The 57,671-nt window shown below is 40.2% G+C and carries 53 protein-coding genes (2 of these 53 only partly in view); 13 read left to right on the top strand and 40 right to left on the bottom strand.

Features of this window, described 5'->3' with window-relative positions:
• The 11 genes from RWN13_RS04695 to RWN13_RS04645 form a co-directional block, all read right to left on the bottom strand.
• Positions 1-328 carry the 5' portion of an immunoglobulin-like domain-containing protein gene (locus RWN13_RS04695; protein WP_314060947.1) on the bottom strand. It extends 248 nt beyond the left edge of the window, so only the first 328 of its 576 coding nucleotides appear in the window; it begins with the start codon at positions 326-328; the stop codon falls past the left edge of the window.
• A 760-nt stretch (positions 329-1,088) separates the two neighbouring features.
• Complete coding sequence (locus RWN13_RS04690; protein WP_314060946.1) at positions 1,089-1,193, bottom strand: putative holin-like toxin; 105 nt, start codon at positions 1,191-1,193, stop codon at positions 1,089-1,091.
• Between the two features lie 372 nt (positions 1,194-1,565).
• The gene (locus RWN13_RS04685; RefSeq protein WP_314060946.1) at positions 1,566-1,670 is read right to left on the bottom strand and encodes a putative holin-like toxin; all 105 of its coding nucleotides are present in this window, start codon (positions 1,668-1,670) and stop codon (positions 1,566-1,568) included.
• Positions 1,671-2,042: 372 nt separating this feature from the next.
• The gene (locus tag RWN13_RS04680) at positions 2,043-2,147 is read right to left on the bottom strand and encodes a putative holin-like toxin (protein WP_314060946.1); all 105 of its coding nucleotides are present in this window, start codon (positions 2,145-2,147) and stop codon (positions 2,043-2,045) included.
• Between the two features lie 287 nt (positions 2,148-2,434).
• Positions 2,435-2,584, bottom strand: coding sequence for a hypothetical protein (locus RWN13_RS04675; protein ID WP_314060944.1), 150 nt, complete (start codon positions 2,582-2,584; stop codon positions 2,435-2,437).
• Positions 2,585-3,089: 505 nt separating this feature from the next.
• On the bottom strand, positions 3,090-3,998 hold the full coding sequence (locus RWN13_RS04670; protein ID WP_314060941.1) for a class C sortase: 909 nt from the start codon (positions 3,996-3,998) through the stop codon (positions 3,090-3,092).
• On the bottom strand, positions 3,988-4,905 hold the full coding sequence (locus tag RWN13_RS04665) for a class C sortase (RefSeq protein WP_314060939.1): 918 nt from the start codon (positions 4,903-4,905) through the stop codon (positions 3,988-3,990). Before RWN13_RS04665 ends, RWN13_RS04670 begins: the two co-directional genes overlap by 11 nt.
• Positions 4,902-5,915: a class C sortase gene (locus RWN13_RS04660; RefSeq protein WP_314060937.1), complete on the bottom strand. Its 1,014-nt coding sequence runs from the start codon at positions 5,913-5,915 to the stop codon at positions 4,902-4,904. The genes RWN13_RS04665 and RWN13_RS04660 overlap by 4 nt, the downstream gene beginning before the upstream one ends.
• A gap of 181 nt (positions 5,916-6,096) precedes the next feature.
• The gene (locus RWN13_RS04655) at positions 6,097-7,200 is read right to left on the bottom strand and encodes an LPXTG cell wall anchor domain-containing protein (protein WP_314060935.1); all 1,104 of its coding nucleotides are present in this window, start codon (positions 7,198-7,200) and stop codon (positions 6,097-6,099) included.
• 66 nt (positions 7,201-7,266) lie between these two features.
• On the bottom strand, positions 7,267-8,208 hold the full coding sequence (locus RWN13_RS04650; protein ID WP_314060933.1) for a pilin N-terminal domain-containing protein: 942 nt from the start codon (positions 8,206-8,208) through the stop codon (positions 7,267-7,269).
• Positions 8,205-10,997 carry a SpaA isopeptide-forming pilin-related protein gene (locus RWN13_RS04645; protein WP_314060930.1) on the bottom strand — a complete coding sequence of 931 codons (2,793 nt, stop codon included), beginning with the start codon at positions 10,995-10,997 and terminating at the stop codon, positions 8,205-8,207. Before RWN13_RS04645 ends, RWN13_RS04650 begins: the two co-directional genes overlap by 4 nt.
• Positions 10,998-11,531: 534 nt before the next feature.
• On the opposite strand from RWN13_RS04645, the gene RWN13_RS04640 reads away from it, so the two are divergent.
• Positions 11,532-12,251 (top strand): DUF975 family protein, encoded by a 720-nt coding sequence (locus RWN13_RS04640; RefSeq protein WP_314060927.1) that lies wholly within the window; start codon positions 11,532-11,534, stop codon positions 12,249-12,251.
• A gap of 324 nt (positions 12,252-12,575) precedes the next feature.
• On the opposite strand, the gene RWN13_RS04635 is transcribed toward RWN13_RS04640, so the two are convergent.
• Complete coding sequence (locus tag RWN13_RS04635; RefSeq protein WP_314060926.1) at positions 12,576-12,881, bottom strand: hypothetical protein; 306 nt, start codon at positions 12,879-12,881, stop codon at positions 12,576-12,578.
• A 112-nt stretch (positions 12,882-12,993) separates the two neighbouring features.
• On the opposite strand from RWN13_RS04635, the gene RWN13_RS04630 reads away from it, so the two are divergent.
• The 3 genes from RWN13_RS04630 to RWN13_RS04620 all read left to right on the top strand — a co-directional run bounded on the left by RWN13_RS04630 (position 12,994) and on the right by RWN13_RS04620 (position 14,883).
• Positions 12,994-13,347 (top strand): BlaI/MecI/CopY family transcriptional regulator, encoded by a 354-nt coding sequence (locus RWN13_RS04630; RefSeq protein ID WP_314060925.1) that lies wholly within the window; start codon positions 12,994-12,996, stop codon positions 13,345-13,347.
• Positions 13,348-13,355: 8 nt separating this feature from the next.
• A complete protein-coding gene (locus tag RWN13_RS04625) occupies positions 13,356-14,507 on the top strand; it encodes a M56 family metallopeptidase (RefSeq protein ID WP_314060923.1) in 1,152 nt (383 codons plus the stop codon).
• 67 nt (positions 14,508-14,574) lie between these two features.
• A complete protein-coding gene (locus tag RWN13_RS04620) occupies positions 14,575-14,883 on the top strand; it encodes a hypothetical protein (RefSeq protein WP_314060920.1) in 309 nt (102 codons plus the stop codon).
• A gap of 7 nt (positions 14,884-14,890) precedes the next feature.
• Here RWN13_RS04620 and RWN13_RS04615 read toward each other — a convergent pair whose 3' ends face one another.
• From RWN13_RS04615 to RWN13_RS04575, 9 genes are all read right to left on the bottom strand, one after another.
• Positions 14,891-15,931: an AI-2E family transporter gene (locus RWN13_RS04615; RefSeq protein WP_314060919.1), complete on the bottom strand. Its 1,041-nt coding sequence runs from the start codon at positions 15,929-15,931 to the stop codon at positions 14,891-14,893.
• 179 nt (positions 15,932-16,110) lie between these two features.
• On the bottom strand, positions 16,111-17,574 hold the full coding sequence (locus RWN13_RS04610; RefSeq protein WP_314060916.1) for a helix-turn-helix domain-containing protein: 1,464 nt from the start codon (positions 17,572-17,574) through the stop codon (positions 16,111-16,113).
• Between the two features lie 177 nt (positions 17,575-17,751).
• Positions 17,752-18,318 (bottom strand): hypothetical protein, encoded by a 567-nt coding sequence (locus tag RWN13_RS04605; RefSeq protein ID WP_314060914.1) that lies wholly within the window; start codon positions 18,316-18,318, stop codon positions 17,752-17,754.
• A 68-nt stretch (positions 18,319-18,386) separates the two neighbouring features.
• On the bottom strand, positions 18,387-19,520 hold the full coding sequence (locus RWN13_RS04600; protein WP_314060911.1) for a DUF916 and DUF3324 domain-containing protein: 1,134 nt from the start codon (positions 19,518-19,520) through the stop codon (positions 18,387-18,389).
• A 75-nt stretch (positions 19,521-19,595) separates the two neighbouring features.
• Entirely contained in the window at positions 19,596-20,294 is a 699-nt protein-coding gene (locus tag RWN13_RS04595; protein ID WP_314060910.1) for a WxL domain-containing protein, read from the bottom strand.
• Between the two features lie 21 nt (positions 20,295-20,315).
• Positions 20,316-21,041: a WxL domain-containing protein gene (locus RWN13_RS04590; protein WP_314060909.1), complete on the bottom strand. Its 726-nt coding sequence runs from the start codon at positions 21,039-21,041 to the stop codon at positions 20,316-20,318.
• Positions 21,042-21,105: 64 nt separating this feature from the next.
• Positions 21,106-21,840: a WxL domain-containing protein gene (locus RWN13_RS04585; RefSeq protein ID WP_314060906.1), complete on the bottom strand. Its 735-nt coding sequence runs from the start codon at positions 21,838-21,840 to the stop codon at positions 21,106-21,108.
• The gene (locus tag RWN13_RS04580; RefSeq protein ID WP_314060905.1) at positions 21,821-22,174 is read right to left on the bottom strand and encodes a hypothetical protein; all 354 of its coding nucleotides are present in this window, start codon (positions 22,172-22,174) and stop codon (positions 21,821-21,823) included. Before RWN13_RS04580 ends, RWN13_RS04585 begins: the two co-directional genes overlap by 20 nt.
• A gap of 39 nt (positions 22,175-22,213) precedes the next feature.
• Positions 22,214-26,134 (bottom strand): hypothetical protein, encoded by a 3,921-nt coding sequence (locus RWN13_RS04575; protein WP_314060903.1) that lies wholly within the window; start codon positions 26,132-26,134, stop codon positions 22,214-22,216.
• Positions 26,135-26,990: 856 nt separating this feature from the next.
• Between RWN13_RS04575 and RWN13_RS04570 the strand changes: the two genes are divergently transcribed.
• A complete protein-coding gene (locus RWN13_RS04570; protein WP_314060901.1) occupies positions 26,991-28,469 on the top strand; it encodes a helix-turn-helix domain-containing protein in 1,479 nt (492 codons plus the stop codon).
• 26 nt (positions 28,470-28,495) lie between these two features.
• A complete protein-coding gene (locus RWN13_RS04565; protein ID WP_314060899.1) occupies positions 28,496-30,007 on the top strand; it encodes a helix-turn-helix domain-containing protein in 1,512 nt (503 codons plus the stop codon).
• 22 nt (positions 30,008-30,029) lie between these two features.
• Here the strand turns inward: RWN13_RS04565 and RWN13_RS04560 are convergent, their stop codons facing one another.
• Positions 30,030-30,563 carry a hypothetical protein gene (locus RWN13_RS04560; RefSeq protein WP_314060896.1) on the bottom strand — a complete coding sequence of 178 codons (534 nt, stop codon included), beginning with the start codon at positions 30,561-30,563 and terminating at the stop codon, positions 30,030-30,032.
• A gap of 409 nt (positions 30,564-30,972) precedes the next feature.
• Here RWN13_RS04560 and RWN13_RS04555 point away from each other — a divergent pair, with 409 nt between their 5' ends.
• Positions 30,973-32,484 (top strand): helix-turn-helix domain-containing protein, encoded by a 1,512-nt coding sequence (locus tag RWN13_RS04555; RefSeq protein WP_314060893.1) that lies wholly within the window; start codon positions 30,973-30,975, stop codon positions 32,482-32,484.
• Positions 32,485-32,522: 38 nt separating this feature from the next.
• Here RWN13_RS04555 and RWN13_RS04550 read toward each other — a convergent pair whose 3' ends face one another.
• From RWN13_RS04550 to RWN13_RS04500, 11 genes are all read right to left on the bottom strand, one after another.
• Positions 32,523-33,884, bottom strand: coding sequence for a glucosaminidase domain-containing protein (locus RWN13_RS04550; RefSeq protein ID WP_314060890.1), 1,362 nt, complete (start codon positions 33,882-33,884; stop codon positions 32,523-32,525).
• Between the two features lie 112 nt (positions 33,885-33,996).
• The gene (locus RWN13_RS04545; RefSeq protein ID WP_314060888.1) at positions 33,997-34,260 is read right to left on the bottom strand and encodes a hypothetical protein; all 264 of its coding nucleotides are present in this window, start codon (positions 34,258-34,260) and stop codon (positions 33,997-33,999) included.
• 30 nt (positions 34,261-34,290) lie between these two features.
• The gene (locus RWN13_RS04540; RefSeq protein ID WP_314060885.1) at positions 34,291-35,670 is read right to left on the bottom strand and encodes a glutamate decarboxylase; all 1,380 of its coding nucleotides are present in this window, start codon (positions 35,668-35,670) and stop codon (positions 34,291-34,293) included.
• A gap of 137 nt (positions 35,671-35,807) precedes the next feature.
• On the bottom strand, positions 35,808-36,797 hold the full coding sequence (locus RWN13_RS04535; RefSeq protein WP_314060883.1) for a choloylglycine hydrolase family protein: 990 nt from the start codon (positions 36,795-36,797) through the stop codon (positions 35,808-35,810).
• Positions 36,798-36,961: 164 nt separating this feature from the next.
• Positions 36,962-39,385 carry a YhgE/Pip domain-containing protein gene (locus RWN13_RS04530; protein ID WP_314060880.1) on the bottom strand — a complete coding sequence of 808 codons (2,424 nt, stop codon included), beginning with the start codon at positions 39,383-39,385 and terminating at the stop codon, positions 36,962-36,964.
• A complete protein-coding gene (locus RWN13_RS04525; protein WP_314060878.1) occupies positions 39,372-40,814 on the bottom strand; it encodes an amino acid permease in 1,443 nt (480 codons plus the stop codon). The genes RWN13_RS04530 and RWN13_RS04525 overlap by 14 nt, the downstream gene beginning before the upstream one ends.
• A gap of 96 nt (positions 40,815-40,910) precedes the next feature.
• Positions 40,911-41,426, bottom strand: coding sequence for a DUF308 domain-containing protein (locus RWN13_RS04520; RefSeq protein ID WP_314060875.1), 516 nt, complete (start codon positions 41,424-41,426; stop codon positions 40,911-40,913).
• Positions 41,427-41,925: 499 nt separating this feature from the next.
• Positions 41,926-43,122 carry an MFS transporter gene (locus RWN13_RS04515; protein ID WP_314060874.1) on the bottom strand — a complete coding sequence of 399 codons (1,197 nt, stop codon included), beginning with the start codon at positions 43,120-43,122 and terminating at the stop codon, positions 41,926-41,928.
• 33 nt (positions 43,123-43,155) lie between these two features.
• Entirely contained in the window at positions 43,156-43,674 is a 519-nt protein-coding gene (locus RWN13_RS04510; RefSeq protein ID WP_314060872.1) for a hypothetical protein, read from the bottom strand.
• A gap of 56 nt (positions 43,675-43,730) precedes the next feature.
• Positions 43,731-45,056 (bottom strand): 6-phospho-alpha-glucosidase, encoded by a 1,326-nt coding sequence (locus RWN13_RS04505; protein WP_314060869.1) that lies wholly within the window; start codon positions 45,054-45,056, stop codon positions 43,731-43,733.
• A gap of 16 nt (positions 45,057-45,072) precedes the next feature.
• On the bottom strand, positions 45,073-46,653 hold the full coding sequence (locus tag RWN13_RS04500; protein WP_314060866.1) for an alpha-glucoside-specific PTS transporter subunit IIBC: 1,581 nt from the start codon (positions 46,651-46,653) through the stop codon (positions 45,073-45,075).
• A gap of 431 nt (positions 46,654-47,084) precedes the next feature.
• Here RWN13_RS04500 and RWN13_RS04495 point away from each other — a divergent pair, with 431 nt between their 5' ends.
• A complete protein-coding gene (locus tag RWN13_RS04495) occupies positions 47,085-47,855 on the top strand; it encodes a MurR/RpiR family transcriptional regulator (RefSeq protein WP_314060865.1) in 771 nt (256 codons plus the stop codon).
• A 47-nt stretch (positions 47,856-47,902) separates the two neighbouring features.
• Here RWN13_RS04495 and RWN13_RS04490 read toward each other — a convergent pair whose 3' ends face one another.
• The 4 genes from RWN13_RS04490 to RWN13_RS04475 all read right to left on the bottom strand — a co-directional run bounded on the left by RWN13_RS04490 (position 47,903) and on the right by RWN13_RS04475 (position 50,505).
• Complete coding sequence (locus tag RWN13_RS04490; protein ID WP_314060863.1) at positions 47,903-48,871, bottom strand: alpha/beta hydrolase; 969 nt, start codon at positions 48,869-48,871, stop codon at positions 47,903-47,905.
• A gap of 87 nt (positions 48,872-48,958) precedes the next feature.
• On the bottom strand, positions 48,959-49,180 hold the full coding sequence (locus RWN13_RS04485) for a hypothetical protein (protein ID WP_314060860.1): 222 nt from the start codon (positions 49,178-49,180) through the stop codon (positions 48,959-48,961).
• Between the two features lie 149 nt (positions 49,181-49,329).
• A complete protein-coding gene (locus RWN13_RS04480; RefSeq protein ID WP_314060858.1) occupies positions 49,330-49,512 on the bottom strand; it encodes a hypothetical protein in 183 nt (60 codons plus the stop codon).
• 489 nt (positions 49,513-50,001) lie between these two features.
• Complete coding sequence (locus RWN13_RS04475) at positions 50,002-50,505, bottom strand: kinase (RefSeq protein ID WP_314060855.1); 504 nt, start codon at positions 50,503-50,505, stop codon at positions 50,002-50,004.
• A 152-nt stretch (positions 50,506-50,657) separates the two neighbouring features.
• On the opposite strand from RWN13_RS04475, the gene RWN13_RS04470 reads away from it, so the two are divergent.
• The 4 genes from RWN13_RS04470 to RWN13_RS04455 all read left to right on the top strand — a co-directional run bounded on the left by RWN13_RS04470 (position 50,658) and on the right by RWN13_RS04455 (position 53,664).
• Positions 50,658-51,209, top strand: a complete 552-nt coding sequence (locus RWN13_RS04470; protein ID WP_314060853.1) for a hypothetical protein — start codon at positions 50,658-50,660, stop codon at positions 51,207-51,209.
• A 69-nt stretch (positions 51,210-51,278) separates the two neighbouring features.
• On the top strand, positions 51,279-51,959 hold the full coding sequence (locus RWN13_RS04465; RefSeq protein WP_314061012.1) for a response regulator transcription factor: 681 nt from the start codon (positions 51,279-51,281) through the stop codon (positions 51,957-51,959).
• Positions 51,956-53,023 (top strand): HAMP domain-containing sensor histidine kinase, encoded by a 1,068-nt coding sequence (locus RWN13_RS04460; RefSeq protein WP_314060851.1) that lies wholly within the window; start codon positions 51,956-51,958, stop codon positions 53,021-53,023. Before RWN13_RS04465 ends, RWN13_RS04460 begins: the two co-directional genes overlap by 4 nt.
• 131 nt (positions 53,024-53,154) lie before the next feature.
• Positions 53,155-53,664, top strand: coding sequence for a hypothetical protein (locus tag RWN13_RS04455; RefSeq protein WP_314060849.1), 510 nt, complete (start codon positions 53,155-53,157; stop codon positions 53,662-53,664).
• On the opposite strand, the gene RWN13_RS04450 is transcribed toward RWN13_RS04455, so the two are convergent.
• Positions 53,656-54,801 carry a glycerate kinase gene (locus RWN13_RS04450; RefSeq protein ID WP_314060847.1) on the bottom strand — a complete coding sequence of 382 codons (1,146 nt, stop codon included), beginning with the start codon at positions 54,799-54,801 and terminating at the stop codon, positions 53,656-53,658. The two genes, RWN13_RS04455 and RWN13_RS04450, sit on opposite strands and share 9 nt — an antisense overlap.
• Positions 54,802-54,966: 165 nt before the next feature.
• Between RWN13_RS04450 and RWN13_RS04445 the strand changes: the two genes are divergently transcribed.
• The gene (locus RWN13_RS04445) at positions 54,967-55,704 is read left to right on the top strand and encodes a MurR/RpiR family transcriptional regulator (protein WP_314060845.1); all 738 of its coding nucleotides are present in this window, start codon (positions 54,967-54,969) and stop codon (positions 55,702-55,704) included.
• A 40-nt stretch (positions 55,705-55,744) separates the two neighbouring features.
• On the opposite strand, the gene RWN13_RS04440 is transcribed toward RWN13_RS04445, so the two are convergent.
• Both RWN13_RS04440 and RWN13_RS04435 read right to left on the bottom strand, forming a co-directional pair.
• Positions 55,745-57,067 (bottom strand): 6-phospho-alpha-glucosidase, encoded by a 1,323-nt coding sequence (locus tag RWN13_RS04440; RefSeq protein WP_314060842.1) that lies wholly within the window; start codon positions 57,065-57,067, stop codon positions 55,745-55,747.
• A protein-coding gene (locus tag RWN13_RS04435) for a PTS transporter subunit EIIC (RefSeq protein WP_314060841.1) crosses the window boundary here: on the bottom strand, positions 57,054-57,671 show its 3' portion. The gene runs 969 nt beyond the window's last position; 618 of the gene's 1,587 nt are visible here — the last part of the coding sequence; the start codon falls outside the window, past its right edge; the stop codon is at positions 57,054-57,056. Before RWN13_RS04435 ends, RWN13_RS04440 begins: the two co-directional genes overlap by 14 nt.

Here is a 57,671-nt window from a genome sequence, read left to right as displayed (position 1 = left end):
TAACCTTTCTAGTATTGAACACGTAATTGCCATAACCATCAAATACCACATACGTCACGATTACAACCCCTTTTTCGTATACGTTAACCGTATGACTCGACACTAGAATGCTTGCATCTGGACTTACTTTTCCATTTTTAGAAACTAATTCAACCCCGTGTAAAGTATCAAATGCTTGCCCCATAGGAATCGTGATATCCTCAATGCCTTTAATACTTAGCTCCTGTTGACCTGATACTGAAGACGACGCCTCAACACTGACGGTAGTAATAACCCCCATACCAATCATCATAGACAACAATACAACTACTTTTCCAATCCGTTTCATCAAAAACCCCTTTCTATTTACGTTCACTTTCATGAGCGTTTTTTCAGTTTAGCAGACGACTATTTAGCTGTCCAGATTTTTTTAGATAAACAGTCAAACAGAAAAAATAACAACAATATAATGAACTATCAATTAATAAGCAGGTCAATCAAAAGGAAATTAGACGATTATATAAATTATATTAACTAGTTTAGTGGGTTCTTTCTAGCATATTTATAGATTTCAGTTCTCATTTTTTCATAAAAATTAAAATTAAAAAACATAAAGTAATTTTTATAAAATCAGTTTACTGATAACCTTTTACAAATAATATCAACACATTTAACTATTTGCAGAAACATTATCGGTGAAATTTATTTTCTAAACAGATTAACGATAATAAACTAGTTCAATACACAAGACCTAGTTTAAATAGAGCATGAGTTTAGTGATATTTTGATAAAAAAAGTCAACGAAGAACACATGAAATAACTTCCCCTCTAGGCGGCAGCTCAGCGACAAATAACCGCTAAACTCGCTAATGTTTGTGAGCGATTATTTGCGTTGTCATTTTTCAGCAGGTCCCTAACTGCCGACGTGTCCTCCCTCTTTTTTACTTCTAAAAGAAATGACTATTTTATTGATATCTTGGTGAAAATCATGCTATAATTTAAGTAAACAAAGAGGACATGCTTCTACATGTCCTCCAAGTAGAACCGTATAAGACGGTAGCTTTATTTAACGACAAATAACCGCTAAACTGGCTAAAGTTTGTGAGCGGTTATTTGTCGTTGTCATTTTTCAGCAAGTCCACGATCAGTTTGATCAACGCAATGGTAAACATACCAAAAGCAATCATCAACTGGATCGTCTCGTTTGCGGACAAAGAAGGCCTCTCCTTTCCTAGATTTTGTGTGTATTCTCATACGCACCACCTCCATTCAGGATAGCCACCGTCATTCACTTTTCTACCCTTTTATCATACCACAGAAAACATCACAAACCCATGTACAACAAGGGTTTTCCTATCTTTTAAGATTATTTTTTTGTTTTTTCAGCCCCCTAAAAGCCGACGTGTCCTCCCTCTTTTTTACTTCTAAAAGAAATGACTATTTTATTGATATCTTGGTGAAAATCATGCTATAATTTAAGTAAACAAAGAGGACATGCTTCTACATGTCCTCCAAGTAGAACCGTATAAGACGGTAGCTTTATTTAACGACAAATAACCGCTAAACTGGCTAAAGTTTGTGAGCGGTTATTTGTCGTTGTCATTTTTCAGCAAGTCCACGATCAGTTTGATCAACGCAATGGTAAACATACCAAAAGCAATCATCAACTGGATCGTCTCGTTTGCGGACAAAGAAGGCCTCTCCTTTCCTAGATTTTGTGTGTATTCTCATACGCACCACCTCCATTCAGGATAGCCACCGTCATTCACTTTTCTACCCTTTTATCATACCACAGAAAACATCACAAACCCATGTACAACAAGGGTTTTCCTATCTTTTAAGATTATTTTTTTGTTTTTTCAGCCCCCTAAAAGCCGACGTGTCCTCCCTCTTTTTTACTTCTAAAAGAAATGACTATTTTATTGATATCTTGGTGAAAATCATGCTATAATTTAAGTAAACAAAGAGGACATGCTTCTACATGTCCTCCAAGTAGAACCGTATAAGACGGTAGCTTTATTTAACGACAAATAACCGCTAAACTGGCTAAAGTTTGTGAGCGGTTATTTGTCGTTGTCATTTTTCAGCAAGTCCACGATCAGTTTGATCAACGCAATGGTAAACATACCAAAAGCAATCATCAACTGGATCGTCTCGTTTGCGGACAAAGAAGGCCTCTCCTTTCCTAGATTTTGTGTGTATTCTCATACGCACCACCTCCATTCAGGATAGCCACCGTCATTCACTTTTCTACCCTTTTATCATACCACAGAAAACATCACAAACCTATACACAACAAGGGTTTTCATATCTTTTCAACTCTATCTAACGACTCGTCTAGTTAATTGAGTTCCTAACGTTTTTTCGAGATAACCTACTGATATCACTAGCAGATAAAAACACTTAATGACATCCTTAAGCGGAATCTCAATAAGCCTTTTTATGATGAATCGAATTACTCAAAGCCCACAGCAATATAGTTGGTTAAGGTTGTCGCATTGATCATGGCATTAATCACAGTGCCATCTTGTGGAAAATAACCTTGTTTTGCTTTGTTCTTATTGAATTCTGATACAGAGAAAAGAATAACATGTTTGAATTTCATAAAGTGACCCTCCCTTCAATTGAGTGCTATAGCTAGTCAGTTGTTGAAAGCTGGCCACTTTCCCAACTTTCAATCAAGGATACTTGGTATCTGAGAACAGCTGTATCATGCTTGCGGTTATCCCTGATAGTTTCACTATAAAGGAAAGTTAAACGTCTTTGCTTTATAGTGCCTGAATGGCTGGGTTTATTTCCTAAATGGTTGACCCTCACTAACAGGGCCCTATGCAGCCATCGAAAGAGTCATTTTTCATATTCTTATTCTATTGGTATATCTCAAGGATGTACTTATTCATTTTTTTCCCTTTTGCACTTTCGTTTTTCTCCACGGATTCGCCATTTAAGGTCTTGCTGGAGTGCTCGCTCCTGATAATATAATCTAAGTTGTCCCCATGAGAGTTTGAAAAAATAAGGTGATTGCCAGATAATTCTTTTTGATTCCCTTCATGCTTAATCCCTCCTTTGCTTAGTTTTAGATCTAGGTTATTTTAAAGTGATGGCGTAGTTTACAACCATGTCCCTAATAAACGCCAAAAAGTAATAATGAGAGAACTACCGCCTAAAATTAGTACACTTACCCACAACCAGTCTGAATATTGGCCAATTTTAGCGATTTTTTTTGTAAAACCTTTCGGAGATATCTCTTGTTTAGGTTGTTCGTCAGTTGGATTGTCTTGGTCTTCATTTCCTGAAAGCAAATCTTTTCTGCTCGTTGTATCAAGTTTTTCACTCTGAATCTTGGCCACTTCTTCAGCGCTCAATCGTCTCGAATGAACGAGTAAACGCTGACGATTTGTTGGAAAAGGGTGGCAGGTTAACAAGGTGAGCCATTCTATATCAGGTGAGCGCTCTGATAAGGTTATCCCATCTGTGGGACTGATTAATTCGTTTCCCGTGACAATGTAAACCGCCTCTTTACCTAAGTATGAGAGATAAATCAGGTCGCCGGGGGCTAAATAGTTAATATAGAGAAAGTAAGGCTGACCATAATACCCTCGATGACCAGCGATGACCGTGTGTGTTCCCATACCTGCTAGAGGCAAGTCCGTTCCACTAATATGGGCCGAGCCATTTGCTAGATTAATATCAGAGGCTCCCATGTACAAAGGGATTGTCTCATTAATTGACGGCATTCTAATAAGTCCAACCGCTTCATCTGGTAAAATAAGGCCTTGATTTGCCTTCTCAGACTTCTGGGCAAACGGGTCTTCTGGATTTTCTAAATTACTTTCAGTTAGCTGTTTGTCTATGAGATCAAACAACTCTGGTGAAATTTGATAATTGAGGGCATGTTGCTCATATGCTTCCAGCCTGTTTGAATTGACTAAAGAGGTCCAGAGGCCGTGGACTGGGAGGCTTAAAATTAAGCTTAGTCCTAATAAAAATAAAATCAGTGATAGTCGTTTACGCCACATGATTTTTCACCTCTCTCTTTTTTAAATAATTCCGCATCATGATCCACCACAACATCAGCAAAAATATAACAGCATACACGGTCACTTCCTGCCAATAATGATGGTTGGCTAATGTGGTTTGTGTGGCACGACTTTCGGCCTCGTAGGGAATTCGGTGCCCCCGAACCAGCAGGCGATGGGTATTTAACATGTAGGGGGTACAGGTTAGTAAGGTGACATAATCCTGACCTGCAACGATCTTTAACTCACTGATTTCTTCAGGTTCGACTACCTTTATCTGATCGACTTCGTAGGCATGAATTTCATCAATGATTTTGAGATAAAACTGATCCTTTATCGCCAAATTGGGCAAATCGGTAAATAATTTGGCTGATGGCAACCCTCTGTGTCCAGTAATCACAGAATGGCTGTTTTCCCCACCAAAAGGAACAGAGGAACCTTCCAACAATCCGACTCCCTGTTGTAACTGAAATTCCCTAGTTCCTTGGTAAACGGGCAGTTTTATCCGCAATTTAGGAATGTCTAGCAAGGCTAGAACATCACCTAAAAGTCCTTGTTCCTTTTTTGTATAATTCTGGTTGACTTCAATAAATGGTCCGGTCAATTGAGCTTCCTGATCATAGAGGCTACTATTGTGAGCCCTTATTCCTTGTTTAATAGCCGACAGTTCTTGGGGACTTTTTCTTGCTATCTGCTGATCATACTCCTTAGAAACCTGTCCTTGGAGCCTCTTATAATAACAGTTGCTGGCAAAAGGATAGGCGAAGAGCAACATGCCCAGACAATAAACCAGATAAAGTGCGACTTTCTTTTTCGCGACTCTTTTACGACTTTTTTTAGTCTTATTTGACCCTTTGGAGCGCCGTTTTTTTATGAGGTTGCCCTTCTCTTTGCGATCGACCTTCATTTAATTCCCCTAACTCTATACTTGCGTCGTTTTTTACGGCCCTTCTGTTTTTTCTTCCTTATTACTTCCTGACTCGTTGGCAGTTTGTCATCTATTGGCTTGAGACTTTTTTTTCTTTTTTTGACTTGCCCCTTGGTCTTTTGGCCACCCTTATTGTCACGGTAACCTTTCACTAAATAAAAAAGAATGAAAATGCTTAAGGCTACTAAGGCATACATCGCGTATTTTTTAAACTGGTGCCAGTGGCCTGCTTTGACGGCTTTTTTTCGAATAGCTGATGTATAGGGGTTGACTCGATGTCCGCGAACTAGCAAGCGGTGGGTATTCACCATATAAGGCGTACAGGTCAGCAAGGTAATATAATCTTGCCCTTTTACAACTTCTAACTGGCTAAAATCTTCTGGTTCAATGACTTTGATCCGGTCTACTTCATAAGCGTGGGTTTCGCCAGCTATTTTAATAAAAAATAAGTCAGTTAACGTGAGTTCTGGCAAATCGGTAAATAATTTGGCTGTGGGTAATCCCCGATGGCTAGTAATGACTGAATGAGTTCCTTTACCGCCAAAAGGAAGAGAGGTTTCCTCCATGACTCCTGCTCCCTTAGAAATTTGCTGGCTATTTGTTCCATAATAGACTGGCAGTTCCAGATTGATTTTAGGAATCTCTAAGACTGCAATCACCTCTCCCAATGCCTCTCGTTTTGGCGAGGCCATCCCTTTTTGAACGTTTCGTTCTGCTTCAACACCAAAGTTTTCTGGGCTCATCACGGCTTGCTGATCGACTAGTCGCTCATTATGATCCGCCATCTTCTCTTTGATGGTTGCCAGTTCTTTAGTATCCTGTTGCGCCACTTTTTCCTGGTACTCTTTTACCACACTTTTTTGGAGAGACTGATGATAGGCGTTGCTAGCAAATGGATAGACTAAAAAGACAAAGCCGATGATGTATAGTCCCCAAACAATTAGTTTGATGATCGTTTTTTTTGTTATTTTTTGATAGATGGAAATCACTCACTTTTTGTCATTCAAGATAATTAGGTGAATCTTTCAATTTCTTTCATGATTGAAACACTCAAATTAATTATCTTAACTGATAGATTTGGTCTTTTACTTCCTGACTGCCTTCATTTTTTGATTCCCGCACAAGAATGTCTTATGCGGGGTGTCAAAAAATCAATCAGTCTTAGCCTAATTATTTAGTTCTTTTGGCTGAGTTTGGCTCTTCTTTTTTACGGTGCAAGATATAAGCACCACCCATTAGTCCAACTCCAACTAAAATGAATAAGACGGTTCCTACTCCCCCAGTAATCGGGATTCTTGGAATTTTAGCATTTGGTACTTTGATTTCTGTTTCTTCGTTATTATTATAATTGGGTAACCCTTGATCCATACTTGGCACGGTGAACTTAAAGGGATGCTCGTAAGGATCTTTTTCGGTTGTCCCATTGGCGACATCTTGCGGGGCCTTTTCAATTGGTGCATAGCCTTCTGGCGCCCGCACTTCAATCAATTCGTAATCGTTAATCGCCTTGCCTAAATAATCAATCATCTCCGTTGGATTTGAACCAATGACTTTCGGATCCGCTTCTGATTCTTTGTAAAGCTTCCAAGCTCCGTCACCCGATTCAGTTCCTGGGTGCTTCGCAATGATACCTGCAATTTCGGCATCAATGGCCGCTTGGGTAGTTTCTGTTGTCCGAGGCGCCGCTGTTACATACTCATAATGATCCACTACTTCGACTTGCGTGCCGTTGTTGTTGGCTATTTTCATCACAGAAAAAATGTATTGTTTGCGGTAGTTGATCTCATTAGTATAAGCTAAACCCTCTACATGAAATTTACCTTTGGCGTCTGAGGTAATGGTGTATTTGCTTTCCCCTGGCTTGCTAGCTGCCACATCGGCTGTTACGGCCGCACCATTATTCGTCCAGCCGATAATTTGACCATCTTTAATGATGCCATACAACAAGGTATTGGCTGGATAGGTCACTAATTGATTGGCTTCATTAAGAGCCGTTACAGGGTTTACTGATGTGTTACGGACAATAAATTCTGCCCCTTGAAGTTTAATAGTATTGTTAGCTTTATCCAATTTTTCAAAGTAACGCTCACCGAAAATCGTGTTAACCACTTCTGATGGCTTCGGTGACGTTGGTTCTTTCGGATCAGGATTACCTGGCAGTGGCGGTTGTGGTTTTGTGCCATACCCCCATTTATTAATAAAATCCAAGGTAGAATCATTGGGAATAGCTTGATTAGGTTTGGCTTTCTCATTGGTTAAAGCCGTAAATCGCAATTGAAGGTTTGAACCATCGCCAGCTTGAATACCTGATAATTTTTGAATACCCGTTTGGGTGAATATTCACTTGATTGTGCCGTTTTCGCCTTTGTTTGGCGTTGTAACAATAAAGTCAGTGCCTGGTTGCATGGTGATTGTGGCATCTTTGGCATTTCCTAAATGGAAGGTAACCGCCCCTAGTGCCTCAAAATTCAAGGCTTCGTCTAAGACGTCTGTCACTTCTAATTCCTGATACTCATTCATATCAAAGGATAGTGGCGAAATAGTCAGTGTGTACTTAACTTCCTCACCGATCGAATGGGTTGTTTTATCAATTGTTTTACCGATTTCTGGTTCTAACTGATTGTAGTTTTTCATAAACAGATTAACGTCGTAACTATAATTATTAACTTCTTTTGAGCTGTCTGTAGCTGGATTGGTTGAAGGTACATTCACTAAAACCGGCATTGAGCCTTGTTGAACGATGGGTTTGCCATCAGCACCTGAAGTCGGTGTTTTCGTTTCAACGACCAAATATAAATTGTCAGCTAAATCAACTGTATTAATAGGGAGATCACCAAAAGTGACTTGCCCTTGTTCATTTGTGACCCCTTTATAATCAGCTGTTTTACCATCCATAAATTGTTTAACTTTTAACGTATCCAATGGTTTGGGATCAATCGGATCATAGCTTGTGCCACTGTCTAGTAATTGGCCAAGCTCTTTTTCCGTTAAGCGACCAAAAACAGAAAATTCAGTGCCGGGTAAAGGCACTGTTTCACCATTACCTGTATTGGTAGTCCCATTCGGCAGTTTAGTCCCACTCGTGCCATCTCCTTCAAATCCCCCGCCACCATTTTCAATCGGCGTAATATCGGGATTTAAATACTTATGTATGGTCAAACTACCGCTTTTTTCTACATTCATCACCCGTGCAAAGGCGGTAACCCCTCCCAGCGATGATCCTAAGATGGCAATCAACATAAGGACGCTCATCCAAACTTGTTTTGCTCTATTTTTTTTCATAAAGAACCTCTTTTCTTTGTTTTTATGTTATAACCGGTGCCAATCAAAACAGTACCTATTAAGATGTATAAATAGGTTCCCATTCCACCTGTTACAGGAATATCATGAATTTTTTTATTAACTACATTAAAAGACAATTGTAAGGATTGACCGTCCCAGTCATAATCTTTGCCTGCTACTAAGATAATAGCCTCTCCCTCTGTATCATCTCGCAAGACGGTTAAGTTACCATTTATATCCAAGTTGATGATATATTCATAAGCTTGCAGACCATACCCTTCTGGTGCTTTAGTTTCTTTAATGATGTAGGTCACGCCAATAACCAGGTCTTTAAAATGAAAGATCCCTTGGTCTGTGCCTGTTATCACTTGCTTGTCTGAGCTGTTTTTTTCCCAAATGGAAAATTCAGCGCCTTTCAAAGGTTCTCCTAGGCCGTCCACTTTTGACAGTTGGGCATCATAGCGAACTAATTTATTTTCCAGTGAATACGTTAGGTCCAAACTTTTATCACTCTTTTTAAGGGTCTCCATGTCAATTACTACGGAAAACTGATCCCCTGGACTACCTGGCGCTTCGCTTCCTGGTTTATATTGAGGATCTTGATAACCGCCAGTAGGTGCTTTGGTTTCTCTGAAACGAAAGCTTTTGTATGGTGTAGGATAGTCCTTGATCATGGTCGCCAGTAAGTCTGGATCAGTGGTGTTATCAATGATTAGTTTACCTTGGGCGTTTGTTCTAAAGATTTTATTCCCATCTTGTTCCCATGAATTGGTCGATTTTTGGCCTTGAATGATAAACTCTGTGTTGGCTAACAAACCAGAGGCTTTTTCCCCTTCCTTTTCCAAGGTGATACGGTGATTTAACTGATGGTTCTTCTTCGTTACAGTTTCTGGCCTAACTTCTGTAGTCGTAATTTCAAAGCTGTCTGTATAGGGATTGTCTGGCATTTCATAGTTCATCGGTGCTTTCATCTCTTTAAAACGATACGTCCCATTGCCTAAAAGAGCAATTTCCTTTTCACCTAAGGAGAGTTCCCCTTTTTCGCTTGTTGTGTACGTCGTCTCGTTAGCCTTTTGCCAGCTTTCATTGGTTTGTTTTTCCAAGGTGAATTCAGCGCCACTTAAGCTTTGGTTATTTTCTTCATCGACTTTTTTTAAGTTGAATTTCCGATCTAGCTTTTTATTCTTAATTGGCACTTCAACTGTGGTCTCCTTGGTAATATCTTCACCTGAAAGGCTAAAATCAAAGCGGTTATGAGGTGCTAAGGGCAAGTCATATCCTGTTGGAGCGGCCGTTTCAATGAAGTAATAATCTCCTGAGGTCAAGCCGGTATGGGTCAATTCTCCATTGGGATTGGTCTTCATGTCCGTTACGATTGGTGCTGGTGAACCGACTTTATACAAGTCAAAGGTTGCGCCGCTTAAGGGGCTTGCAGTATCTGTATCAGTCTTAACAATCTTGACTGTGCCTTTGTCTGCTTCAGCTTCGCCACCACCGACAGTCCATTTGACGGTGTCAGTCAGAACCCATTCATCAGTCCCTGGATTACCATCTTTATCCTTATAACGCACCTTAATCGAGGCGTTATTTTTTAAATTTTGGCTGTAAGTGTCGTCCAGTGGCACTGTAAAATAATTCAACTCATAGGTTCTAAAATGGGTTCCTTCATTAACGGCATATTCCTCTTGTGCCAATAAATAAGGAAGTATTTCATGAGAAAATGAACGGTTATCTGCTGCTACCCCTAATTGATTTTTGCTGATGTAGTTAGACGTATACGCTAGGTCACTCACGTAGCTGGTGACTTCCCAAGCAAAGGAATTCCCAGTTTCATTATTATCGTAAGGGACTAAGCGCTGCTTATCTGGTTGGTCTTCTACGATGACACTTTCCAAATCTGATAAGTCTTTGCCTTTTAAAATCGTGTCTCGTCCTAAAATAATTTGCCAACGAATCTTTTTCGTGCCTTGATAAATGTCTTGCTGCCCCTTTTTTTCATCCGCTGTAGCATTTCCCGCTCCCCCAGTACCGCCCGATCCGCCACCTTCTGGAACCGTAATGGTAATGTCGCCTCCAGGAATAGGCAAGAGAGTCGAATCCCCCTTATTAACGTAACGGTCATTTAGCATCGTTGAAAAATAAAAACTGCCTTTAACATTGGAATGCTGGTCGACATAATCCGTCGTAAAGGTTAGTTCAATCCTGTAACCCATTACGTCGTCTCCCTCAACACTAGCCAGACCAACTAAATGACCTTCTGGTGAATAGACCTTAAAATCAAGCTGATCTACAACGATAAATTCCTTGGGAATTGTAAAAATTAAGACATCCTCCTGATGGAAGGTATTATCAGGCAGTGCCCAATTATAAGTTAAGTCGTATTGGGTATTAAACTCCATTTCTGAGCCATTAACAATTTGTGTGTCTTTTCTCATCAACTTATTACTGGTTACATACTGATCGCCGTTAAAAGTTGCTCGGGGAGCTGCGGCTTTTAATAAGGACTTGTCCTTTGCTTTAACAGAAGGTAGGTCTTGCTGCTCAAGTGGTAATCGTGAGCCTTCTACTTTAGGGATACTATAAGTGACTTCGCCACTGGTTTGTCGATCTTTTTTTGCTTCTGCCATCGTCTGACTGTTTGTTCTAACAGACTGGTTGTGACTCGTCGCCTCCTCAGTTACTGGATTGGCTCGAAGGAACTCTCTTTTTGGTAGCCAGAACACTAACAAACTAAAGGTTACTACAAGACAGATGGCAAGGGCTCTTTTTCGTTTTTTTCTGTTTGTCACTCACTTCAACTCTTTTCTACAATTAAGTTTATGTGTCCTTAAGAACACTCAGTTTCTCTTTTCCTTGTTCCTCGTGCTCCTTTATCACTATTCCAAGAGCGACCCACCTAACCTATCCTTGGTTTCTTAATAGTGGCTTTTCATCGCCCTTTCTTTTGTCTCACTCTTTTGTAGGTCTTCCAGTGATCGAAGCCATACTCTCTCTGTTCATTACTTCACTAACAACAATTGATCGACACTTTTAGAACAATAGGCAAGCATACTAGGAAAGAAAGGTCACTCTTGTATAAACTATATTGTATAAGGAAAATCTTATACAAACATGCTGTTTTTTGTCGTGCAGCTCGACAGTCAACCGATGAACTTTCGCTTGATTTTGAACGGATTTATCAAAATAGTTGTTGTTTAGGTTTTAATTGTAATAAAAATCGTTAACATATTGAACGGATAAATCGTATTAGTTAGTCAATACCCAAGTTTATGTTATACTATCGATGAAACAGTATAATAAAAACTTGAAAAGGAGTGACAATCATGACCAAAACTAGGTCAGAACTAAAAACCGAAGCAAAACAACTGCTTAAAGGTCGGTGGGGATCAGCCATTTTACTTAATTTAATTCCAACTCTCATCGCTTTAGCAATCGCCGCTATTATGGGCTTTACCATTTACAGAACGCTTATCATTCTAGGAGTGGACATTCCCTCAATGACCGCTTCAAGCGCCGACATGTCAGATGTAGGCAGTGGCAGTACTGGAGGTGGGTCGGGCTTCTTCGGCGGACTGTTGGCCGCTATTTTCAGTGCTGGAATTTCTTGGACTTACTTGGATTTATTGCGCAATCGTAAACAGACTATCAGTCCATTTAGCGATGCCTTTCGGGCTTTTAAGTCTCCGTTTTTATGGGGAATTATCGCACTTTATATTTTGACGAGTCTCTTTACCTTCCTTTGGGCGCTCCTCTTGATTATTCCAGGGGTTATTAAATCCTTTGCTTATTCTCAAAGCTATTTCATTTACTACGATGTGTATGAGGAAACAGGTACTAAGATGGGCTTTTTGGATACGATCACTGCTAGTCGCCGACTAATGGATGGACACAAGATGGAATTATTCGTCCTTTACTTAAGCTTTATACCTTGGTATATTTTGGCTACATTAACCTTTGGCATCGGCTACTTATGGTTAAATCCCTATGTTTCTGCCACAACAGCTGCTTTTTATGACAATTTAAAAGTAAATGCTTTAGACTAGACTTGAACGTAAAAAGCGCTATTCACTTTACTGTGAGCAGCGCTTTTTTGGCAGTCCTTTAATTTTATTGAGAATTGAAATAACGTTTTCTTAATTAAAAGACAAATGATATTCTAATTAGAAATGTTCTCTAAACCATGAGTTTAGGCTAAGAATCATTGACTACACAGTTAGTCACGTGGTAGTATTAGATAACGAGGAAGCTAGAAGGCATAAGTCAATTCCCCATTCACTCATGCAATCAATTACTTCTGTTAGTCGTAGTTGATTCCCCATACTTCTATCTCTCCTCTTTTTCATTTTACCCAGACATACCAAAATCCATCAAAAATCTAACCGATTTCGATGGATTTTTCCCATGTATGTGGCGATATAGAGGCCTTCTTTCGCCACAATTAATTTAACTTCTAGCCAACCAGATAGATCACCATTATTGTATAAATAGAAGTCTTCTGGTTCTGTTTCCGATGTGCGAACGATTTGAATCCATCTCTCGCCATTTTTCTTTAACTCTGGTTCTTTGGTCTCTTGTTTTTCCTGATTGCCTCTGTTTAAAAATAAAATGGCTATCATGCTTATCAGTAACACGCTGGAAAAGATTAGAATCACCCTTAACTTTTTTCGTTTCAACTTATCTCTCCTAGTTATCCCCTTGATTATGTATCTTTCTACGTGTAGAATAGCATTGACATCATTATTAGTCAACACCGTTGTATCACATGTAAAATTGGAGGTTACCCTAATGAAATTATCAAATTCTGAACTAAATATTATGGACGTTTTATGGGAACATGGTCCCATGACAGCCGGTGACATCGCCCGAATCCTTTCTGAAAAAATAGGATGGAATCGCAATACAACTTATACGGTTATTAAAAAAGCCATTGGGAAACAAGCGGTTCAACGAACGGATCCTAATTTTCTATGTACACCCTTAGTCACCCGAGCAGAAGTCGCTGATGAACGGACTGAAGCCTTGGTCCAAGATATGTACGATGGCTCTTATGATCGCTTTTTAGCTGCTTTGGCGAAAAATGAAAATTTGACTGCCAAAAAGGCTCAAAGCTTGCTTAAATTTATTGAAGAAAATAAGTAGGGTCGATCATGGCTATTGTTTATGAATACCTCACTAAATATTGTTTACTACTTGTCTTTATTGTTCTAATCAAAATTTTGTTCAAGAAGGGCATGCCTAGCAGTTTGTATAAGATATTGTGGCTGATCTGTATGGTGCGTCTGACTATTCCTTTGAGTGTCACCTTAAAGATTATCCATCCTACAGCAACTAGACTAACGACTAGCATCCTTCAAGCGAATAGTCAGAATGCTTTAGTCAAGACCTCAACAATTATCCTGATTCTTTACTTAATTGGCACGATTATCTCGTTGACAAAATTTTTTATCGATTACCGAAAAGTTGATTTTCTGGCTAAATCCAGTTTACCTCTAACCAGTGGCATTGAAAAAATCTGGATTGAGACTTTAGGCGTTAATAAAAAGACTGAGATTCGTTATTCTGATGAAATCTTACAACCTTTCGCTTACGGTGTCTTAAAGCCAAAAATTATTTTACCTCAGTCCTTATTAACTGAAGTAGACCCTGTGGCGATGGAATATATTATTACTCATGAAATGACTCATATCAAGCACAATGATGTCTTGATTAAACGTTGGAGCACGATTCTTTGTGCCATTCACTGGTTCAATCCTTTGGTTTGGTTATTAGATTATTTGTTATCAGAGGATATTGAAAAAGCCTGTGACGAAGTGGTCATTCAGCGTTTTGGTTTATCCAAACGTCAAGAATATGCTGAGCTCTTGTTGGTTAACGCCATTAAAGGAATCGATGGTAACGGTCAAGCCAGTCTAGTCTCATCACCTGTTGCCGATCGGATTAAAACGATTATGAAGCTCAACAAACCCCAACATGCTATCGGTGTCTATCTGGTGACCATTGGGACAGCCTTGATTTTCTTAACCTCTCTTCTTGGTTATCAAGAAGTTGTTACCGATGTTACATTAGCACAACCAGTGGAGGAAGTCATCGAGTCGGAACCAGTGGTGGAAGAAGTCATCGACATTCAAGGTGAGCCGCTTGTCGAAGAGGTGGCCCCCGTAGTCGAGTCTGCCTCAAGCTTCCCTAGCCTTAAATCAGAAGATGAAATTGACAACATGTCCGTCGAGCAAACGCAAAAATACTTGGAAACCTACAGTAGTCATCTGACCGATTACTTAGAGAATCTGGCTGAAAACTAGCTGAAGAGGCACATCCCTTAAACACCGTTATTGTGGACATTTACAAATAATAATAGAGGTGTTTAATATGAAGAAAAAAATCGTCGCCTGTTTAATCGTTTTATCAACTCTTCTGCTCCCGCTTCAAATTTTTGCTGCAGAAGCAGAACAACCTGCTGATCCTGGCGTGGTTATTGAAGTTCTTTCCACGCCACCGCAAGCATCGGAGTTCGCCCCTTTTGCTGCTTCAAAAGGCGAATATGTCAACATCAAAGTCAAATTTGCAGGAACGCCACCCGCTACTTATTTCTACACTCGTGGAAGTAAATCTGGAACACTGAAACGTTATCAAACTGTTGATAAAAACACAGCCCTATATGATGGTTATATCAATTAAGATTGTTTCAATCCAAGGGAATTCCCTTGGATTTTTTTGGTTGTTTTATTTCGACTGGTTTGATCCCAATCAAATCTAAGATAAACATAAAGACTGGTATTCCTAGAACTAGTCCCCAGACATGAAAGAAATAGTTGCTAATGACTAAAATTAAAAAGGTGCAAAAAATCGGTAGTTTCGTTCTACTGGACATTAATTTTGGGTTAAAGACGTAAGATTCCAAAAGATGGACGGCCATGACAGTTAGTAATATATAAACCACGTCTTTAATGCCGCCATTGGAATAGGCCAACAAACTTAGAGGAATACAAGAAATCACCACACCGGCAATCGGAATAAAACTAAACAAGAAAACCATCAGCATTAGACTTAATAAATGGGGAAAATGCATGATGTATAAAGCCGTTCCTGTCAGCAATGTATTAATACAGGCAATAATGACTTGCGCTTCTATGACAACCCCAAAGGTTTTAGTAAACTTCCCTCCTAAGAATTGAACATCTTGGAAAAACCAAGCACTCTTCCCTTTTAGAAAGAGGGAAGCAAACTGACTGACTTTGTCTCCTTCAATCATAAAAAAGAAGCTCAATATAAACGACATAAATAACGTAACGATCATGCCAATCAAACTGGTCACTGAACTTAATAAATGAGTGGATTGACTTTTTAAGTAGGGTAATCCCTTACTGATATACTTAAAGATAATATTTTTTGTCGATTCATCCCCTTGACTTTGTTGTGTGTAGAAGGTTTCTAAGCTATTGTACAACTGTAGTGATTGTTTCGATATAACCGGGACAGATTTAAGGATAATTAATAGAATGGCCGCTACAATCAAAAAATAAAGGCCCCCTACTAAGATAGTTGAGGACAGGTTTAACCGTGCTCTAACCTTGCTCACTAGCTGACTTGCTAAATACGTAAAGATAAAGGTCAACAATAACAGGGACATAATTCCTCTTAAGAGAATTAAAGTAAGGATAATCACCCCTAATACAGATAATCGTCTAAGAAAGATATTTTGTGTGAATTTTTGATACATCGTCATCTTGTTGTTCACGTCCTTTTCATTGATGGCTAGCTTTGACTATTGTGTTCAGCCCTTATGTTTCTAGTATAGCGTTTCATTGTTTGATTCCTTATTCATTATTATCTTTTCATCCGACAAAATAGATCATAACGGCCTCTTGATTCTTGTTCAAAGGGGCATGAGCGTCATGATTTAAGCTAGCCATCAAACAAACTGGCGGCTTTTCTCTTTAAGAAATGGTCATAAAGCTCTTTTACGATGCCGATTTCTCTTTCGGTTATTTCATAAGCAATAGACAGAACCTCAATTCCCTTCAGTTGACAGTCGCTAATATCTGTAATAATTAGATCATAATCCCCTTGGAGGCTAATACTTTTTTGGCAACCCCTAAAAGGAATCACCCTTACTTCTACTTGATCTCCAAAGACGTCTTCTAGGAACTCCTGATCGTTTGTTACAATTAAACCATTGTATTTTGTGTATAAGCCGATTCTAAAGGCTGGCTGATTCAAGCGAGAGACAGTTGAAAAATTATCGAAGGCACTCATCACATTGTATAACAGAGTCTTCAAAACATAATTGTGATTTTTTCGAATGTATTTCACTAATAGGCCCTTAATTTTCTCATAAAAATAGGGTGTACTAGCTGCGATAGTTGCCAGCGTCTCTTCTGGATAATTAAAGAGAATTGGCCGAACTAATTGCTCACTTAAGTGAAAAGAATACAACCGAAATATAAACAACTCATGATCGTTGATGCCACCTATCAAGACTTCGTCAATTAACATGGTCAATTCACGGAACCTGTCATATTCGGCTTTAACTGCTGGAAATCTTTGGATGCCTTTTTGAAAATTTTGATAAGAACAAAAATATATATCCTCATTGATTTGACTCCAGTCATCGGAAAAAAAGACATGTGATTCCCTTAGGCCCGTTAAATTAGATAAGTCTTGATTTAAACGGATAATTTCCTCTGAAATGGGACAGATACTGGTCTGAGCATGCGACAGTGATTCCGACTGTTGCTGAAGTCTGGTCGCTTTAATAAAAATATAAAGGGCAAGCATTGTGAAATTAATGATAAAAATAAACTGCTTATGGGTACCGTAAAACTGATTTAACACGGCTAACACCTCTTGAAACTTCTCCTGATTAAACGGAAATTCCCCCTCATACCTTTCAAAGAAATAACTCCTAAAAAAGGCTAATATTTCCCGCTCATTTCCCGCTATTCTAATAGGTGGTTTCGTGGTAATCCTAAAGTCCATCTCAGAGGTGATCTGATTGATTTGGCTGATTGAACGGTTTAGTGAAGCTAGGCTTTGGTATACCTCACGAGCAAGATCAACTAAGCTATCAAAATCAGAAAAAAACAGTGTTTCCAAAATTAGAAAATTAGGACTCTCACGAAGTAAAATAGCATAGATATGTTTCATGGAGTGGCTAGTTGGAATTCTCAGTCTTAAGCCGGTTTTAAGTGAGGTTTCAATAGTGGCGGGTTCAATCAGCTGATTGATTCTTTGAACATCTGAGCGCAGTGTTCGCTCACTGCACTTAATGACTCCCATAAGCCTGTCACTGACTACCCACTCCTTTTCATATAATTGCTCAATTAGCAGTAGCGCTCGCCAATTTTCTTTTGACAATAATCTTTTCATTTATTTACTCCTATTATTTTATCGGTTCTCAGAACATCAGTTTAGTAATTACTTGAATGGCTTATTGGCCTATTATTTATCCTACCATGACATTTTCTCCTTTTTTAACGAAATACGGTCAAAAAAAACGCCTAGGCATGCTTTTACCTGCCAAGGCGCTAAGTCGTAAGCTCTCATTCATTGTACGGTTTCGTTACATTCTTGATTGTCTATCGCCCTGTTATCACTATGCTGTGTGGCATATTTATAGGCTGTTCCGACCGAAACACAACAAGTTTCAGCAATTTCTCTAATGGTTTTCTTTTCATACTGATAGAGATGCTGGATGCGTTCGGCTTGCTCATCGGCAATCGGAGGACGTCCAATGATGATGCCCTCATCTCTGGCTTTTTCAATCCCCACTTTTGTCCGAACTTGCATTACCTGTTCTTCAAATAAAATTAGCCGATATAACTCATCAAAATATTCCTGATCCGTTAAGTTCTGATTGAGATCTTTTTTGATAAAAGTCAGTCGTTTATTATGTTTGACTAATAATTTAAAGCCAGGTAATAACTGGATTAGTCTAAGAGGTATCACACTTAATTCTGTGATTATTAGCTCATGGCTTAAGTTTTCGTTGATTAACCTCAAAAAAGAATCTTTCGTAATGGTTTCTTCTTCTACAATGACAATGTCATCACATGTGCCGATCAGTTCAATTTGTTGATAGGTATTTTTTTTATTTACAATACCAATTCTCATAGCGAATCTCCTTACTTGATCTTTTGGTTTTTTTATCGACCCTTTTAATTAATGAACAATTGGGGAAACTATACTTGATGACGACTTGCCTTAAGTCTCTTTTTAGTTTTCCTTTTCTTTGTGCCTCGGTTCTTCTCTTTTATGATCCAAACGGTTCCCAACACAATAAGCAGGAATAGTAATCCCCCACCGATCCAATAGAGCCAACTGTTGGTTTCTTTCAACTCAATGGCTTCTTTATTAAGTTTGTCACTGACGGCTTTCGTGATCGTAAATTCTTTCGAAAACTGCCACTCATCAGCTACGGTTGTTGCCTCTAAATCCAAGTGGTAATCCCCAGGCTCCAATGGTTGGTTGCCCCACATAATAGGAAAATCAAAGTTGGAATTAGGTGCCATTTCCATCCCTTCTGTTGTGATGATTTTTAAGATCTCTGAGCTGCCTTTTTTACGAATCTTTGCCGTCACTTTGAGCTTGCCAAACATGACGGGTTGATTATTTTGAAGATTGGCTGTTACGGCTGTCCGGTAATTGACAAGGGCTGCTTGAACCTCATTTAGAGCTAATTCTGGTTTATCACGTGGTACCTCTCCTCTTAGGACAACAGCTTTCACCAATTGAAATTCATTGGTAATCTTGACCCCTGAGGTTGATTTTTCCTTAGTTTCAGTGAGTTTTTGCTTCGCAACAAAGGCTCCTAAGATAATCCCTTGAAAGGAGTCCACTGGTGTTTTTAAACTGAACTCGACCTCTTTTGAGGCATTTGCAGGAACTTCTACTACTTGGGCCTCACTGATTAAGCTGGTAAACGGATAAGTTAAACTAGGATCCAGCTCTTTATGAGGGGAATAATCCAAAACCCCGTTTTGGTTCGTCCAAGCATTGGTTGGGGTCACGTCCACACTGACTGCTTTAGCTGAAGTATTAGTCACAATCACTGTCAAAGCCTGTTGTTGATTTTTTTCTACATTTAAGTCAAAGTAAGTGAGAGACTCATTGGCCATATTCTCAGGTTTTTTGATCGACATGGAAAAAGCCAATCCTTCAGTGTCCTCTGCTTGAATTTGGATTGGCCATAGGAATACGCTGAAAAGGACGACAGCTAATTTCATGATGGTTTTTAATGATTGTTTCATTTCAACACTCTCTTCATGTTTATTCAATTCTTCATCACAAGTGACCGGGGCTGTTGCCCCAGTCATCTGATTGTTTACTAAGTTGGTTACCAGTGCAAAACAATCTGCCTACGCCAATTTTAGCCAATTCGACTTGCTGCTTTAGATAGTTGGGCCATCGTATAACTCCCAAGTAATAGCGGCTTTATAAAATGTCTGAGCGTCCAAGCTAGCAGCTGGTGCGGTAAATCGGATGTTACTGTTTTCTCCCCCACTTTTAGGGTATTTCACTAACCAAGTTGCTCGCCCTTGATCTTTTTGAGCGGTCATTAGGACTTTGGTTTGGCCTCCTGCTTCAAGAGTTTGACTCTTAGCTGTTGGCGCGTCTTCTGGTAACACATTAGAGGTTGAGGTCATTACCTCTGGTTCTCTCAATTCGATGGCTGCGCCTCTAATGCTCCGACCAGTATTCTCGGCGGTAAATTGACTCAGTGAGGCTTTTAAGGTCCAGCCTTCACCATTTCCCCGTTTATCAGTCACTTGGGCAAAAGGAGTGGTCTCATTTTTCAAATTAACTTCCATTTGCTTGGTTTCAATTTTAATCTGATTACCAAAGTTCAAATGAGGGATGTAATCAATCGTTAAGGCCCCTTCGTTCCCAGTTGCTTCCCCTTCCTCTGGATTCAATGGATCTAGAGGTTGATCTGGGTTATCAGGATCAACCGGTGCTGTGGCCCCATCTCCCGGAATTGTTTTAATCGTGGCATTGCTTTCTGCTTCCTTAATAGCTGCTTGACCTTGAGTCCCGGCCAATGCGGTCACCAGTAATAGGCTTGCCATTATAACCGATTTTTTTTTCATTTAGCCTGTCCTTTCTGGTTGTTATGGCGCTGTTGGTCCGTCTGCCACTGTCCACGTTATGGTTGATTGATAAGAGCCGATTTTATTATTTGCTGGAATTTCCAGAGTCAGGGGTTGGGCTGTAAGGCCTGCTTCCTCTTGGTCTTTTGGTGCAAAACTAACTTGCCAAGCCCCCATACCTCGATCGATTCCCGCTGAAAGAAGACGATGAGTCCCATTACCATTGGCCTCAAGTCTGCCTGCGGTATACTCAGGCTGGACATTGCTGACAACAATGCCTGAATCACTAACGGTTTCAGGCGTGACATTAGTTGGAAAAACTAGCTGAACCCCTTTTAAGGTATTGCCATTCTCTTTTAACTCACCACCTTCTGTGGTTTCAGCAAATGTCGACAGTCCGACAGTTAAATTCCAGCCCGTTCCTGTCCCCCGAAGATCTTCTACCAAAACACCTGGATAATAGTCTTTCCCTTCTGAACTAAAGAGTTGGGCCACTGGCTTCATCAAGGAAGAAGTCAAGGTCACATTGCCAAAATCCAAAGGGGTCACGGCAGATATTCTCAATAACTCATTTGATGGGTCATAAGGACCAACTGGTGGCTCGATGTCTGGTGGATCCAAGGGGGCTGTCGTTGGCGTTTTCAAGGTCACATTGCCATCGACCGTCTTATTTTCATCGGCCTTTGTGAAGGTTGGGGCTACAACTAAGCCTGTTAATAATGCTAAACTTAACAATTCTTTTTTCATTTTATGTTCTCCTCTTTAATCCGCCTCATGTTTCCACGAGGCGGAATTTTTTTGCTCAAGCGTTTTATAGGGTTGGGCTGTCCAATAGTTGCCAGGTTAAAGTGCCACTGTATTCACCAGCATAGTTACCTGAGGGAACGTACAAGGTGATCTCCTCTGTTTTAGCAACTTCTGGGTCAGCATCTGTTTTCACGTTGTAATAGCTTTTCCACGTGCCCATGCCTGCATCGGTTTCACTTGCAGCGGTCAGTAAGGTCTGAGGCGTACCAATAATATTTTTATTTGAAATACTAGAGGCTACTGGCGCTGTTGCTTCGGCTTGAACGCCTTTCCCTCTAACGACTGTTCCTACTGGAAAATCGATATAAGCACCTTTCAGAGTTTTCAACTCAGCATTTTCTTTGCCATTTGTCAACGGGGATTGAGTGACTTGTAATTTCCAACCGGCCCCTGTCCCACGTTTATCGGTAACTTGAATATTTTGGCGAGTTGGTGATGTTAGTTTGACATTTTGAGACTCCCCAGTGATTTTTGTTTCGGCAAAATTAAAGACAATCACTTGGTCAATCGTTAGATTCCCTTTCATCCCAGTTGTACCATCTGGATCATTTTTATCCTCAGGTGTCGTGCTGCCGCCACCGTCTTCCCCGCCTTCATCTGCTGGCGTTAAGGTGACCGTCACATCAGAATCAACCTTGCGTTCCTCATCATTGACATTACCCACACCCGCTGCAAAAGTGGTTGGTGCCCCTAGGATCATAACCCCACATATTAATAAGCTACTTAGACTGTTTTTCATTATTCTCTTTCCTTCCGTTACTGAATTTATAAATCATCATGCTGATACCTACTAGAGTTACACCTAGATAAGTAAGACATGTATTTATCACGTCATTTGTTTGTGGCAATCGGCTTCCTTTAGTTGTTGGGTTAATCGGATCACCGGTTTTTGGTAATTCTAAGAAATGCCGCTTCTCTGAAAAGCCAATGCCAATTTTTGAATCATAATCGGTCACTTTTTGTTCTGTTGTCTCTTTTTGCTTTTCCGCCAACCCCGTTACTGTACCTAATTGGAAACTGGCAAAACAGATTGCAAACAGGAGCAGACAGTAACACTTATGTTTGATTTTCACGATCGAAAGACCTCCTTTATGATGGGTGTGACATGGTTTCTAAGGCTGAGACGGGCCGTCGATTAAGGACCACTTAAGGGTGCCATGATAACTTCGGGCATAGTTGCCCATTCCTTGCCTTAAGTAAAGCCCTTCTTTTTTTCCTGCTGTGGTCATGTTCACAACCGTCAGTGGTCGTTCATTTGTGCCTAAAACAACAGATTCACTGGTTTTACTGATTATTTTTTCGCTGCCCTGACGGTCTACAAAAAGCAACTCACCAATAAAAAGGGATTGTTTTTTATCGGCCAGAGGGATACCTTGAGCGAGTTGCAAGGTCCAGTTGTCCTCAGAGCTGATCTTGCGCGTATCCATCACATCAACTTTTGGTGTATTGATCGGTTGATAACGTTTGACGTTTGCGTTATTTAAGTCAATCGTACCAAATTCAACTGCTGTGGCTTCCTCAATGGCCAATTCTCCGGTGTAATAATAGGTCACGCTAAAATCAGTTTTAGGTACGGTGTCTGAGACGGCTCCCTGATTGTCAGAAACTTCGTAAGGAGGTTCTAGCACTCTGGTGTACCCATCATAAGCTAAAATCATATCCAAGTTAGCCAAGGTCTCAGACAAGGATTCACCGGCTGTCGCTTCATAGATATCTGGTTGTTTTTTCGCTGTAGTTCTTAGTGCGTCTTCATAAATTTCCTCATCTGTTCCAAAAAGGAAATGGTTGACACTTAGCTTAACTTTTGTCACACTTTCACTGAAGGTTAGCATGATGATTTTAGAAGTGCCATTACTATGTAAGATGACGGGATAATCAACTTCCTCATCTGTTGATACTTGATCGGTGAAGATGTCGAATTTCGTTTTATCATTGGTAATGTTAACTGGTTTTTCACCTGAGATATCATAGGCTTCTACCTTCCCCTGTTCAATCACTAGCTCTCGTTGGTTACCAAGCCAATCACTTTTGGCCATTCGCATATCTGACCCTTTAAGCAAGACCCCATCCCCGACTTCAAACGTCTCGTCGTAGATAAAGAGGGACGTGGTCACGATGGTTGAGTTTCCCGCTTCATCGCTAAACTTTATTTTTAATTCTTTGGGACCAACTGTACCAACTAAGTTTGCCACATTTTGACCGGCCACAAGTTCTGCCTTAATATCGGCTACTGCTGAGACATCGTCTTCTAAATCCCTTACGAAGGTCTTTAAGTCCCCAGCATTGATGGCAGCTTGATCATCTTGTTTAATTGGAGTGACTTTACTTTTAGCAGTTGGGCCTTTCTCATCTGCAAAGGTCACATAAATCGTTTTAGTTGCATCTGCCACCCTTAAAGTAATCGGGTATTTTTTCCCTGTGTCTGTTCCCACTTTCGTAAAATCAACGATGAATTTAGCTTCATCATTGGTCACATCCACAATCCGATCGCTGGCTTTTTCGTACCCTTTGGCTTTCCCTTTTTCCAGAACAATCCCACGGCGTTGGTCTCCTGAAAACTCCTTTGTTGTAGAGGAAAAATCAATCCCGGAAACAGCTCCTGTGGGTGTATCAACAGTGGTCTCGTCTATCACTAATAAGGGCACCTCCACAACGGTTTCGTTTGAAGCCTCATCTTTAACACTAACCTTTAAGATTTTAAGGCCGATTGATTTGACCATTTCTGCTTTTTCAGCAGCCGATGTTAGCCACTGAATCTGTAAGTTAGCGACTGCCGTTGTTTCATCAGATAAATCCGTCACAGCTTCTTTAGCCACTGCTGGTATCCCACTTGTGCTGTTAAGGTTCGTTTTTTGAGCCACAGCCCGTGCTTTTGGTGGCTGTTTATCAATTATTGCCAAGTTAGCCGATGCTGTCCGCTCATCTAAATCAACTAAAGTCAGTGAGCCTGTAGTTCCGCCTTTATAAGCAGTTAAATCCAGATTTGGAAAGCCCCAATTGCCTTCTCCATTAACGGTGGTTTGATAGGTAGTCGTTCCCAACTTTAGCGTTACCTTAGCTCCTGTAGCCGGTTTTACAATGTGATTCCCATTTGGTTCAATATAGTCAGTCGATCCTGATAGCCCTTTTTTATTATTAGGCACTTCATAAGAACCTGATACTACCTCAGCCTCGTCAATGGTGATGTTAGGCAGTAAGACGTCATTTGACCACCTACTGGAAGCATTTAAGTTAAACTTGGCTTTTGTCAGAGTGGGGTCCGTCGATTCAATGACATAATTATTATCCGTTGCTAAGTTGGTTATTTTAAAATTAGTTACTTTTTGCCACAGATAGGCTGGGTTTCCAACACCATAGGAATTCGCATCCCAAATCGCATTATCCATGTTCTTGACTTCAATCGTACTTCTTCCACCAGATGCATAGGCATAAAAGAAGGATGCCCCTCTCCCGTAATAGCGTAAATCAAATATTTCTGGACTGTCTATATGGATATCCATTTTGTAAGTATAGACAACGCCATAACTATTCCCTGTATAAGTCGTATACAGTCTTGTGCTCGATCCTTTATTAAAATAAATCTGAGCATTAGTCGACGCTGACGGCTCTGACCCAATGGACCTTAATACTGGCGAACGATCTGCAGTCGCATTAAAACGGCCATCTATGACGATGCTTCTGTAATTCGCTACGATATTACCGTAGGCAGTATCTTGAGATTTTGAGGTGGCATTCACTGTTGCATTTTTTTGAACCCAGAATTTCCGCTCATCATTTCGTGAGCCTACATTATTTAACCACTGATAACCCAAGGCAAAATTTAGTGCGCCATTATCTTGTGCAAAAGCTCCGGAGCCTCCTGTATTAGTCGTGGAGCTTTCGACTACCGCATTTTCTGGATTGTTGGGATCAGTCGAATCCCCATAGGCTGTAATATTAGAGGCTTTGATGCCTTTTCGGTTTACATGAATGTCTACTTTTCCTTTCATCACCACACCTTTGGCAAAGTACACATTTAGAAAACTATCTGAAGTCACGTTTAAATCTTGCAAAATCACTTCCAAATTTTTATTCAGCCCATTGGCTCCTAATTGATTAGCGCCACCCGTATAGCCATCATAAATGATCCCACCAGTTATGCCATTGCCGTAAGTAAAGGCACTGGTAATCTGTCCGACCCGGCCATGACTACTATCAAACAGTTTAAACTCCGTAAAGTTCTCGTAACCTTTCAATAAAATCCGCCCATTAGAGGCATTTCCTCCAATGCCAAAATGAAGGCTAAAGCCGTTTAAATCAATCTGTTTATTTGTCGTAACGGTAATATTGGAATTATTCGGTGAGACAAACCCCAGATTTACATTAGCTGCCAAGTGATACTCAACACCTGCTGTATTGGTCAAGGCTTGTCTAAACTCCGTTTCGTTTGAGATAGCTTGACTAGCCCTTGTAACTGGTTCATTAATGCTTTCGGTTAAATCAGTTGAGGTTGCCAGTAGTTCTGTTGATTCTCCTTTAACGGATAATTCAGTCCTGGTCATGGCGACCCTTTCGTTATGTCGTTTTTTTTCAGATGTAATTTTGAACAGACCTTCATCTGTTGCTAAAATTGATAACTTTAACTTAGTCTGTTGACGCTCTTCCGACCAATCGATCCGATACTCATTGGGACGCTCTGTTAAACTAATCGACATCCCCTCTTTTTGATTCTGTTGACTAATTAAATCCGTTTGAAGCACAAGTCCATCTGGGATAGTCAAGAACAGTGGTTGCTCACCGTTTGATGTGCTACCGTCGACCCCCATAGTATCTCTAGACAAAATAGTTGCTAATGCCTGTTGATTATCTGTTAGTTCTACCTGCACAGTTTCCCCTTTGGCAATTTTTTCCGCCGACATCTCCAAGGTGATTGCTTCATCATTAGGATTATTCCTACTTGCTTCAACCAATAAACTTCCGGTCTGTGCCAAATTAACCGCAAATAGCCCAATCATCGCCAGCCCTACTAGAAGTTTATTTATGTTTTTTTTCATGTTATCCTCTCCAATTAATAAATTTAACCTTAACTCCCTGATCGTTATCCGATTTTGTCAGTGACACATTTATATAAACTTTAAATAACTTACGCTCTTATTTAAAGGGATTCTCTCTGACCTCTCGGTAGATCTGGATGACCGCTCTCCCTTATATTGAACGGTCATCCCCTTCCCTTTGATTTAACGAGTACAGGCCCTATCTGTATTCCCATTTACTGTGACTGAACTCGTTTCTTTCGATTAATCAATGACACTGTTCTCTAAGGTACGAATAATTGAACACTCCTATCAGAAAAACTCAGAATTATGACTGCCCCCATAACAGACTTTCCTTTAATCTCTGTCTTGTCATTATCCGAACAGTTTAGCTAAATATCCCCTTTTACCATGCTAAAAAATGAGTCACCCTCTATTCCTTTAGACCCCTTTATTCACTCAAGCTACACATACCTATCCCCATAAATATGCTTGATGATTGTTCGAGTATGCCTTATTTAATATCTATTTTTTGTTCACTAATAATACTAAGGGGTTGCCTCACAATAGTCCACTTCTAATAGTGACGTTGTCACCATTCACTTTTGGGACAAGGCGTCATTCCTCGATAAAAATGCCTTTGTATCGGCTTTTACCTTTCTTGATCGCCAGATAACCGCCTTAAAACTTCAAGAAACTCCTAGTCGCTAAAAGTGACGGCATCCCTATTACGCGCTATACTGTTTTTTATAAATATACTTATCTCCTATCTCGTATCACGCGACAAAAATGCCAAACTTAAGAGCCTTTATTCCTTATATACTTTATTTATGATGTTAGGATGCCTGAATTTAGTAAACATGAGGAGACACAATCAATGGAAGACTTATTAGATGTTACGGAGCAAAGAGCCTTGCTCTTTTTACGCGCCCTTTATAAGGAGGAGCGCTGGTGGACCGAAAAAGAGCTGTCAATTATTGGCAAGTGTTCAGCCAATACGACCTATCGCACCTTAGATATTTTAAATGAGCTTTATTTTCAACAAACGAATGATCTCATTATTCTCAGTAAAAAATATAAAGGCTTCTACTTAAAAACGTCCCATTCCCTTTATTCAATCGGCAAAATTGAGAGTTTATTTCTTAAAGATACCCTCTGTTATAAACTGATTGACCATCTTTTCCAATGTAAGGACGTTTCGATCAAAAGTTTAACAGATACCTTTTACCTTTCATCTAGTACCATTTATCGAAAATTACAGCTCATTAAGCTCTTTCTAGAAAAAAGTGGGCTAACGATTGATATTGGTAATTTCCATCTTTCAGGGCCTGAACACCTAATCAGAGAATTTTTTTATCGCTTCTATTGGCACGTCATCAAGAGTGAAAAATGGCCTTTTCATTTGGTTAGTTACGACGAGCTATTAATTGACTATTATCAAATAATCGATGAAAACGAGTTTTCCATTACTGAGATTGAACGCTTGCAATTTTTTTACCGACTGGCCATCAATTGCACTCGACACCAACATCAACAATTTTTAATTGAAGGACCAAACATGGAACTCCTTGATGATCATTTTAAACGGTATTCGACTTATATGAAGCCCTTTGTGACCCACCTGGTTCCTGAAGCCTATTTTGAAAATGAGTGGAGTTTTTTGGCACTTATTTTTGTTTCTAATCCGATTTTTCTTGACCATCTAAATGGCTATCACTTAAAGATCGACTGGCACCAGCTGCATCAAACTTCCTCTAGTTTGTTTGCCACTCATTTTATTCAGTTATTTAAACAATTCAATCCAGAGGTTATGATTCAAAATGAACAAGGTTGCCTCTATAAATTGTTGTGTATCTACTTATACGTGGTGATCTTTTCTGATATTAAAATTCATCATTCAAATATCCAAGAATTTCTTGACGAAGTAGCAGAAGGTAATCCACTTTTTTTTAATCAAATTAAACAAATAGTCGGGATTCTAGCTCCAATTATTGACGAAGATGTTCCACATTTCGATCAGGACTATCTATTGTACAATTGCTTATTAATCTTTAGTTCAGCCATCGATTTAACCCGTTTAAAAAAGGAGATTAAAATTAAATTAGTGTGTGCCACTGAGCCTTTAAGCGAGGAATATATCCGCCAACAGTTACTTCAACTGCCTGATTTTAACCTGAAGATTGACACTAGTAGTCAAATACCAACAGAAGCCAGCGAATACGATTTATTGCTTTCTGACATTTACATAAAAAAGTTTGCTTTGGCAACAAAAACCTTTGTTTTAGATTTTCCACCTAGCGAAAGAGATTGGCGAAAACTAATGACCGTTATTGGCACCATTGACACCACTAATTAAACAGACACGGAAGGAGAACAGATTAGATGGAAAACAACCTTTTTGAACTTTTAGACGTTCGAAATCAAACCCAATTAAATATTTTGGCCATTATTTCTGAGAGTCAAAATTGGTACAGTGTTCACGAACTTAGTCTGCGACTCAACGTTGTCGAACGAAGCATCCAGCGTTACATTCACCATTTACAAGAGACGATTGATGACTATAATCACCAGAACAACAGTAGTATCAAGCTGAGTTACGAACGTTATCATGGGGTCTTACTAGAGTCTGACTCGGCAAATAACTGTCTTGAAATAAAAAATCATATTTTTGAGAATGATGAAACGATGAAAATTTTCAAAAAAATCATGTTTGAACATTTTGATTCTGTCAAAAAATATTCTCTCACTTATTTTGTCAGTGAAAATGCAGTTCGCAAAAGCGTCAAAAAAATCACGAAGTTTCTCGAACTTTATTCATTGTCTTTATCAAAAAAATCTTTTCAGATTTTGGGAGAAGAAAAACGAATTCGAATCATCGCCTATATTATTGGCTGGTTGTCTTATAAAGGTGCTAGTTGGCCCTTTGATTCTGTCAATCAATTTAAGGCGTATCAAACAATCGATTCTTTTGCTAGTGCAGTTGGCCTGACTTTTTCAGATATTCACCGCAAGCAGATGGCTTACATGATGGCCATTAATCTCATTCGCTTACGAAAAAATCACGTGATTGAATTGGAACCAGAGTGGAAAAATTACGTCAACATCAAAGCGCTGATAACGACGCTCCCTTCTATGAGACAATTTATCGAAACCTATAGCATCTATGTTGAATCTGAGCTATATTTTTATGCCTTGCTGATGCAAATGAAAAGTAAAATTTACGAATCTGAGGAATTAAAAAGTAGAATTTTTGGCTATCATCAGCAAAGTCAATCCGATATTTATGAAGCCACCTCACTTTTTGTCAGTAGTTTTCATCATCATGTCGTGGCTGTCCCAAATGAGTTGGGGGATCGTTTTTTTACAACTAGCTTTTGTGCTCATCTCTTTTGCAAAATATTTAGTCAACTTTCTGTCGATATTGACGGCCATTCGATTTTAGATAAGCCCGAATATAATTACCCCATCCTTAAGGAGAACTTGACTCTCTTCATTAGCCAGTTACATGAAAAAAGCCAGAATAATATCTTTGCAGAAAAAGAATTCCTCTTGCAAAAATATATGTTATTGTTCTCCTCGGTTTCACCGTTGACCCATTACGAGCCAACGATTAAAATCTCCTTGGACAGCGATCTGCCTTTTTTTATCAACAAACACATTATTAGCAAACTCCATGATCGCTTTAAATACGATTACAATATCTTGTTTCTAGCTGACTATTCATGGCAATTAGCCGATATTGTCCTAACAAATATTCCGAAGACTACAGAAAATCACTCTCTCCTCCCATATAAAATCCACTTATTCGACTTTCCGATAAAAACCAGAGATTACCATGAACTGGAACACTCCCTTAAGATGGTTGCTCAACAAAAAAACCAAATTTCTTCTTAGAAATTTGGCTTTTCTTTGTTTTTTAGCTGGCACTCTCTACATCCTGAGTGGCATATTTATAAGCAGTTCCCACTGAAACTTGGCAAAGCTCAGCAATTTCGCGAATCGTTTTCTTTTCGTTTTGGTAGAGATGCTGAATCCTTTGAGCTCGCTCATTTTTGATTGGGGGCCGACCGATGCTGATGCCTTCCTCCCGCGCTTTTTTTATGCCTATTTTTGTCCGAATTTGCATCACTCGTTCTTCGAACAAAGCCATTTGATACAATTCATCAAAATATTCTTGATCCGATAACTTACGATGGTCATCTTTTTTTATAAAGGTTAGTCGTTGCTGATGTTCCACCAGTAATCTAAAGGCTGGCAATAGCTGGATTAACCTTAAGGGGATAACGCCTAACTCTGATATGACTAGCTCATTTGCTAAGTTCTCCTTGATAATTGTTTTAAAGGATTCCTTTGTCAATAGGTCTTCATCTAAGATGATCACCGTATCGCACTCCCCTATTTTTTCAATTTGTTGATAGGTATTTCGTTTAATTAAGATGCCAATTCTCACACCGATTCTCCTGACTTTGTGATAGTTTATTTATTGAACTCTTTCACCTAATTGCTTGTCACATTCATTTTCGCTTCCTGTGACTACATTTTCTTGACTAACTGACTTATTTTTAGCCTCCCTGTAAGTTTGACCTCACTATGTCGACAGCTTTTCCCCAAACCTGATGCAAGCTAATGGCTCATCGGATTTGTTTTTCCTTTACTAGTTCTATTATATCGAGATTTCTCTAGTCCAATTCTTTAATCCTGTCGTGCCGCTGGAACGATTTGCACATAAGTTTTTTGGTCTTAGGTACCGCTTTAAGTCTCAAGCAGTCGTTCCATTACACTTTTTTGCAAAAAAGTGGTACATTGTTCTTAAGAGGTAGTTATTTTATACCTATGACACACCTTAGGAGGACATGACTATGGAAGCTGATATTTTGGATTTATTAGATGATCAGAATAAGATTATGTTGAAAATGTTGGAGATAGTTTCAGAAAGCCAGCAATGGTACAGCGTTCATGAATTAAGTCAACGCTTAAATGTGGTTGAACGAACGGTCCAACGCTATATTCACCAACTGGAAGATACGTTAGATGAATATAACGAGGTGAAAGACAGTTACATCAAATTAACCTATGAGAAGTATAACGGCGTGTTACTGGAATCTGAAACGGGTAGTAATTATCTTAATTTCAAAAACCATATTTTAGAAAATGATGAAACCATTCAAATTTTAAAAAAGATTTTATTTGAAGAGTTTTATTCGGTTAACCAATATGCTATGTCCTATTTCGTCAGTGAAAATGCCATCCGCAAAAGTCTAAAAAAAATCAAAGGTTTTTTAAATCTTTACGGCCTCTCCTTATCCCGTAGTTCTTTTCAGATTGAAGGGGAAGAAAAAAAGATTCGGATCATTGGTTATATTATCGGTTGGGTTACCTTTAAAGGGGTCACTTGGCCTTTTGACTCAATTGATCAGCTTAAAGCCTACAACGCCGTAGACAGCTTTTCTCAATCTGTCGGGATTAAGTTCTCTGATGTCCATCGAAAACAAATGGCTTATATGATGGCGGTTAACTTTATCCGCCTAAGAAAAAATCATGTAATTGAACTGGAGCCCCATTGGAAAGACTACGTCAATGTCCCTGCTCTGTTAGCTACCTTGCCACCAGCTAAAACCTTTGTGGATAACTATAATATTTACGTGGAATCTGAGCTCGTTTTTTACGCCTTACTCTTACAGATGAAAATAAAAATTTATGAATCTGAAGACTTAAAGCAACGGATATTTGACTTTCATCAAAAGAAACAGTCTGATATTTACCAAACGACTACACTATTTGTGACTCGTTTTCACGATACCTTGGTGCCGATCCCAGCAGAAATAAAAGAGCGCTTTTTTATTACCAGTTTTTGTGCTCATCTCTTCTGTCGTGTGTTTAATCAATTAAAAGTTGATATCGATGGTCACTCTGTCATCAATGAAAGTGACTATGATTACCCAACACTAAAAGAAAACTTGACTTTCTTTATTCAGTCTCTTCATAAAGAAAGCAACCAAAGTATTTTTCTGGAAAAAGATTTTCTTTTGCAAAAATACTTGTTGTTGTTTTCTTCCGTCACCCCCCTTAATTATTATGAACCGCCGATTCGACTATTTTTAGACACAGACTTGCCTTTCTTTGTTAAGGAATCGATTATCACCAAGATAACTGATCGCTTTAAGCATGATTTTAATATTAGTTTTTTGACCCATCAGTTGTTGCATGAATCTGACATCGTCTTAACCAATATTCCGAACATCATTGAGGAGCAACAGCGCTTTTCCTATAAAGTTCATCTCTTTGATTTTCCAATTAAGTCCAGCGATTTTCAGGAAATTGAGAAGAAATTAAAGATTGTGGCCAAAATGAAAAGCCAAGTATTTATATAAGAAAAGCCCAACAGCTCATGTCTGTTGGGCTTACTTTATTAGTCTAAAACAGTACTGGGATCAATTAGACTTTCACGGCTCAAGCTTGTATCGGTGCCAATTTCCAAATGAAGGTGATTGCCGGTACTGTCGCCAGTAGTCCCCACATATCCGATTAGTTGGCCTTGTTCAACATGGTCGCCAACTGATACGACTGAAGCAGACTGGTGAGCATACAGGCTCATCATCCCATCCTCATGCTCAATTACTACATAATTCCCCCAAGAACTATCAAACTCTGCTTTAAGAATGACGCCATTTTTACTCGCTTTGATTGGTTCGTTGGCGGGGCTAGCGAAATCCAAACCTCGATGGAATTCTGTTCGACCATCAAAACTGCGGTCACCATAGGGGCTGGAAATCGTGTGATTTTCTACTGGGACGATAAAACCACCATTCCCTATAGTCCCCTGCTCTTTGTCATAGCTGGTTAAGCCATAGGTTTGGATCAGGGCATTTAATTTTTGATCGTAACTAGTATCCGTCGCATAACGCCCTGTTAGAAAGGCTGTTGCCTCTTTATAACTATCGGTATTGGATTTCCAAACACCCTGATAAAATTCGGAATTGCCATTGACCCCTTGTTTTAATAATTTAGCGTAATCTTGGAGACTTTCTTCATAGCCACTATAAGCTTTAAAGCTAGCGGACGTGGTAAACAGAGCGCCATTACCTGGATCTTCTTGGGTGGCGAATTTGACGCTATTGCCGTTGTGACTGCCTTTAATACCAAAAAAGTTATAATAAGGTTCTTGGGCCAACTGGCTGTTGCCACTTGCCGATTCCAAGATTGCCTGAGCTATCATGACAGAGGCGTATAAGTCATGCTCTTGACCGATTTTTCGGGCAGGTTCCCCGATTTTTTTGACGAATTCTGCCGTAGTTTTATTGTGAGTCAGCACAAGGTTGCTTGCTGTTGAATAACTAGGAAGAGCTGATTGAGCTGTTGCCTGTTCTTCTTTATTAGTGTCGCTCTCTATTGCCTCTGGTGCTGGTAACGGTTCCGCTACTTCTGGTTTTATCTCTGGTTTTATCTCTGGTTTTATCTCTGGTTTTATCTCTGGTTTTATCTCTGGTTTTGCTTCTGGTTTTTCCTCTGGTTCTTCCGGCTTTTCTGGTTCTACCTCTACAGGTGCCTCAGGTTTGGTGACTGGTTCTTCAGTCGATTCTGCAGTAGAATCTAAGGGAGTCTCCGTTTCCAACTCTTTTTCCTTTGTTTCTTCGGCCTTCCCGACCTCAGCTTGTTGCCTCTTCTCGACTGGCTGATTGCCGGTCTCACTTGCCAGAACAGCAGTTGTTGGTATGATTAATGCTTGAAATGATAATATAATAGCCATCATTAAACCTGATAATTTCTTCATTTTTTTATTCACTCCTACAATTTTTATCATCAGACCTTTTCTAGTTAGAATGGGACTTCCAATTAGAAAATGCCTGATGTCCCGTTTTGATTCATCTATTTTAAAGAGGCGACTACCTTGTGGCTGACATCTTTGCCAAATAGCTTTGGATAATATAATCCGATTCTTCTTCCTGATAGTTGTCATATTCGCCGATACGACTTAAGGCTCGCTTAATTTCATAAATGGCTTTCTTTTGTTCAAACCAGCTTTTAGCACTGTTTTTTTTACCGGATTCATGATTATCTCGCAATCGCTCCAATTCAAGATCTAAAAGTACTAGTGTTTTGGCAATATGTTCGATTGCCTCGTCTTTTCTATGTTCATGTTGTGTCATACCCATCGCCTCTTTTTTTTTAATTGTTAATTAGTGAGTAAAACCTTGTGTTCGTGCTACTTTTTTTCCGTGATATAAGATGCGAGCGTTATTTAAGTCCTCAATAGCTTGATTAAAGTCTCTAATTAGCGCTTCTGCCATATTTTGGCCTAAATCACCTCGACAAACAAATCGTTGGATAATTGTGCTGTCTAAATCCTCTGGTAGCGGATAAGCCGGTACTTGCCAGCCTTTCATCAATAGACGATCAGCTAAGTCATAAAGAGTCCATTCAACTTCGGCCTCATCTTTTAAGGTATAGCAGACAATTGGCAAGTTCTCACCATCGTTGTAGACTTTAAAGAGACCTGTTTCTTCCACGGCTTTGGCAATGCTCATGGCCGCTTCTTTTGTGCGTGTGTGGATTTCTTTATAACCATTAAAGCCGTAACGATAAAAGTTGTAGTACTGACCAATAATCTGGCTGGCGCTGCGGGAAAAGTTAATCGCCATGGTAGGCATGTGTCCACCTAAATAGCTAACATCAAAGACTAATTCTTCTGGCAGGTATTTCTTGTCACGCCATAAGATCCAACCAACACCTGGATAGACCAACCCATATTTATGCCCAGAGGTATTGATCGATACCACGTTTTTCAAGCGGAAATCCCAGGCTAATTCTGGATTGACAAAGGGGGTAAACATAGCACCACTGGCCCCATCAATATGAATCACCAGTTCATGGTCGTGTGTTTGATTGTAAGTTTCAGCCAGTTCATCAAGGGCTGCAATATCATCAAACTTCCCGGTATAGGTAATGCCTAGGATTCCAACCACACCAATCGTGTACTCATCAACATAATCTAGCACTTTGTCCACATTAATGCTTAAGTGACCGTTATCCATTGGAACTTCACGCATCTCGATATCCCAGTAAACACAGAACTTTTCCCAACACACTTGATAACCAGAGGAAATGACTAAGTTAGGTTTTTGCGTGAGATCCAAGCCGCGTTTTTCGGCTTGATTGCGCCAGCGGAATTTCATGGCCATCCCACCAAGCATACAAGCTTCACTAGAGCCAACTGTTGAAGTTCCCATAACTCGTTCAACATCGGGAGCATTCCACAAGTCAGCCAGAATATTGACACAGCTCGTTTCTAATTCAGCTGTTTGAGGGTACTCAGATTTATCAATGGCATTTTTTTCCATGGTTTCTGACATTAATTGAGTGGCTTCTGGATCCATATAAGTTTGACAAAAGGTTGCCAAGTTTTGACGGGCATTGCCTTCATCCACTAATTGATCTTTCACTAAACGATAGGCCACATCTGGCTCAATCGGATCCTTGTGTAAGACCTTCATCACAACGTCTCTACCAGACGCTTGGGTTCCAAAGATTGGTGTTGCTGCTTTTTTTTGTAATTTCATAGGGGGTTCCTCCGTTATCCTTTAACAGGATGTTTTTTTCGCAGTTGTCTGACAATGGCCAACCTAATAATCCGGGATAAAACATGTTTAGTTTCCCCCACCTTGGCTCATGCCTTTCTTTAATAATTAAGCGTGTTTTAATTTAGTTCTTTAATCATTTCAACTTTATCTGCCATAAACATGATTGGTTTTTGGCTTTTTAATAATTCTTTAGTCAACGTCACCTTAGCGACTTGATTATTTTCATAGGCATTGAAGTAATATGAGCGACTTTCGTTGCACATGGTTCCCACGTATTGAGAATAGTCTTCTGCACCTTCTGCTGTTATGACAATCCCCTTAGGAATACGGGCTGTGGCTAAAATATGATAAGCATTACTAACCCCTTCAACTTCATTTTGCGCTTGACCAATATGTTCTTTAAAAAATGCGGCTCGCACAAATCGTTCTGGTGGTGTATAACCGCCGGGTAAGCCCATGGTGCCGGTTCCTTGTGAAAAAGGCACTGCTTTATAATCACCGAACATCTTTGGCTCATACTGTTTCGGTTGAACATTTAAATAATTCCTTAAGTTGTCCACATGCCAGTCAAAGCAAGGGCTATTGGTCATAACGCCGACAGGATTTTCTTGGATGACTAATGTTCTTTGAGTTGGTTCAATCACCACACAACGGCCGCTTTCATCGGTAATAATCCAATGAATAGGGGTTACGACACCGATTAAAGGTGCTTTAAGGCCCACGATGTTCACGTCCTCAATCCGATTTTCCAAGTCCAATATTGACTCGCAGTTGCCTAAGGCCCACATAATAAATTCATGTGGTGCTAGGTTAATTTGATAATCTTCCGACTCGGTTTGATAGTGAACTTCACCAGGAAGGTATAACTCCGCAATGGATAATCCTTTTTCATTAACGCCGTCAGCTACCATGTAGGTGTTAGCTGCTTCGTTGCCGGCACCGACAAAGCCATAGCGATTGACATACACCATGTCATCAGCTTCTGCGACCCAGGTGTATTTTCTTGGCATAAATAACGGATTAGGATTTAAGGGGAATGAAAAATCCATTGTTCTTGATAAAATATGGTAACCATCTTTTGTTTCTGTAAAAATACTTGTGCACATACTGCCACGTCCTTTTAGTTGTTTTAGTTGTTTGACACTTACTATCTTACTGGCAAAACCTCTGCTATAGCTTTCAGATGATGTCCGTTCTTTCGACAGTTTCATCAGAATCAAGCGATAGCATTGTCTCACCTTAATCTAGGGAATTTCAGTTCCAGCCAAGGTTAATCGATTTCTTCAACAGCTAGTAATTTTTGGTTATCATCTAATTGTGAGATACCTTGTTGATGTTTCTTTTGTAACCAGCTCATAGAGAATTTCAAGAGGATCACAAAGACTACAAAGAGTAAACTTAAGACCCAGACGCTCTTGTTAAACATCGGTGCGCCAATCCCACCTGAGATGGCTTCACGGAAGCCGTAAATGGAGTAAGACATTGGCAGATACGGATGAATCGCATTAAAGAATCCATTAGTTAATGGCATTGGGAAGGTACCACCAGCACCACCTAGTTGCAAGACGAGTAAGACCATGGAAATAAAACGTCCTGGATTATCAAAGGTCATCGCGAAGAACATCACTAAGTACATATAGGCCCAAGCACTAATCAACGCAATTAGATAAAATTGACCTAGATTATCCACCGTTAACCCGATGGCTAACATGAGTGTGGCTTCGATTAACGCCATGGCTGTTGACACCGCAAAGCCAATGGCGACTTTACTTAACCACCAATCACGAGCGGATTGTCCAGCAATCGAGACTTTACGAATAGGGAAAACAAAGTTAAAGACTAAACATCCAACGAATAATGCGAGAGACATAATATAAGGAGACAATGCTTCACCATAGTTAGCCACTTTACTATATTCGTCTAGTTTTAAGGTCGTTGGGTCAGCAAACATCTCAATATTTTTTTCATTGACATCGACTTTCGCTGCCAGTGTCGCCGCTTGACCTAAGGCCCCGGCTAATTGACCAGCCCCATCGTCTAATTGATCGATCCCACTCATCAACTGTGGTGAGTTTTGATTAAGCTCTCCTAGACCACTGTTTAATTGAGCTGCACCTGAATTTAGTTGGGTGACACCTGATGACAAGGTAGGCATTTGGCCATATAATTGTCCTAGACCAGTTGCTAAAGCATCACTACCTGTTGTCAGTTGATTCACATCATTTAACGCCATTGGCATATCACTACTGATCATGTTTAAATCATGTGAGGCCTGATTCAAATCAGCAACTAAAACTGACGCTTTCATGGATAAAGGTGGAATATTAAGCGTGTTTAAGACACTGTTTGTTCCTGCTTCAATCTCATTGATACTGCCTTGAATCGTGGTGGCATTAGCGGCGATTCCAGCTGCCAACTCACTTAAAGCTGTGGCTTGTGCTGCTAACTCATTGGCAGAGGTTGTAGCATGGTTAATATTGCTAGAAAGTGTCGCTGTTTCTGCTTTGATTTTTGCATTTTGTTCTGATTCAAAGGCAGCTACTTTACTGCTAATATCCGCAATCAGCTGACTTTTTGTTTCAGCCTCGATGCCTTCTTGACGGTTAATACTGTCTGCTACCTGCCCTTGTAGATTAGCTGAATCAATCATTAAGCGACTATCCAGTTCATTTAATTGAGCGCTGATTTGTTGTAATTCGGTGGCAACTAAGGCTGATTCGACTGAAACACCCTTTAATTGAGTCGTATTGTTGATAATTGCCTCTAACTCTTTTTTCGTTTGATCGATGTTTTGTTGAATCGTGGCTTGGGCGTTTTTATCCAAGCCGTTTTCCACATTGGCAATCGCCGTAGCTAGTTCCTGACTGCCTCGTGATAGTTCGTTTAGCCCACTACTTAGTTCAGTCATTCTGCCTGTCAGGGGTTGAACTTTGCCGTTAACTTCATTTAGAGCTGAGCTTAGTTGACCCGCTCCATCGTTTAACTGACTAACCCCAGAACTCAAGGGGCCAATATTGCCTGCTAACTGGCTAGTCCCTGCGGCCAATTGTTCTGATCCACTATTGGCTTGGGAAACACCACTTGTGTATTGTTCAAGACCGCTTTCTAATTGAACTGTTCCGGCAGCTAGTTGGCCTGCTCCATCTGCTGCCTGATCAACACTTTTGATGCCTTCTTTGCCGATTGTTGCTAATGCTGTTACGTAAGACTGAGTGACATTATCTCGAACTTGAGATTCAAGCTGAGTGGCTCCCATTTGGGAAATCTCTTCACCGATATAGTTAAGTGACCCATTAGTTGTATAGGTTAATTCCATTTTCTTTGGTTCTTTATCAATTAAGGTGGTGGCATCTTTAGAAAAGTCTTCGGGAATGGTGACGATCATGTAATAATACAAATCTTCCATGCCTTTTTTCGCTTCCTCTTCTGAGACAAACTCCCACTTTAAATCGTGATTTTTTTTCAAATTACCGACGACCTGTTCACCGACATTGACTTTTTGTCCTTCCATGGTCACCGGCTTGTCTTGATTGACAACGGCAACTGGCAAGTTTTTCGCTCGGCCATAAGGATCCCAGACCGACTTTGAGAAAAAGCTGGCGTATAGGATAGGAATAAAGGTGACGGCAATCACCGAGATTAGTAAAATCTTATTTTTGAAGATGTTGATAAATTCCTGTTTAGTCATTTTCATTTTTAGGACGTCCTTTCGGCTTATACGTATCTGAGTGGTGACGTCCATAGACCTGATAAAAGACAAATGGAATGGCCAACGTCACGATAAAGCTAATCCCTAAGGTTAGTAAATAAGTGTGAACTTCAGAACTCTTCAATTCACTTGGTGCCATAAAGGCTGAGATAATCGCTAAAACTGACATGAACAAGCCAAAGCCAGCAATCAACAGTTTGCTGATTTTCCCCCCTGGTACTTGGTAAGTTCGTTCTAAACCTTGATTCTTTTTCTTTAAGATTAGAACAAAGTAAGCGATAAAGAACAAGACATAGGCACTCAGATAGATGATGACCGTTAATGAGATGGCGGTTAAGAAGGAGACGTTATTACCCCCACCACCGAAAGTTAGTACAGCTGCCCACACACTGACGACAATGCCTTGCATAATTAATAAGGGCACAGGTACTTTGTTTTTATTGACACTTTTAAAGCGCGCTGGAATCAATCCTTTTTGCGCAACAGCTTGAAGACCTTCTGTCGGACCAACAATCCATGAACTGACTTGCGCCATGACACCGAATGCCAGAAGCACCGCGATTAATTTAACTGCCCATGTCATCGGCGTGCTACCGGTTGATAACAAGGTTTGGAACGTTTGAACCACACCTGAGTCCAACGACAATTTACTAGCAGGTACCACCATTGAGACGGCACTACCGCCGATGGTGCTTAAGGCAATCCCAACAATAACGAGAATAAACATCGCCAGTGGGTAATTCTTTTTAGGATTCTCCAGCTCATTAATATGAGGAGCTGAGGCTTCAATCCCCATGTAAGCCAACATAAATGAGACAAGCGCAGGGAAATCTTTCCCTGTTGGCAAAAAGCCTTTACTTGTAAATGAGCTGGCCATTGGATGACCCATATGAATATAGCGAATTGTTAAAACTAGTAGGAGACCAACGGGTATACAAATCCCGAAGATGAAACCTGCTTTGGCCACTTTGGCCGTTGTTTCTGTTCCTTTAAACTGCAAGAGTGTTAGTAACCAAAAGATGATAATCACGCCAGTAAATTTCATCACTGGATTGCTATTTAAAGCCGGAACGCCAATCGCTGTTGATAAAGCCCCTAAGATAAAATAGATCATCGTAACGAAGCCGACGGTGATTTGAAACCATTGGAAGAAGATGGCGGCGAAACCAAATTTTTCACCTAAGGTCTTGCCGACCCAACCAAAAATCCCTCCCTCTTGATACCCTTTAATTGTTGCCATTTCTGCTGAACACAATGCAACTGGTAAGAACCAAAAGAGGCCACAGACCAGTAAGTAGAAGACTAAAGTCAATCCTGATTCCGCAAATGTTGGATATTCGTAGACGGTAATAAAGAGTGACGCCGTCATTGCGAAGAAACTAAACAATGACAATTTTTTGCTTTTTTCTGACATTTTTTTCAAACCTTTCATTTTTTAATTTAAGACGCTAATTGCTTACGAAGTAAGTTCCTGTTTAAATCAGCGCCATCCCGAAGTATTCGTATGTGTCTAAAATGCGTTAATTAGATAATTGATGCCTGTTAGTAAAAAGTAAAAAGCGATTAAAAATGCCAAGGTGATGGCTGATACAATCGGATTAAAGAATAACATCACACCTAAAATAATACCTATCACACCTGCTACTAATGAAAACCAGTAGCGGCCACCCCTTTGTTTCATTAGACCTAAACTCATTAGGCTAAAGACTGAATCGCTAATAAACCAAATCGCAAAGATAAACGGTGATATCATGACTCCAAGGGCAATGTGGAATAAGAAAAATACTCCGACTAACAAATCAATGATGCCAATAACAACCATCTGATTGGCATGTCGCCCTTCGACTGCTACCATCTTCTTCCTTTCAACTAATTCAAGTCCACCTTTAATAATTGCTGATAGTGAGAAAAAAAGGACTAACCCGATTAAATCACTACCGGGATTTTGAAATGCAAGGACCGATACCCATAAAAACAAAGCCCCTAATAGACATCTTCCAATATTAAATTTTCTTGCTGTTGCCATAATTACAATTCCTCCATTCATTTTGTGAGCTGACTGCTTTTCTCAACTCCATGACTAAAGTATACGGGCTAGAGACCTCTGGTAATTTTGACATCTTGTCGTTTGAAACGAAAAAAATGCAAAAAAGCGATTAATAAGCATGATCTGCTTACTAATCGCTTTTAACATCTTCTTCCTATAACACCCTTTTCTACTAGAGCTGACTTAAATCCGAGCGTTCCCTTCCACTGCCACACCTGTACCCAAATCATTTTGAATCAGTTGACCACCTGAGACCTTACTGGTTAACCGTTGATTGCGAAAAAATACGGTAAACTCAGAGACTCCTTCTGCTTAATCTCGTAGCCCTCCACCGTCTTTTGAATGGTAATGACGGCAATCGGACGTCCTCTCCTAATAATGGCTTCCCATATTCAGTATAATTAGCATTTAAATAGTTATTACTGAGTTTGGTTGCCATAACTCCTATTTAACACAAAATTTTGTTTTTAATCATTTCTTATTTCCCCATTTTTCTTAAGACCAATAGCAAACCTATAGCAATTAGTGGGATAATTGAAATACTTAATAACGTAAAGGTAATCCCCTGCCATTGGACAAAGAAACCAGCAACCACTGGGCTTACCATGGACCCTAACCCAATAAAAATACTCAAAGCCAACATTTGACCTGTTGCTTTCATGTGTTCACTAGATAGTTCGTAGATCAAAACTTTCGATGAAACCATCAACAGCGGTGTGGTCAGCATCTGCATCCCACTGATAACAACTATTTGCTGGACGGTTGTGGCGTTAGCGTAGAGGATAAATTGAACAAATAAGGCGACTGCACAAACTGTTAATAAATAATCCCCCTTGATTTTTTGAAGCAACCTACCGCCGATTAAATAAGCAGGGATTTCAAAGAAGGATTGAATCGACCATTTAAAACCGATTTGAGCAGTGCTGGCCTTAAGTTCCAGCATTTTATCAATGACGGTAATATTGTTACAAATAATCACAAAATATAAGAGAAATAAAATTAGCACCAATAAGCTGTAACGTTTATCTTTTAAGAGTGTCACCACATCAGAGAAGGTAACATCTGTTTTGACCCTGTCTGGCAATACAATAATGTCATCTAGAAGTGTTCCAATTGCTACGGCAATGGCTATCCATAACACAATACTAAGACCTAATCCGCGATAACCGAAGTTCAATACGACGATCGAGACACTTAGACTGCCCAATGCCCAGCCAATTGACCCGAATGCTTTTAAAAAAGACAAAGACTTACGAACCTCTATAGGGGATTGCAACACCCAGGTGTCCAATAAACCTGTGGCTGTATTCAACAAGCCACCACTAATGGCTATCAACAGCATGTGCCAAAAAAAATGTTGCTCGCTGAGATTAAAGAAGAACAGACTGGCAAGGGCATAAACTAATAAGACCAACGCCAATACCTTTTTTACAGTCCGATATTTATCAGAGATCACCCCTAATATTAACTGAAAAAACAAAGTAGTCACAGCGTATGAGGCCAATAAAAGACCACGGGCAAAGGTACCGTAACCTAGGCTGGACAAGAAAGGCGTAAATTGGGTGGAGGCAAAAGAAAATGCCAAATAAGAGGCTAAATAAACCCACCGATATAATTGCTTTTGGCGAGTGATCACGCCACTCGCTCTTGAATTCACTGAAACTCTGTCTGCCATTCTAAACGACCTTCCACTTTTTAGATAAATACATCACGTCGGTAACACCGCCGTTACCAAGGCAAGAGCACCTGAAACTACTACTAAAAAACACCCTAAGGCCAGTAACCATTTATGTTGACTCTTCAAGACCTCATGGTAGTTTATCCGCAAGACATCCCACTTAAACAATCGACCTATGACCATTAACACAACTGCTGTTACTACCATATTAAGGCTAAGTAATTGGCTGATTAAAATCAGGATGAAGCAAACTTTAAGTAACTCGATTTCCTGAGGCATACTGGTTAATTTCCCTGACACTCGCAATAATAATGAGACAAAATAATAGGAAACATAAGTCATAAATTGAATGGTATAAGCAGGATGACTGACCAGCAAATGAAAAAAGTCTTGCTCACTCAATAGTGCCATTAAATAGTGATACAACAAAAATAACGTCGGCAGTACGAAAAAAAATATTTCTGCGGCTTTGATTATCTGCTGACTCTCACGCTTTTTAGTCAGCCATTGCCTGATGCCATTCAATGTGTTTCCGATTATTAGTGTCATGATGGTTCCTCCTTTAACAAGAGGGTGGCTTAGGCCACCCTCTAACTATAGCCTTTTTAACTTAACACAGGCCAAAATTCACGATTAACTTCAATCAAATCATCTAAAATATCTTTTGCTACTTTAGCACTTGGCACTACTTTACTCATGGTGATTGCCTGCCATAATTTTTGGTAAGAACCTTCCACCCAAGCATCTACTACTAGTTTTTCAGAGGCAACTTGTTGCTCCATTAAGCCTTTTTGGAAGGTTGGAATCTTGCCAACACTCATCGGTTCATAACCATCCTTACCGACAATACAAGGGATTTCAACCATCGCATCACTTGAAAAGTTCTCAATTGCGCCTTTGTTTTCAGTAATCAATAGCATTCTCTCTTTTGTGTTATAAGCCAAAGCACGAGCTAAATCTACAATAAAGACGGCGTGTTCACTGGAAACAATGGTTGTATCTTTAGCAGAACCATTGGCAACAATTCGGGCGCACTCGTTAAAGACATTTTTTTCACGGCCATCGATGATTTCATTGGCACGGGTGTAGTCCTTATTGGCATGTTCCACCGTTTCATCTGCCATTAAATAGTATTTTAAGTAAGTGTTAGACAAAAAGTCAGGTTCCAGTTCCAGCAATTGTTTGCCGGCACGCATAGCTTCTAACCAGCTTTCTTCCTTATGCTGACCAGCAGGGGTATTTTCTGCGTAACCATGTTTCGCTATGTGGGCTTTAATTTCCGGCATTAAGTCGTTACCTTCTTTATCTTTAATACTAGTCCACCAGCCAAAGTGGTTTAAACCAAAGTATTGAACGTCCATTTCCTTGCGGGACTTTTTATTGATCACTCGTGCCATGATTTCTTCTAAACAGATCGGCATGTCACAAATATTGATAATCTTTGAATCAGGTTTCAACCGACGAGTCGCTTCTGCTACGATGGCTGCTGGGTTAGAATAGTTCAACAACCAAGCATCTGGTGAATATTTTTCCATATAATCTGCTAATTGAATAATCGGCCCGATCGAGCGCATGCCATAAGCAATCCCACCAGGTCCACAGGTTTCCTGACCCACAACTCCATGTTTAAAAGGAATTTTCTCATCTTGTTCACGCATGGCATATTTACCAACTCGTAGTTGTGCCATGACAAAATCCACATCTGTGAAGGCTTCTTCTGGATCTGTGGTATATAAAAATTCGATTTCAGGTGCTCGTTCTCTAATGATAATTTCGCAAGCTTCTGCTACTTTCTGCTGACGTTCTGCATCGTTGTCATACATTTTTATTTTTCTAACGGGAAATTTATCCAAATATTCCAACATCATCACGACGATTCCTGCTGTATAAGTACTACCGCCACCTGCGATTAAAATTGATTTTTTTTCCATCTTGATTCATCCTTTTCTATAATAAATTTTCAAACTCATCTCTGACACTTGGTACCGACAAGCCAACAATGATTTGGATTGCTTGACCATTTTTCACTAACCCCTGGGCACCTTTAGAACGGAAATCACCATCATTCCCGACCAGATTGCCATCCTTAACCGTTAAACGCAAACGCGTTGCACAATTAGTGACATCGACAATATTGTCCTTGCCCCCACAAACTTCAAGAAAATCATAAGCTTTTTTGGCATCTCCTTTTAAGGGTTTCCCATCAACCATAGGACTGTCTGCCCCTTTTAAGTCTTGGTAGTCCTTTTTAGAATAAAGTTTCATTTCCTGATCCTCTGGTTCTCTTCCAGGAGTTGGCAAATTCAGCTTGAGAATAAGGAAGGTGAACACCACATACCAAATTCCGACAAAAATAATCCCAATGATGATTTGGGTAATATAGGTGCCTGAGTGATACTTCCACAAAGGCAGCCAGTTAATGGCAAACCAATTAATCAGCCCACCGCCAAAATTTCCAACAACCCCAAAAGCAAAACTGACTGTTGAGATAGTAGCCGACAGTACGGCGTGAACCACAAACAAGACAGGTGCCATAAAGAGGAAGGTAAATTCCAAAGGTTCGGTGATCCCTGCCATAATTGCCGTTAAAGCGACAGGAATCATTAGGCCTAAAACGGCCTTGCGTTTCTCCGGTTTGGCTGTCCGATAAAAGGCCAGCACAATCCCCACAGATCCAAATACTTTTGACATACCCGATAAAGAAAAACCAATTGGGAACATCTCTTTTAAGGTTTTTGACGTTGTCTGGAAATCCGTCAAATGCTCTGAGAAGTAAGCCGCTGTTCCACCTGGAACCACGATACTGTCATAGGCAAATGGTGAATAGATAAAATGATGCAAGCCTGTCGGAATCAAAATTTTCTCAAGGAAAGAATACACCCAAATTCCCACATTTCCAGATGAGATAAAGAAGTCTTGCATATTTAAAATCACATCTTGGAACTTTGGCCAGATAAAGGCGAAAAGCAAAGCCACTGGCAACATCACGAAAAAGCCGATGATTACCACAAACGAACTGCCTCTGAAAACTCCTAACATTTCCGGTAAAGCCGTATCAAAATAACGATTGTGTAAAAATACCACAATTCCTGAGATGATCAACGCACCGATCATCCCCGTATCCAAAGTCTTAACACCGGCTATCATCGCTAGCCCACTCGTGCTGCCAACTTCTGCCGTCATATCAACACCAAAATTAGTCCCCCAATATTTCAAAATAGCTGAAACAAAATAATTAAAGGTCAGATAAATGACTAAGGCTTCCAAACAAGCTCTGGCGCTTTGTTTTTTTGCTAAACCAATCGGCAAGCCAATAACAAATAGTAACGGTATTTGTCTAAAGACGGCCCAAGCACCTTCCGACACCACATCCCAACACTTATACCAATTGCCATCAGGATTGGCCAGACTGCCCATGATTTCCGCATTTTTAAAGAGAATCGCAAATCCGACCACAATCCCCGCAAAAGAGAATAGTAAGGCAGGTGCTAACATGGCCCCACCAAACTGCTGAACTTTTTTCATCATGATACATTCCTCTTTCTTTCCTTTTTTTCGATTGACGTTATGTCCTTTCAAGTTTTATTAATCCAACGACGCTAGCGTTTTTGTAATTGCTCTCAGTTTATCAAATGCTGACACTAACACAAGGGCTTTTAATGAAAGTGATTACAATGAGCAACTCTTGTTTCTTTGCACAAAAAGCGGACATTTTCACAAGGGAATAATATTCGGTGATAACTCCCTCTTAAACAGTGGCTTGATTCCCCTTTAAGAAGGCTTGTTACTGATAAAAAAAACGTGTTATACTTCTGATAGATAGTTTCTATGTCATCCGTGTCATTTAGGATGCCCCTATGATAAAACTATTTGCTTGTTGTTTTATAGTATCTATACAAAAAGCCCTCAGCAAAAAATGAGAGCGTTATCTAAAAATAAGAAAGAGTGTGGACAGCAACGTGAAATTAGATGCCTTAATAAATGAGAACTACGATAAATTAAATGAAAACGATCGCTATATTTGGAAAATGATCAATACCAACAAAGAGAGCTGTGCCCGTATGACTGTCAATGAACTAGCTGATTTTTGCAATGTCTCTCGTACAACGATTTTACGCTTTGCTCGAAAAATCGGTCTGGATGGTTTTAGCGAATTAAAAATATTGTTAAAATGGGAAACCCAAGAGCCACAAAAGGCTCAGGAAAATGTGACAGAAATCATTTCCGACGGCTATATTCACGCCATTCATGAGTTGCAGCGAAAGGATTTTTCCACAATCTGCCAGCTAATGTACCAAAGCAAGCGACTCTTTATTTTTGGTTCAGGGGATATTCAAAATCAAGCCGCCAAACATCTTAAACAAAACTTCCTTTCCTGTGGTGACTGTGTTTATGACTTGGACACCAATCAAATTCACGATGAATTTTTTAAGATTGTGACACCAGAAGATGTGGTCATTCTGTTATCACTGGATGGCGAATCTGAAAATGTAGTCAATGCGGCGAAACGGCTGACCTTTCTAGGCGTCAACGTCATCTCTATTTCCAAGCTCAAAAACAGCACTTTAGCCCGGATTGCCACTGAAACTATCTACTTCACCACGTCTATCGTTAATCTTGCAAACTTATCAGGCAAGACTTACGAATCAACAGCCATGCTGTTTGTCATTGTTGAGTTATTATTTGTTAAGTACAATTTATTTAAAAATGCCCTAAGCAAAGACACCTAATTATCAACCGTAAAAAGACACCGTCACGGAGTTGTGACGGTGTCTTTTTACTCATCTTGTTTTGCATAATAATGGTCAGTGGCTCGCTTAAAGGCTGCCAGCATTTTATTCAGAGCTGTTTGACTGACTGGCTTTTTGCGACCGACAATATCAAAGCCATGAAAACAGCCTTCATAAACATCGATTTCAGCTTCAATTCCCGCCCCTTGCAAGGCCTTTATATACGATACCGTTTCATCATAAAAGGGTTCCACCGTTCCGATAAAGGTATAGGCTGGGGGCAAACCGTGATAGTTGGTTTCTCGGGAAGGGGCTGCATAAATCGGGACTTCTGATGTTCCTTTTAATTCCCCCAGATACATGTCCCAGGCGATTCGGTTACTGCGCTCGTTCCAGACTGGCGCATCATTATCAATCATCGAGGGTGTATTCATACGGTCGTCAATCATGGGGTACATAGGCAATTGAAAGGCCACATTCACTTCACCTTGATCCCGAGCATAGAGAAGGGTGGCGATTGTCAACCCGCCACCTGCACTGTCACCCCCAACAAAGAGTTGATCGCTGCGAATCCCTAGTTCTTCAGCGTGATCTTTTAACCAAAGCAAGGCTTCATAACCGTCTTCTAAGGCGGCTGGATAGGGTGCTTCTGTTGAAAGAGTGTAATCAGGTGAGACGATGACGCAGTTGCTGGTGGCAATCAGTTTTTCATAATAAGCCATATCCATTTCTGGGACACCTGTGGCATAACCGCCACCGTGAAACCACAAAATTCCTGTGGCCTTTGGCTGTGGGTTGTGGGACTGATACAAACAAAGCCGTAAGCTGCCCCCCTCTTTTTTGGTCATAAGCCGTTCTTGGCAGTCTATTAGTTCACTAGTTTTTCCTTGCATCACCTTGCGAACCAGTTTTGCCGTTGTGCGAAATGTTTTTTCAGATTTAAAATTAAAGATTTTGCGAATCACGGTTCCTTTTAAACGTAAATCTGGATGAATCATTCCTCTTGTCACTTTCATTTGGTAGCCCCTATTCTCTATTCTTGGACAAAGACAAAAAGAAGTTCCTTTCCTAATAACTAGTCAAGTTCCTTCTTTTAGTCTTATCTATAGTCGCTCTTTAATTTTAAACTCTTCGCCTTTTTGCTTAGGTAATTGATCATCAAAACTAAATAAAAGATGTTCCTGATTATTTTCATCCAGTACAATCACCAGATTTTCTTTCCCACGTTGTTTTGATTGCTCAACTTGAACGGTTCGGTATAGATCTTTAGGATCCTTTTTTGAAGCCAATGCATTTCCTCGATTAAAGAACACTGATTCTTCCATGTTTACCGCCTCCTTATATGAAACACATGCTTAACTATTAAAACATGCGTTTCTATTACCTATATTATATCGCAATACAGGTCTTAGAGCTACTATTGACTATTTTTAATGATTTTATCTGGCTCAGTAGGGCTCATTACTTCTTTTGCTTAAAAAAAAGCGATTTCCCCGCACTCCTGACAAATCGCCAGATTAATAGCAATCGACGCTTCCGGTGAAATGGCCATTTTATCGTCACACCCAAACAACACATACTTTTTCCCTCGTTGATGGCGACTTAATACCACATCCTGATTGCCACAACGTAAACACTTAATTTTTGCTTCCTCCAATTGGACACCCCTTATTTCTTGTCATACCTTTTTCATTTTAACAAAATCGACCGTTAAATGAAAGGGAAAGGACTTCTCAAAAAAAGATTTAAGCAAGGGAGTTCACCTCTTTTAACGGTAAATTGGTAGATACAACAAAGTAACCCTTTGTGAAATTTACAAGGTTCTTTCCTAATTGATCACTCCATCTCTTTGTCATCTCAAGATAACGATAGTCCGCTTTCCAGCAGTCCACTGGCTGCCATAGTCTCCCCTATAAGGACTAGCTTAAGTGTCTAACCACCCTCTCCTACTCACGTGCTGCATCACTTCGTAGCCATATCTCTGGCGACCACTATCAGGGACCATCCTATCCCCCAGCCAAATCGTCTTTTCTGGTTTAAGATAGAGGTCTCCGATTAATTAGTCAGTCTGAATCGTCTGCTTCTGTCACAGCTTTAGCCCCTCCTATCAACAGATGGCCAAACAACACTCAGTTAATACAGTAGCCTAGTCATCTACTTCCATCTCTGTCAGCAGCTTAGTCACAATCGCTTCTCTTTCCATATCAGACCCAATCAGTTGTTCATTTGGGATGTCTAAGTAGTCCTTTTCCCGCCACCAAGATCGTAGTTGCTGCTCACCAAATTCACTGGCCTTTTCCTTCGTTTGATGACGCTTTAAGGTTTCTTGAAAAGGTAAATCAAAGTAGTAGGCGAAGGTTTGAGCAAATTGTTCATTTAACTCCTGAAGCATCTCGCCGTACCACTCACGACGTAAAATCCCCTCAATAATGACATAAGACACTCGCTGATTACCATACTGAGCTAGTTGCTTAATCAATTCAATCCCTGGGTTTCCAAGTCCATCTTTGACAGCTAGCATCTCCCGTCGCACAGTATCTTGAGAAATCAGCAAGACGGATTCTCCCAATTTTTTTTGCAACTGCTGAGCAATTGTCGTTTTGCCACTGCCAGAATTTCCTCTTAAAATAATAAGTGTTGTGCCCTTCACCCTATAGTCCTCCTCTTCCAACTATTCCTCATAATAACTCACAATTTATTATAGCATTTATCTCCTATTAATTTGTTTCAAACAATTTAGCAGCAATTTAGAAATAATCTTCCTATATCCTAGACTTACTTAATAACTTGGAGGACAGACTCATGACTCAATCACACACTGTTTACGTTTTACTCACCCGCTACGAGGATTTTTTCTCCCATGTCTTGCAAACCTTGACTCACAGCCAGTTTACACATGCTTCTATTTGTTTTGATGAGAGCTTAAGGGATTTTTATAGTTTTCGTTTAGAAAAAGGGTTTTGCCAGGAGAACCCTACCTTAATGACCTCGCCTAAAAAAGTGAGGGCTGTTTGCGAATTATACCACCTAAAGGTCTCTCAAGAGAATTACCAACGCATGATCGCTTACAGCCAGAGTTTCAGCGCTGATAACCCTCGTCATAGCTATAGTTCCGCCAGTTTAATCGCAGGTTTATTCCATTTACCCTTTCATTCCCTGTCCGGCTGTTTTTGTTCCCAATTTGTAGCCGAGGTTCTTAATAAAGCTACAACCGTCTTACTGGCCAAGCCGGCCAGTCGCTACCTACCACAAGATTTCGCCAATGAGGAGGACTTAGAATTGTGTTTCAAAGGAACCCTTGGTGAATTGGCTGGCATGGAAAACTTACACTCTGACTTCGGCATATATGCTTGATTTTTTCCCTGGTAATATCTCGTGTATTCAGCTTTTTTTTGCCGTATAATAGAGGTAACAGTGAGAGGAGTGAATGTTTTGTCTAATATTTTGATTGTCGAAGACGATGACCAATTACGAGAAATTATCAGTGGGTTTTTAACGAGCCACGGGCATGCCGTCAGCAAGTGTCAGCATGCCAACGAAGCATACGAGAGGATGTACAATCGGCATTATGACCTGATTATTTCCGATATTATGATGCCTGAGATTGACGGCTTTGAATTGGCTAAAACAGTTCGACAACTTAACAAACAAATCCCTATTTTATTTATGACCGCACGAGATGATTTTTCCGCCAAAGAACGAGGCTTTCATGCTGGCATTGATGATTATATGGTCAAACCCCTACATCTAGAGGAATTACTATTACGAGTCAGTGCTTTATTACGACGGGCCAACATTGCCAGTGACGGTCACTTAACCATTGGCGACTTAGTATTAAATCAACAGGCCTTAACAGCCACCTTAAATGACCAGGAGATTCCCGTGACCTTGCGTGAATTTAATTTACTCTATAAATTATTAAGCTATCCCAATCAGACTTTTTCCCGAGCCCAGTTAATGGATGATTTTTGGGGAATTGATAGTCACACTAGCTTACGTGCCGTTGATGTTTATATGACAAAATTACGAGACAAGTTTTCAACTACAAGCGCCTTTAAAATTGTGACGGTCTATGGCTTGGGCTACAAGGCGGTACTCTCATGAAAAAAGAAGCCTATGCGATAAACGTCAAACGCTTTTCTTGGTGGAGCTATATTGCTTCCTTTATGTTACTGGGAATTATCGGTGCTTTCCCGGGAATCATCTACGGCATAACGGCCAACAATCGGATTGACATCATAAAAGAAAGTGGCCCTTACCTCTTTTGGTATCTCTTATACTGGGCCATTATCGCGGCTATCTTCACTTATATAACTGCCCGTCAAAAGCACCGAGCCTTTGACGAACCCATGAGACAACTTGGGCAAGCTACTAAACAAGTGGCTAACGGTGATTTTTCCATTTATTTGACGCCCCTCAATCACTCATCTAAGCTACATTATCTGGATATAATGTTTCAGGATTTCAATAAAATGGTAGAAGAACTAGGGTCTTTGGAAACCTTAAAAACCGATTTTGTAGCCAATGTCTCACATGAACTTAAAACGCCCTTAGCAGTCATACAAAACTACGCTGAGGCCTTGCACAACCAACAACTGACAGTTGATCAACAACAAGAATATACCGCAACAATCATTTCGGCTACCGAAAACCTCAGCACCTTAGTGACTAATATTTTAAAACTAAACAAACTAAACAATCAGGAAATCCTGGTGGCGGCCGAAGTCTATGACGTCTCTCGGCAGTTAACAGACTCTCTTTTAAACTTTGAATCTCTTTTAGCAGAAAAAAAAATTCAGCTTCAAGTGGATCTAGAAGAACGCTCTTATTTACGAACTGATCCTGGAATGGTTGAGATTATTTGGCGAAATATCCTGGAAAACGCCCTGAAGTTCACAAGTGAAGACGGGACTATTAGTCTATCTCAAACCTCCGATCAAGACTCTCTTACCGTCATCATAAAGGATAACGGCTGTGGCATGGATGAGCACACCTTAAAACATTTATTTGATAAGTTTTATCAAGGAGACACCTCTCACAGCGGCAAAGGAAATGGCTTGGGTTTAGCTTTAGTTATGAGAGTCATTGAACTTATAGATGGACAGATAACTGTCACCAGTCAATTAGAGATTGGGACAACCTTCGTCATCAAGTTAAAAAAAGGCTAACAGATTGGGATCTATGTCCCAATCTGCTTTAATATTTCCGAAACAATTCTTAAACAGTTTAACAACTTATCTCTCGTACTATTAAGTGATTAACAAGGGAAACCTTGAATCCCCTAATTGGAGTGACACTTATGGAAAAAACAGACTTTATCGGTTATGAATACCTTGATGTAACGATTAATAAAGAGCTAGAAGCTATTTATATCGATAGCTATCTCAACTTCGGCTGGCAATTAGACCGTATCTCTCCTGCCTTGCAACCGAATACGACGTTATCATTTAAGCGCAATCGGAAACTCCCTAATAAAGCCGAGTTAACACGACTCCAGCGCAAATTTAATGGGATTATCGCCGACATTAATTCTCTGGAGCATTCGAAACGACTAATCCCTGCAACCACAGCTTACTTAATGGGACTGATTGGCTCTGGGTTTATGGCTGGTTCCGTCTTTGCCCTCAGGAATGGCCACGTTCCATTGACCATCGTACTGGCCCTGCCAGCTTTTCTGGGATGGGTTATGCCCTATTTTGTTTACCGACGACTAACGGCCAAACGCAGTATGCACCTTTCCCCCATAATTGAAGAAAAATTCGATGACCTTTATGCCTTAACCAAAGAGGCCAATCAGCTGTTAACTTAAGGTTGTCTGTAGCAACTTAAAACTTTGATTTGCCACTGTCTCGATTCCTAGGAGGGTTGTTTCCTTATTCAACGCCTGAGCGAGGGATTGCGGCTCTAGTTGAATCGAAAAGGCAGCTGTTAGTCGCTCCTCTAATGTCCCTAAAAACGGTTCCCGTCTTCCTCCTAACGCAATAATTGGAATACCAGATTGATTGGCGATACCCGCCATGCCAGAGGGAACCTTGCCAGCGGCTGACTGGCTATCCAAACTCCCCTCACCAGTATATATCACACTGACTCCTTTTAAGCGATCCCTTAAATTCAACACTCCTGCCATCAGCTCAAAGCCAGAGGTCATCTGTGCTCCCAATAAACTAAAGGCCCCTCCAAGGCCACCTGCCGCACCACTTCCGGGTACTTTTTGCAAGTCTATACCAGCCTCAAGAGCTGCTAAAGCCACCTTAGACAGCTGCTGATCCAACCACTGACACTGAGCTGCTGTGGCGCCTTTTTGGGGACCAAAAACATAAGCTGCCCCATTGGCACCAGCATAGACATTCGCAACATCATTGGCAATTTCCAACTGGATGCCAGACTGCTGGTAATACTCAAAAACTGATCTCATATCCAAGGTGTCAAATGTGTTAAGGGGATTACCGAGGATCCCCATCAGTTCCTGTTGATCGTTATAAATACTTGCTCCAAGAGATTGCAGCATGCCTAAGCCGCCATCGGTTGTGCCACTGCCGCCTAAGGTCACAATGATTTTACTGACACCTTTTGTAAGGGCATCTTTAATCACTTCTCCAAGGCCATAACTACTGCTTTGACTGACCGTTGCCTCACTGGGCTGAATAAAATGCAAACCAATAACTCTGGCACTTTCAATCACTGCCGTCTTTTCAGCTTGAATGGTGCAAATTAAATACTCAACGTCAATCGGTTCAAACATCAAATTAACCGTTTGTACCTTTTGCCAACTTCCTCCACAATAATCGTAAATCGCTTCTAAACTGCCTTCTCCACCGTCTGACACTTGACAGAGTTCAACTTCTGCCTTTGGTACAAGAGCTTTAATGCCTCGTTCAACTGCAAGACCTGCTTCTAAACTTGTGACACTGCCCTTAAAAGAATCCATTGCTATCCCTATTTTCACTTGTCTTCCCCTACTTTCTTTACTTGCGCCTCACTGATTCTTTCAGACTAATCTCAAAAATATATTTGAAAATCAGAAATAAATCAGCTATGATAAATCTGAACGTTGATTGATGGAGGCCACAGAACTCTCCCCCTGTCAGATTCCCATTTTAGGAGGCTCCTTATGTATTTTTATGAACTGCTTAAAAAAAACCGTCATTTACTTAATTCAACGGAGGAAGATGTTTTGCAATCCCTGTTGAATCAAGCAGAAAATATCAAATCCTTGACCATCCGCCAGATAGCAACGGAAAACTATACCGTTCCAAATACCGTTACCCGTCTCTGCCAAAAGTTAGGTTTTAAGGGATTTTCCGATTTTAGAGAAGCCCTCTATCTGACCACACATGAAAAAGAGAATGTCCTTACACTAACCTCTCTCGACGAACAAATCATTCGCACCAAACAACTGATTAATCCCCAAGTAATCAAAGAGATCCTAGGTAAGATACATAACGCCCAGCGAATTGTTTTTTTTGCTGTCGGCCTGTCACGCTTTCCAGCAGAGGAACTGAATGAGCGATTCAAAATTTTAGGGATTAACAGTCACACCTTTATCGACCCTCACGTGATGAAACACAATGCCAAATTGCTGACAAAAAATGACCTAGCCATTGCCATCAGTGTTAGTGGGACGACTGACACGATTTTAGCCGCCACGACGATTGCTTCAGTAAAAGGGGCTACTACCCTCAGTATCACGGGTTTCTCACATAATCCCATTGCCGCTCTAACTGACTATCAGCTTTATGGCATGGTTTCCCCCGCTTCCATTGAAGGAATTGATACGGCTGACCGGTTTAGTTTACATTATCTCACAAATTTGCTTTTTAACGACTACTTGACGACCTTTTACCATTAAAAACATCGGCCTGCTCAAAAGGAGTCAGGCCGATCTATGGTTAGTTCAATTCTGGCCAATACGCTTGATTCGCTTCAATCAACCTATCGAGCACCTTCCGAGCTTTTTTGCCATCCACAACAGTTCGATTCAGTGTTAAAGCTTGAAGGGCTTTCGTATAAGAACCTTCACGATACGCTTCCACGGTCAACTTCTCAAAGGCATGCTGACCTTCGATCAAGCCTTTATAAAAGGTCTCGATTTCACCGACTGCGTAAGGCATAGGGCCATTGATTCCTAATGAAGCTGCCACCTCAATCATAACGTCATTCGGTAAATTAGCGACAATCCCTTTATTAGGCACGATCACAATATAGGTTTGTCGCAAGTTATTGGCAATCGAAGCCGCCACCTCCACAATCATATCCCCATGAGCATCGTTGTGAACCACACTGGATTCCTTAGCACTTCCTTTAGCGACAATCTCCCGGCACTCTCTAAAGACATTTTTTTCACGGCCAGCCATGACTTCATTCGCCCGAGTGTACTCAGGATTGGCTTGGCCTACTTTATAGTCAGGGTATAAATAATACTGCAAATAAGTATTTGGCAAGTATTCCGGAAAATCAATCAACATGTCTTCAACCATGGCATAAGTATCCAACCACGACTGGTCACGTTGTTCTGCATCAACGGGGCGAAAACCTCCCTTTAAGATGGTTTCTTTAATTTTTGGTGCTAAGTCCTGACCTTTTTCATCATAGATATGAGTGAACCAACCAAAGTGATTTAAGCCAAAATAAGTCGGTTCAAAGGTCGTATAATCCGCTTCAATTAAGCGGCCGTATGAGCGCAATAAATTAACTGGCTGATCGCAGATATTTAAGATTTTTTTATCATCTGGAAAATAGCTATCCAGAGCCAGTGCTACAATGGCTGCTGGGTTTGTGTAATTCAAAATCCACGCATCAGGGCTTAGCCGGCGCACATCGGAAACCATCTCGACCATGTCACGAATCGAGCGCATCCCATAAGCAAAACCACCTGGTCCACAGGTTTCCTGACCTAAAACCCCTAAGCTTAAGGGAATTTTTTCATCCTTTTCACGCATGGAATAGCCCCCTGTCCGCATTTGGCAGAACACAAAATCAACTTCCTTATAAGCCTCCTCTTTATCTGTTGTATAACGAAAATCGACTTCTGGTGCTTCTTCCTGAAACAAAATCTTACCAAACTCACCAATTACCTCTTGACGCTGACCATCCGTATCATACAGAGTGACACGTTTTAAGCCAAAACGTGTTAAATGAGTCGTCAATGCTTTTAAAATACCTGGCGTCCACGTTGATCCGCCACCTACTAAGACAATATTATTTTTCTTCAATTTGAGCTGCTCCCTTAACTTTTAATGCGATTCCTTCTACTTGAGGTCCATAAATAACTTGAATAGCCGTGTCGCTAATTCTGACTACCCCTGCTGCCCCAGTAGCTTTTAATGCGGCCTCATTGACCTGTTCTGTTGACACTAACACTAAACGCAGGCGGGTAAAACAATTGTCGATTTCCTTTATATTACTGTGGCCTCCAAGAGCCTCAACAATTGTTTGGCCAATATTAGCGACATCCTTAATCACAACAGACTCCCCTTCAATCTCGGCCTCTCGACCAGGTGTTTTGACATTATTTTTTATGATGATTTTTTTGAAAAACAGATAATAAACAATGGCATAGCCGATTCCCACTAAAACAACTAAGAACCACCGAGTATCCAGCCCTCTTAAGATACCAAAGACCGTCAAGTCAATGGCTCCGCCTTGAACATTCCCGATTGAAACGTGAAATAGATCCATTAGCATAAAGGACAAGCCAGACATTAGGGCGTGAAAAACAAAGAGAATCGGCGAAACAAAAATAAAGGCAAACTCAATAGGTTCAGTTATCCCTGTTGTAAAGCTAGCTAAAGCCGCAGCATACAACAACCCTTTCAC

Origin of the sequence: uncultured Vagococcus sp. (genome assembly GCF_963518325.1) — a bacterium.
In the GTDB taxonomy this organism is placed as follows: domain Bacteria; phylum Bacillota; class Bacilli; order Lactobacillales; family Vagococcaceae; genus Vagococcus_D.
The sequence above is the reverse complement of the archived record's forward strand: the minus strand, read 5'-3'. Positions and strand labels throughout refer to the sequence as shown.

What these genes read in the sequence shown, in the direction of transcription:
- RWN13_RS04630 (WP_314060925.1), top strand. Translation starts at nt 12,994, where the DNA reads ATGAAATTATCAAATTCTGAACTAAATATTATGGACGTTTTATGGGAA.
- RWN13_RS04545 (WP_314060888.1), bottom strand. Translation starts at nt 34,260, where the DNA reads ATGACACAACATGAACATAGAAAAGACGAGGCAATCGAACATATTGCC.
- RWN13_RS04620 (WP_314060920.1), top strand. Translation starts at nt 14,575, where the DNA reads ATGAAGAAAAAAATCGTCGCCTGTTTAATCGTTTTATCAACTCTTCTG.
- RWN13_RS04590 (WP_314060909.1), bottom strand. Translation starts at nt 21,041, where the DNA reads ATGAAAAAAGAATTGTTAAGTTTAGCATTATTAACAGGCTTAGTTGTA.
- RWN13_RS04575 (WP_314060903.1), bottom strand. Translation starts at nt 26,134, where the DNA reads ATGAAAAAAAACATAAATAAACTTCTAGTAGGGCTGGCGATGATTGGG.
- RWN13_RS04520 (WP_314060875.1), bottom strand. Translation starts at nt 41,426, where the DNA reads ATGGCAACAGCAAGAAAATTTAATATTGGAAGATGTCTATTAGGGGCT.
- RWN13_RS04665 (WP_314060939.1), bottom strand. Translation starts at nt 4,905, where the DNA reads ATGAAGGTCGATCGCAAAGAGAAGGGCAACCTCATAAAAAAACGGCGC.
- RWN13_RS04565 (WP_314060899.1), top strand. Translation starts at nt 28,496, where the DNA reads ATGGAAAACAACCTTTTTGAACTTTTAGACGTTCGAAATCAAACCCAA.
- RWN13_RS04485 (WP_314060860.1), bottom strand. Translation starts at nt 49,180, where the DNA reads ATGGAAGAATCAGTGTTCTTTAATCGAGGAAATGCATTGGCTTCAAAA.
- RWN13_RS04505 (WP_314060869.1), bottom strand. Translation starts at nt 45,056, where the DNA reads ATGGAAAAAAAATCAATTTTAATCGCAGGTGGCGGTAGTACTTATACA.
- RWN13_RS04530 (WP_314060880.1), bottom strand. Translation starts at nt 39,385, where the DNA reads ATGAAAATGACTAAACAGGAATTTATCAACATCTTCAAAAATAAGATT.
- RWN13_RS04535 (WP_314060883.1), bottom strand. Translation starts at nt 36,797, where the DNA reads ATGTGCACAAGTATTTTTACAGAAACAAAAGATGGTTACCATATTTTA.
- RWN13_RS04455 (WP_314060849.1), top strand. Translation starts at nt 53,155, where the DNA reads ATGGAAAAAACAGACTTTATCGGTTATGAATACCTTGATGTAACGATT.
- RWN13_RS04595 (WP_314060910.1), bottom strand. Translation starts at nt 20,294, where the DNA reads ATGAAAAAAAAATCGGTTATAATGGCAAGCCTATTACTGGTGACCGCA.
- RWN13_RS04670 (WP_314060941.1), bottom strand. Translation starts at nt 3,998, where the DNA reads ATGTGGCGTAAACGACTATCACTGATTTTATTTTTATTAGGACTAAGC.
- RWN13_RS04600 (WP_314060911.1), bottom strand. Translation starts at nt 19,520, where the DNA reads ATGACTGGGGCAACAGCCCCGGTCACTTGTGATGAAGAATTGAATAAA.
- RWN13_RS04540 (WP_314060885.1), bottom strand. Translation starts at nt 35,670, where the DNA reads ATGAAATTACAAAAAAAAGCAGCAACACCAATCTTTGGAACCCAAGCG.
- RWN13_RS04570 (WP_314060901.1), top strand. Translation starts at nt 26,991, where the DNA reads ATGGAAGACTTATTAGATGTTACGGAGCAAAGAGCCTTGCTCTTTTTA.
- RWN13_RS04500 (WP_314060866.1), bottom strand. Translation starts at nt 46,653, where the DNA reads ATGATGAAAAAAGTTCAGCAGTTTGGTGGGGCCATGTTAGCACCTGCC.
- RWN13_RS04605 (WP_314060914.1), bottom strand. Translation starts at nt 18,318, where the DNA reads ATGAGAATTGGTATTGTAAATAAAAAAAATACCTATCAACAAATTGAA.
- RWN13_RS04555 (WP_314060893.1), top strand. Translation starts at nt 30,973, where the DNA reads ATGGAAGCTGATATTTTGGATTTATTAGATGATCAGAATAAGATTATG.
- RWN13_RS04510 (WP_314060872.1), bottom strand. Translation starts at nt 43,674, where the DNA reads ATGACACTAATAATCGGAAACACATTGAATGGCATCAGGCAATGGCTG.
- RWN13_RS04585 (WP_314060906.1), bottom strand. Translation starts at nt 21,840, where the DNA reads ATGAAAAACAGTCTAAGTAGCTTATTAATATGTGGGGTTATGATCCTA.
- RWN13_RS04460 (WP_314060851.1), top strand. Translation starts at nt 51,956, where the DNA reads ATGAAAAAAGAAGCCTATGCGATAAACGTCAAACGCTTTTCTTGGTGG.
- RWN13_RS04445 (WP_314060845.1), top strand. Translation starts at nt 54,967, where the DNA reads ATGTATTTTTATGAACTGCTTAAAAAAAACCGTCATTTACTTAATTCA.
- RWN13_RS04550 (WP_314060890.1), bottom strand. Translation starts at nt 33,884, where the DNA reads ATGAAGAAATTATCAGGTTTAATGATGGCTATTATATTATCATTTCAA.
- RWN13_RS04525 (WP_314060878.1), bottom strand. Translation starts at nt 40,814, where the DNA reads ATGTCAGAAAAAAGCAAAAAATTGTCATTGTTTAGTTTCTTCGCAATG.
- RWN13_RS04610 (WP_314060916.1), bottom strand. Translation starts at nt 17,574, where the DNA reads ATGAAAAGATTATTGTCAAAAGAAAATTGGCGAGCGCTACTGCTAATT.
- RWN13_RS04490 (WP_314060863.1), bottom strand. Translation starts at nt 48,871, where the DNA reads ATGAAAGTGACAAGAGGAATGATTCATCCAGATTTACGTTTAAAAGGA.
- RWN13_RS04515 (WP_314060874.1), bottom strand. Translation starts at nt 43,122, where the DNA reads ATGGCAGACAGAGTTTCAGTGAATTCAAGAGCGAGTGGCGTGATCACT.
- RWN13_RS04615 (WP_314060919.1), bottom strand. Translation starts at nt 15,931, where the DNA reads ATGACGATGTATCAAAAATTCACACAAAATATCTTTCTTAGACGATTA.
- RWN13_RS04650 (WP_314060933.1), bottom strand. Translation starts at nt 8,208, where the DNA reads ATGAAAAAAAATAGAGCAAAACAAGTTTGGATGAGCGTCCTTATGTTG.
- RWN13_RS04470 (WP_314060853.1), top strand. Translation starts at nt 50,658, where the DNA reads ATGACTCAATCACACACTGTTTACGTTTTACTCACCCGCTACGAGGAT.
- RWN13_RS04640 (WP_314060927.1), top strand. Translation starts at nt 11,532, where the DNA reads ATGACCAAAACTAGGTCAGAACTAAAAACCGAAGCAAAACAACTGCTT.
- RWN13_RS04625 (WP_314060923.1), top strand. Translation starts at nt 13,356, where the DNA reads ATGGCTATTGTTTATGAATACCTCACTAAATATTGTTTACTACTTGTC.
- RWN13_RS04675 (WP_314060944.1), bottom strand. Translation starts at nt 2,584, where the DNA reads ATGAAATTCAAACATGTTATTCTTTTCTCTGTATCAGAATTCAATAAG.